Consider the following 57671-nt stretch of genomic DNA (forward strand, 5'->3'; position numbering starts at 1 on the left):
GGAGATCGCGGGGTTCGGTGGGCTGCTGATCGTGCACGCGGAGGATCCGGAGCATCTGGCCGGGGCGCCGCAGCGGAGTGGGGGGAAGTACGCCGATTTTCTGGCGTCGCGGCCTCGTGATGCGGAGAACGCGGCGATCGCGCGTCTGATCGCGCAGGCGCGGCGGTTGGGCGCGCGGGTGCATGTGTTGCATCTGTCTTCTGCGGATGCGTTGCCGCTGATCGCGGAGGCGAAGCGGGAGGGGGTGGGGGTGAGTGTCGAGTCGTGTCCGCATTTTCTGACGTTGACGGCTGAGGAGGTTCCGGACGGGGCGACGGAGTTCAAGTGCTGTCCGCCGATTCGTGAGGCGGTCAATCAGGACGCGTTGTGGGCGGGGCTGGCGGACGGCACGCGGGTCCGGCGGCTCTGGCCGGGCTGGGCCGGAAGGGTGCGATCGAGGCGGGGCGGGACGCGGACTTCGTGGTCCTGGCTCCTGAGGAGAGTTTCACGGTCGATCCGGCCGGGCTCCAGCACCGTAACCAGGTCACCGCTTATGCGGGGAAGACCCTGCACGGTGTCGTCAGGTCCACCTGGTTGCGCGGGACGCGGATCGTGGCCGACGGGGTACTCGCCGAAGCCCGCCGAGTTCGACCCCGAACGCTTCGGACACAAGGGCAAGATCATGGACGGCTGGGAGACCCGCCGCCGACGCGGTACCGGCGCCACCGAGCCGCACCCCACCGACGAGGACCACGACTGGGCCCTCGTACGCCTCGGTGCTCCCGGCGTGGTGCGCGGGCTGATCGTCGACACCGCGCACTTCCGCGGCAACTACCCGCAGTCGGTCTCCGTCGAGGCGACCTCGCTGCCCGGTTCCCCGTCCCCCGAGGACCTCCTCGCCCCCGACGTGCCATGGACAACCCTCGTCCCCCGCACGGCGGTCGGCGGCCACGCGGCCAACGGCTTCACCGTCGACGCGGAGCAGCGCTTCACCCATCTGCGGGTCAATCAGCACCCCGACGGCGGCATCGCACGGCTGCGCGTCCACGGCGAGGTGGCCCCCGACCCCGGATGGCTGTCCGCCCTCGGCACGTTCGACGTGGTGGCCCTGGAGAACGGCGGCCGGGTCGAGGACGCGTCCGACCGCTTCTACTCGCCGGCCACCCACACCATCGCGCCCGGTAGATCCCGCAAGATGGACGACGGCTGGGAGACCCGCCGCCGACGGGACAAGGGCAACGACTGGATCCGCTACGCGCTGGCCGCCCAGTCGGAGATCCGGGCCGTCGAGATCGACACGGCCTACCTCAAGGGCAACGCGGCGGGCTGGGCGGCTGTTTCAATCCGTGACGGCGAGGACGCCGCGTGGGCGGAACTCCTGCCCCGGACCCGTCTCCAGCCCGACACGAACCACCGCTTCGTCCTGCCGGTACCCGTGCGGGGCACACACGTCAGAATCGACATCTTCCCGGACGGCGGGATCTCCCGGCTCAGGCTCTTCGGCTCGCTGACCGGCGCAGGGGCGGCGCGACTGGCCGCCCGTCACGAGGCGCTCGGCGGATAGCCGCCCCGCGCCCTTCCCTGCGGCGGGGTGGGTGTGCCGGTTCCCGTCCGGCCTGCGGAGGTATGGGACGCTGGTCGGGACGTCGTCGTCCCGACCAGGAGTCGCCATGATCTTCATCGCCGTCAAGTTCACCGTGCGCAGCGCCGAGCGTGACAACTGGCTCCCCGCTGTCGAGGAGTTCACCCTCGCGACCCGTCAGGAGCCGGGCAACCTCTTCTTCGACTGGTCCTACAGCGTCGAGAATCCGGACCAGTTCGTCCTGCTGGAGGCGTTCGCCTCGCAGGAGGCGGGCGTGGCGCATGTGAACTCCGAACACTTCAAGGCCGCGATCGACACCATGTCGGAGCTCGTCAGCGAGGTTCCGGAGATCATCAACGTCGAGGTGCCCGGCGACGACTGGTCCCGGATGTCGGAGGTCACCCCGCGCAACCGGTGACCGTCGCGGCTCCGGCGGGTGAGGTCCGCCGCTCCGGAGGCTGACGGCCGCGCCCCGCACGGCCGGTGCTCCCCGGCCGCCGCGCGGCCGACCGCGCCCGGTGCCCCTCCGCCGTCAGAACTCCTCGTGGGTCTCGGGATCCCCGCCGAAGCGGTGCGTCGGCCGGGCCCCGATCCGGTCGAGTTCCTGCTGCGTCAGCCGGAAGCCGAAGAGGTCCAGGTTCTCCCGCTGCCGCCCGGGATCGGCGGACTTCGGGATCGGTACCGCTCCCTGTTGTGTGTGCCACCGCAGGACCACCTGGCCCGGCGTCACGCCGTGCGCCGCGGCCGCCGCGATCACCTCGGGGGCCTCCAGGACCTGGCGCCCCCGGGCCAGCGGGCTCCAGCTCTCCGTGACGATGCCCTTGGCGGTGTGCACCGCCCGCAGTTCCTCCTGAGGGAGCAGCGGATGCATCTCGATCTGGTTCACCACGGGCAGCACCCCCGTCTCCCGCTCCAGCCGGTCCAGGTGCTCCGCCGTGAAGTTGGAGACGCCGATGGCACGTACGAGGCCGTCCTCGCGGAGCTTGATCATCGCCTTCCAGGTGTCGACGTACTTGTCCACCCGGGGCAGCGGCCAGTGGATGAGGTACAGGTCGACGTACTCCAGCCCCAGGTTGCCCAGCGACACCTCGAAGGAGGCCAGCGTCTCCTCGTACCCGTGGTGACGGCCGGGCACCTTGGTCGTGACGAAGACCTCCTGCCGAGGTACCCCGGAGCGGGCGATCCCGCGACCGGTGCCGGTCTCGTTCCCGTAGTTCAGCGCGGTGTCCACGAGCCGGTAGCCGAGCCGCAGCGCTCCGGCGACGGCCTTCTCCGCAGCCTCGTCGTCGAGCGGCCAGGTGCCGAGGCCCACCGCGGGGATGGTGCTGCCGTCGTGGAGATTGCGGACCGGGGGCGGTGTCTGGCTCATGGTCTCCCATTTCGTTCGCGTACGGTCCCCGCCAGCGTAGGACGGGCCGACGGGCGGGGACGGGTCGGCGCGGCGGCGGGGTCCTGCCGGGCGGACCGATGAATTCCGCCCGAAGGTGGGGTCAGAACAGGTGGAAGCACACGGACTGCCGGGGCCCGTCCCCACGGCGTCGAGGCGGAAGGAGCAGGACCATGGCGAAACTGACCCTCACCACGTTCGTATCGCTCGACGGAGTGATGCAGGCACCCGGCGGCCCCGACGAGGACACCACCGGCGGGTTCGAGTACGGCGGCTGGATGGTCCCCTTCGCGGACGACGGCCTGGGGGCCTTCATCAACGAGGTCTTCGACCGTTCGGGTGCCTATCTCCTCGGGCGGCGTACGTACGACATCTTCTCGTCCTACTGGCCCGAGGTCACCGACCCGCAGGACCCCGTCGCCGCACGTCTCAACACCCTGCCCAAGCACGTCGTCTCCCGCACGCTGACCGAACCGGAGTGGGAGAACACCACCGTCGTCCGGGGTGACGTGCCCGCCGAGGTCGCACGGCTGAAGGAGCAAACGGCGGAAGGGGAGCTCCAGATCCACGGCAGCGGCACGTTGGCGCAGTTCCTCCTGGCGCACGGCCTGATCGACGAGGTGAACCTGATCGTCCACCCCGTCTACCTGGGCAGGGGCAGAAGGCTCTTCGCGGACGGTGGGGAGCCGACGGCCTTCGAGCTCACCGGTGCCCGGACCACCGGCAGCGGCATCGCGATCCACACCTACCGGCCCGCGGGGCGAGCGCGGTTCGGCACCTTCGAGCAGGACGTCTGACAGACCTTCGAGCACGACGTCCGACGGGAGCCGGACCTTCCGCCCGGTCGGGCAGACGAGGTGGACGGACCGGACGCGTGCCCCCGACCCCGCCGGCCCTATCGCTGGGCGAACGGACGTGCGGTCATTTCCGACCGGGGATCGCGGGCAGCGTGGAAGGGTCGGTGGCGGCGGCGTGCAGCCGCCCCAGGATGGCCCGCGCCGCCTTCGTGTAGCCGGGGTTGTTGCTGTGCAGCACGGACTCCGCGTTGGCCAGCTCCATGAACGCGATGAGTTCGAAGGCGAGCTGCGAGACGTCCGTGTCCGCGGCGAGCTCCCCCCGCACCCGGGCCTCCTCGACCGTCTCCTCCACGAAGGTGACCCAGCCCGTCTGCGTGGAAGCCAGCGCGTCGTGCACCTTGCCCTCCCGCGAATCGAACTCGGCGATGGTCGCGTAGAAGAAGCAGCCGCCGCTGAACACCCGGCGCTGCGAGTAGGACAGCCAGCTCTCGCACATCCGCCAGACGCGTCCCAGACCGGGCGGGGCCGCCCTCGTCGGTGTCAGCACGTGCTCGACGAAGACGGTCACGGCGGCGCGCACCGTGGCGAGCTGCAGCTCCTCCTTGGAACCGAACAGGGCGAACACGCCGCTCTTGCTCAGCTTCAGCTCCGTGGCCAGCCGTCCGAGCGACAGCCCCTCCAGTCCTTCGGTCGAGGCGACGTGGACCGCGCGCCCCAGGACCAGCTGCCGGGTCTGGTTCCCCCGCTCGACCCGTCCGTCCAGCCGCGCTCCACCCATGTGCCAACTCCGTGTGTCCGAGCGTCCCAGGACCGACATTCTAGGAGGACCCGGCACGGTCGCAGGACCGCTTCAGGCCGGTACGAACCCTGCGAACACCTGGCCGAGTCGCGCTGTGGACGCGCGTTCCCGAGGGGGGTCCGCGTTCGATACGGTGAGCGCTCCCGTGTGAGCCGGCGAGGTCTCCACATCGTTCCCGTGGAGAACCAGGAGCACCAGGTGTCCTCTGCCGTCCTGCCCGCCCTCACCCGCCCCCGCCGGGCGTGGGTCACCGATCTGCCGCTCCTGCTCGTCGCCGCCGTGTGGGGTGCCAGCTACCTCGCGGCCAAGGGCATCACCACCACGCACACCGTGATCGCCGTCCTGGTGCTCCGCTTCGCCGTCGTGCTGCCCGCACTGGCCGTCGCCGGACGGCGCGGACTGCGCACCCTGAGCGGCGCGCAGTGGCGGGGGGCCGGTCTGCTCGGGCTCGTGCTCAGCGGGATCTTCCTGCTGGAGACCTACGGTGTGGTGCACACGTCGGCCACCAACGCCGGGCTGATCATCAGCCTCACGATGATCTTCACCCCGCTGGCCGAGGCCGCCGTGACCCGGGTCCGGCCGCCCGCCGCCTTCCTCGCGGCGGCGGGACTCTCGGTCGCCGGGGTGGTGCTGCTGACCCAGAACGGCGGCTTCACCAGCCCGTCGGCCGGTGACCTGCTGATGCTGCTCGCCGCCCTCGCCCGCACGGTCCACGTCCTGCTCATGGCGCGCATCAAGGCGGTCCAGGACGCCGACTCGCTGTCCCTGACCACGGTGCAGCTCGGCAGCGCGGTCGCGGTCTTCGCCGTACTGGCGGCGGTCCCCGGTACCGGGGCGGCGCCCTGGACCGTGGCCGCGGACTTCGGCGCCGCCGAGTGGGCGGGACTGCTCTTCCTCGCCGTCTTCTGCACCCTGTTCGCCTTCTTCGTGCAGATGTGGTCGGTACGCCGCACCTCCCCGTCCCGGGTCAGCCTGCTGCTCGGCACGGAGCCCCTCTGGGCCGCCGCCGTCGGCATCGCCATCGGCGGCGAACGTCTCGGCGTCCCGGGGGTGCTCGGCGCGGTACTCGTGCTCGCGGGCACCGCGTGGGGGCGCCGACGGGCCGACGTCACCCCTTGACCGAGTCCGCGGCGACCATCACCGCGCCGCCCGTCACGACCAGCACGATGCTCACGTAGATCCCGTAGCCGTCCAGGACGTCGAACCTCGCCACCACGGCCCACAGCCGGAACCAGCCCGTCCATTCGTACAGGAGCCCGGCGACGCCCTGGACGAACACCAGGAAGCCGGCCGTCTCCAGGAATTTCCTCATGGCCCGAGCCTGCACCGGGCCGTGAGGCGTCCGCGTCGGCCGTCGGTCCTGGAGCGGCCGACGGAAGTCTACGATCGTGCGACTCAGGTATCCGTCCGGCCCGCGAACGGCCGTCGGCGCCCCTCGGCTGCGTAGATTCGTCCGTATGACACGTACGGAGTACCGCTGGCTGCTTCCCTCGGCCCTGGCCGACGACGAGCTGCCCGGCGACCGGGGCAGGTCGCGCCGGACCGTGCGGGACTGGGCCGTCGACATCACGGCCTTCCTCTGCGCCGCGGGCTTCGGGATGCTTGCCCTCGTGACGATCGAGGCGGACCCGACCACACCGGGCGGGGTCCTCGTCGCCGACTCGCTCGTGGGCGCGGCGGCCTGCTGCGGGCTCTGGGCCAGGCGGCGCTGGCCGGTCGGGGTCGCCGTGACCCTCACGGCCGTCAGCCTCGTCGAACCCGTCGCGGCCGGCGCGATGCTGGTCGGCCTGTTCAGCCTCGCTGTGCACCGGCCGTTCCGACCCGTGGCGTTCATCGGCGCCGGGGCCCTGGTCGTCGCCCCGGTGCAGCCGATGCTGCGCCCGGACCCCGGCAGCTCGTTCCTCGCCTCCAGCGTCATCGGCGCCCTGCTGGTGCTTCTCGTGCTCAGCTGGGGCATGGTCGTACGGTCACGGCGCCAGCTGGTCGTCTCCCTGCGCGAACGCGCACGACGGGCCGAGACCGAGGCGGAGCTCCGCGCCGAGCAGGCCCAGCGCCTCGCGCGGGAGGCCATCGCCCGCGAGATGCACGACGTCCTCGCCCACCGGCTGACCCTGCTCAGCGTCCACGCGGGCGCACTCGAATTCCGGCCCGACGCGCCCACCGCCGAGGTCGCGAGGGCCGCCGGTGTCATCCGCGACAGCGCCCACGAGGCGCTCCAGGACCTCCGGGAGATCATCGGTGTGCTGCGCGCACCGGGCGAGAGCGAGGACGGCAACCGGCCGCAGCCCACCCTCGTCACCCTGGACGCGCTGGTCGACGAGTCGCGCTCGGCGGGCATGCGGGTCACCCTCGACAACCGTGTCGCCGACCCGGCGCGGGCGCCCGCAGCGACCGGGCGCACCGTCTACCGCATCGCCCAGGAGGCGCTGACCAACGCGCGGAAGCACGCCCCCGGAGCCCCCGTCGGCGTGACCGTCGCCGGCGGACCCGGCGACGGGCTGACCATCGAGGTCGACAACCCCGCTCCCGACGAGCCCTTCGACCCCGTCCCCGGGTCCGGCCAGGGGCTCATCGGGCTCACCGAACGAGCGAACCTGGCGGGCGGCAGCCTGGACCACGGGCCCCGGCCCGACGGCGGGTTCACGGTGCGGGCCCGGCTACCGTGGCCGGCATGAGCACTCCCACGTCTCCGGAGGCACCACCCGTCCGGCTGGCCGTCGTCGACGACGACCCCCTCGTGCGCGCCGGGCTCACCCTGATGCTCGGCGGTGCCGCGCGTGTCGACATCGTCGGTGAGGCCGCCGACGGCACCGAGGTGGCCGCCCTCGTCGACCGCACCCACCCCGACGTCGTGCTCATGGACATCCGGATGCCGGGCATGGACGGACTGGCCGCGACCGAGGAACTCCGGCGCAGGCCCGGTGCCCCCGAGGTCATCGTCCTGACCACCTTCCACGCCGACGAGCAGGTCCTGAGGGCCATCCGCGCGGGGGCGGCCGGATTCGTCCTCAAGGACACCCCGCCCGCGCAGATCGTCGAGGCGGTCCTGCGCGTCGCCGCCGGTGAGCCCGTCCTCTCGCCCGCGGTCACCCGCAGGCTCATGGCCCGTGCCGCCGGCGAGGGGACGGACGACGGTACGGCGCGAAGGAGACGCGCCCGGCAGCGGTTCGCCGGGCTCGGGGAACGCGAGCAGGACGTGGCCTCCGCGGTGGGGCGCGGCAGGTCCAACGCGGAGATCGCCGCGGAGCTGCATCTGAGCGTGGCGACCGTGAAGGCCCACGTGTCCCGGATCTCGCCAGGCTGGGGCTCAACAACCGTGTCCAGATCGCCCTGTTGGTGCACGATGCGGGATTCCTGCACGAGGGCGACGACGGGGCGGGAGGCACCGCCCCGCACCGAACCGGTCGGACCGGATGAGGGAAGGGGACGATGCCGGCGGCCGATCCGCGTGACGCGCGGGACCCGGTGGGCGGGGGAGTCCTGCCGGCCGCCCGGGCCGCCGCGGGGGCCCGTCATGCCGCCGACGACGCCGGAGCGCTGCCCGGGGCTGCGGCTCGACGCGGCTCCGTCCCGGTCTGCCTCGCGTACCGGCATGCTGATCCGGGGGCCGGTGAGTCTGCCGGTGGCCTGGTGGCGGGCTCAGTCCTCGGCGATCTCCGCCATCCGTACGGGACGGCGCCGTGCGCGCGACAGCTCGCACGCCTCGGCGATGCGCAGCGCGTGCAGCGCCTCCCTGCCGTCGCACGGGTTCGTCGTCCCGCCGCGCACCACGCCGAGGAAGGCGTCCAGTTCGGCCTCGTACGCCGGGGCGAACCGCTCCAGGAAGCCCGGCCACGGCTTGGCCGGCGCGGGCGGACCCTGCGGCTCGGCGGACGTGAGCGGCGTGCGGTCGTCGAGACCGACCGCGATCTGGTCCCGCTCGCCCGCCAGTTCCATGCGTACGTCGTACCCGGCCCCGTTGCAGCGGGTGGCGGTGGCCGTGGCGAGCGTGCCGTCGTCCAGGGTCAGCAGCGCCGCCGCCGTGTCCACGTCACCGGCCTCCCGGAAGATGCCGGGACCCCCGTCCGACCCGGTGGCGTACACCTCGGTCACCTCACGGCCCGTCACCCACCGCAGGATGTCGAAGTCGTGCACCAGGCAGTCCCTGAACAGGCCGCCGGAGAGCGGCAGATACGCGGCGGGCGGGGGAGCGGGGTCGGACGTCGTCGCCCGCACGGTGTGCAGCCGGCCCAGGGCCCCGCCGCGCACGGCGCGGCGTGCCGCGGCGTACCCCGCGTCGAAGCGGCGCATGAAACCGATCTGGAGCACACTGCCCGCCCGCTCGACCTCGTGAAGCGCGCCCAGGGTCCCCGCCAGGTCCAGCGCGACCGGCTTCTCGCAGAACGCGGGCAGACCGGCCCGCGCCGCACGGCCGATGAGGTCCGCGTGCGCCGAGGTGGCCGAGGCGATCACCACCGCTTCCACCCCCGCGCCCAGCAGCTCCCCGGCGGACGCGACGGCGGTGGCTCCGGTCCGCGCCGCGACGCCGGCCGCGCGGGCCGCATCCGGGTCCGTCACCACCAGGGAGGCGACGGCGGGATGGCGTGCGAGGACGTCCGCGTGGAAGGAACCGATCCGGCCCGTGCCGATGAGTCCGATGCGCATGGACCCAACGTGCCGCCCACCGGGCGCACTGTCAACTATATGTCCTGACAAATGGACGGGTGCGGCGCGACGGCGCGGGGTACGCTCCCTGCCGTGCCCAAACCCGCCGCCGACTCCGCCGCCCTCGGGCTGGGCGTGGACCGCACCAGTCCCGTCCCGCTCTACCACCAGCTGGCCCAGCAGCTTGAGGCGGCCATCGAGCAGGGGCGCCTGGCGCCGGGCAGTCTCCTCGGCAACGAGCTGGACCTCGCCGCACGGCTCGGGCTGTCCCGGCCGACCGTCCGCCAGGCCATCCAGTCGCTCGTCGACAAGGGCCTGATGGTGCGCCGGCGCGGCATCGGCACCCAGGTCGTGCACAGCCGCATCAGGCGCCCGCTCGAACTGAGCAGCCTCTACGACGACCTGGAGACCGCCGGCCGGGACCCGGCGACCCGGGTCCTGCGGAACACGTTCGAGCCGGCCACCCCCGAGGTCGCCGCCGCGCTCGGGATCGAGGAGGGCGGCGACGTCCATCTCGTCGAGCGGGTGCGGTACGCGCACGACGAGCCGATAGCACTCCTGCGCAACCACCTGCCGCCGCGGCTGCTCGACCTCGGTACCGAGCGGCTGGAGTCGACCGGCCTGTACCGGATGATGCGCGCCTCGGGAATCACCCTGCACAGCGCCCGGCAGTCCGTGGGGGCCCGCGCCGCCACCGCCGAGGAGGGCGAACTGCTCGCGGAGCCCGCCGGGGCGCCCCTGCTGACGATGGAGCGCACCACCTTCGACGACGGGGGCCGGGCGGTCGAATTCGGCTCGCACGTCTACCGGGCCTCGCGGTACGCCTTCGAGTTCCAGCTGCTGGTCCGGCCCTGAACCAGCCCGTCCGCCCTCCGGTCCCCGTGTTCGGACAAGAGCATTGACGCGGTCATGCTAGGTCGCTAGAACGTCGGGAGGGCGCGGCCCGCGCCCCTGCCGGGCCGTGCCGGTCCGGGCTCGGGGATACTTGGCCCGCCGGGCGGCGAGTCTCTCCCCGCCGGCACCACCAGGCAGCACAGCGAGCAGCACTAGAAGGGCACGGCGTCGTGGCAAGGGTTCGGACAGGGGTACGCGCGATGGGCGCCGTGCTGGCAGCGGTACTGGCGGCCTCCCTCGCGGGATGCAGCAGCACCGGCGGCAAGCGGGCGGAGGAACGCGCCGCCCAGCAGGCCGCCGAGGGCCGGTCCGCGGTGAACACGCCCCGCTGGACGTTCGCCATGGTCACCCACTCGGGTGATGGTGACACCTTCTGGGACATCGTCCAGAAGGGTGCCCAGCAGGCGGCCAAGAAGGACAACATCAACTTCCTGTACTCGCACAACGACGAGGGCCAGCAGCAGGCCGAGCTCGTCCAGACCGCGATCGACAAGAAGGTCGACGGCCTGATCGTCTCCCTGGCCAAGCCCGACTCGATGAAGACCGTCGTGGCCAAGGCCGTCAAGGCGGGCATCCCCGTCATCACCGTGAACTCGGGATCCGCCGAGTCGAAGGCCTTCGGCGCCCTCACCCACATCGGCCAGGACGAGTCCATCGCGGGCGAGGCCGTCGGCGACGAGCTGAACACGCGCAAGCGCGAGAAGGTGCTCTGCGTCCTGCACGAACAGGGCAACGTCGGCCACGAGCAGCGCTGCGCCGGGGCGAAGAAGACCTTCGGCGGCACGATGCAGAACCTCTACGTCGACGGCACCAACATGCCCGACGTCCAGGCGTCCATCGAGGCCAAGCTCGACTCCGACAAGAGCATCGACGCGGTCGTCACCCTCGGCGCGCCCTTCGCCGCCGCCGCCGTCAAGGCGAAGAAGACCGCGGGGAGCAAGGCCGAGATCGACACCTTCGACCTCAACGCGAGCGTCGCCGCCGGGCTGCAGGACAAGAGCCTCGGCTTCGCGGTCGACCAGCAGCCCTACCTCCAGGGCTACGAGGCCGTCGACCTGCTCTGGCTCTACCGCTACAACCAGAACGTGCTCGGCGGCGGCCTGCCCGTCCTGACCGGTCCCCAGGTCATCACCCGCGACGACGCCGACGCGCTCGCGGAGTACACGAACCGGGGGACCCGATGACCGCGACCGGGCAACCGGCGGCGCCGCACACCGACGAACGTCTGCTGCGCACCTCCCCGCTGCGCAAACTGCTCGGCCGCCCCGAGCTCGGCTCGGTCGTCGGGGCCGCGGCCGTCTTCCTCTTCTTCGCGATCGTCGCGGACAGCTTCCTCCAGGCATCCAGCCTCGGCACGGTGCTCTACGCCGCCTCCACCATCGGGATCATGGCGGCCCCCGTGGCGCTCCTGATGATCGGCGGTGAGTTCGACCTCTCCGCGGGCGTGATGGTGACCAGCTCCGCGCTGATCTCCTCGATGTTCAGCTACCAGATGACCGCCAACGTCTGGGTGGGCGTCTTCGTGTCGCTGCTGGTCACCCTCGGCTTCGGCGCGTTCAACGGCTTCATGCTGACCCGCACCAAGCTCCCGAGCTTCATCATCACGCTCGGTACGTTCCTGATGCTGACCGGTCTGAACCTCGGCTTCACCAAGCTGATCAGCGGCACCGTCTCGACCAGGACCATCGGCAACATGGAGGGCTTCGAGTCCGCCCGCAAGGTCTTCGCCTCCTACCTCACCATCGGCGACGTCGAGCTCAAGGTCACCATCCTGTGGTGGGCCGCACTCGTCGCGCTGGCCACCTGGATCCTCATCCGCACCCGCTTCGGCAACTGGATCTTCGCCGTCGGCGGGGAGGCGGACGCGGCGCGCGCGGTCGGCGTCCCCGTGGTCCGCACCCGGATCGGGCTCTACCTCGGTGTGGCCTTCGCCGCCTGGGTCTCCGGCCAGCACCTGCTCTTCTCCTACGACGTGGTGCAGTCCGGCGAGGGCGTCGGCAACGAGCTGATCTACATCATCGCGGCCGTCATCGGCGGCTGTCTGATCACCGGTGGCTACGGCTCCGCGATCGGGTCCGCCGTCGGCGCGATCATCTTCGGCATGACCAGCAAGGGCATCGTGTACGCGGAGTGGAACCCCGACTGGTTCAAGTTCTTCCTGGGGGCGATGCTGCTCCTGGCCACCCTGCTCAACGCATGGGTACGCAAGCGCGCGGAGGCGACGAAATGACGGCCACCCAGGCCCCGGCACCCCGGGACACGGCCGGCCCGGCGCTGGTCGAGCTCGACGACGTCAGCAAGTACTACGGCAACATCAAGGCCCTGGAGAACGTCTCCCTGGAGGTCCGCGCGGGCGAGATCTCCTGCGTCCTCGGCGACAACGGTGCCGGCAAGTCCACCCTCATCAAGATCATCGCGGGGCTGCACCGGCACGACGCCGGCACCTTCCGGATCGAGGGTGAGGAGACCACGCTCGCCAACCCGCGCGACGCCCTGGACCGGGGCATCGCGACCGTCTACCAGGACCTCGCGGTCGTTCCGCTCATGCCGGTCTGGCGCAACTTCTTCCTCGGCTCCGAGCCGACGAAGGGTGTCGGCCCGTTCAAGCGCCTGGACGTGCGGCGGATGCGTGAGACGACCCGCGCGGAACTGCTGCGGATGGGCATCGACCTGCGCGACGTCGACCAGCCCATCGGCACCCTGTCCGGCGGTGAGCGCCAGTGCGTGGCGATCGCCCGGGCCGTGTACTTCGGCGCGAAGGTCCTCGTCCTCGACGAGCCGACCGCGGCGCTCGGCGTCAAGCAGTCCGGTGTCGTGCTGAAGTACGTCGCAGCGGCCAGGGACGCCGGGCTCGGCGTGGTTCTCATCACGCACAACCCCCACCACGCCTATCTCGTCGGCGACCGTTTCGTGCTGCTGAAGCGCGGCGCGATGTCCGGGAGCCACACCAAGGACGACGTCACGCTGGACGAACTGACCCGGCAGATGGCGGGCGGGAGCGAGCTGGAGGAGCTGAGCCACGAGCTCGAACGCGCCCCTTCACCCGACCGGCTCGGCGGCCGTCCGGTGGGTGACGACACCCCGTAGACACCGCCGCGCACCCCCTCGCCCCCACCCGGAGACCGGTTCCGGGGGCGCGGGAATGGCAGAATCGTGCACGGCGGGCGCCGTCCGCCGCCGGACTGATCACCGACCGGCCCCCCGACCTGCGCAGGGACGATGAGCACGTACCGCGACTTCACACACCGCGGCTCCGCCCGCGCCACCGTCCTGCGGACCGTCGGCACCAGGGAGCGGCGCTCGCATCTCACGGCGCCCCGGGTGCCCACGGTCGGCATCGACATCGGCGGCACCAAGGTGATGGCCGGTGTCGTGGACGCCGACGGCAACATCCTGGAGACCCTGCGCACCGAGACCCCGGACAAGTCGAAGAGCCCGAAGGTCGTCGAGGACACCATCGTCGAGCTGGTCCTGGACCTCTCCGACCGCCACGACGTGCACGCCGTCGGCATCGGCGCGGCGGGCTGGGTGGACGCGGACCGCTCCAAGGTGCTGTTCGCCCCGCACCTGGCCTGGCGTGACGAGCCCCTCCGCGACGCCATCGCCTCCCGGCTGGTGGTCCCCGTGATGGTCGACAACGACGCCAACACGGCCGCCTGGGCGGAATGGCGCTTCGGCGCCGGCCGGGGTGAGGACCACCTGGTCATGATCACGCTGGGCACGGGCATCGGCGGCGCGATCCTGGAGGACGGGCACGTCAAGCGCGGCAAGTACGGCGTCGCGGGTGAGTTCGGCCATATGCAGGTGGTGCCCGGCGGGCACCGCTGCCCGTGCGGCAACCGAGGCTGCTGGGAGCAGTACAGCTCGGGCAACGCCCTCGTGCGCGAGGCCAGGGAGCTGGCCGCGGCGGACTCCCCGGTGGCCCACGGCCTCATCGAGCGGGTCAAGGGCAACATCCCCGAGATCACCGGGCCGCTCATCACCGAGCTGGCTCGCGAGGGTGACGCCATGTGCGTCGAGCTCCTCCAGGACATCGGACAGTGGCTCGGCGTCGGCATCGCCAATCTCGCGGCGGCGCTGGACCCGTCCTGCTTCGTCATCGGCGGCGGTGTCAGCGCGGCCGACGACCTGCTGATCGGTCCCGCCAGGGACGCCTTCAAGCGCCACCTCACGGGCCGCGGCTACCGCCCCGAGGCCCGGATCGCCAAGGCGCAGCTCGGACCCGAGGCGGGTATGGTCGGCGCCGCCGACCTCGCCCGTCTGGTCGCCCGGAGGTTCCGGCGTACCAACCGGCGCAGGGTCGAGCGCTACGAGCGGTACGCGCAGTTCTACGACCAGGCCGCCACCACCATCCGGAACACGCGCGGAACGCGTAACGCCGAGTGACCCGGGGCCGCACCCCGCGGCCCGGCCACCCGCACCCCGCTCCGCACCGCAGCTCTCGAAGGATCACCGACCATGACCGCAGCCGAACACCACATCGTGCCGCGCCGGCCTCCTTCGTCCGGCTCCCCGGGATCCTCCGGGTCCTCGGGTTCCGGGTCCTCGGGTGCCGCGGGCTCCCCGGGCTCGGGTGACGGCGGCGGGACGCCTCCGGGGGACCGGCGCAGGGTGATCCGGCGCCGGCTGATCACCCTGACCATCATCGTCCTGCTCATCGGCATCCCGGCCGGCTACCTGGTCATCTCGGCCGGGCAGAGCCGCCGCTCGGGCAAGGACAAGGAGGCCGAGGCCTCCGCCCAGGGACTGCGCGAGGACTGGCCGTCCGGCATGCAGCGCCGGATCTTCGAACTTCCCATTCCGGGCAATGCGGTCGGGGTCCAGTACTACGAGACCAACAACTGGAAAGCCAGCCGGATGTACGTGAAGTTCCGTACGACCTCCGCCGGGCTCGACCGGTTCCTGAGCGGTGTCGGCACCGGCCGTGCCGCGCTGGAGACGGGCAAGGTCACCATCGGCCAACGGGACATCAAGATCACCGGCTGGCTCTTCGGGCCGGGCGTGGACTGGTCGGGAACGGTCCACAGGAACAAGGACCCGCGCCCCACCCAGAGCATCACCGTCAACATGACCGATCCGGCCGCGCCCGTCGTCTACGTCGTCTCCGCCGCGACCCCCTGACCGTGAGCCGGGCCCGGCCGCGCCTCACCTCCGGGGGACCGCCAGACCGGCACGGATGAGGTCTGTGACCGCCTCCCGGTGGTCGTCCAGGAAGAAGTGACCACCGGGAAAGGTCTGCAACGTGAAGGCCCCGCGGGTGTGGGCCGCCCAGTCGGCCGCCTCCTGGACGGAGACATGGTCGTCGCTCTCCCCGGTGAGCACCGTGACCGGGCAGGAGACCACGTCGTCGGCTCCGCCCCGGTAGGTCTCGATCGCCCGGTAGTCACTGCGGAGCATCGGCAGCACCATGTCGAGGATCTCCCGGTTCTGCAGGAGTGCCGGGGCCGTACCGCTGAGTGCGGCCAGTTCGGCGACGATGCCCGCGTCGTCGCGCGTGTGCACGGACTCGGCCCGGAAGTGGGTGGGCGCCCGCCGCCCCGAGAGGAAGAGGGCGGACGGAGACCTTCCCAGACGCTGCTCCATCCGCACGGCCAGCTCGAAGGCGAGCGTCGCCCCCATGCTGTGCCCGAACAGTGCCACCGGCTCGTCGGTCAGCGGCGCGAGTGCCTCGAAGGCCGCATCGGCCAGTCCGGGGATGCTGTCGATGCAGGGCTCGTGCAGACGGTCCTGCCGCCCCGGGTACTGCACGGCGAAGACACCGATGTCCGGGGACAGCGCAGCCGACATCGGTCGGTAGAAGGCCGCACTGCCGCCTGCGTGCGGGAAGCAGACGAGGCGCGGGCCGTCCTCGGCGTGGTGGAAACGCCGCACCCAGGTGTCGCCGGCCGAGGGACTCGATACGGGATTCATGACCGTGAGGTTCTCATTCGTCGCGCGGCTCCCGCCACGGGGCACGGGAACCGCACGCCGTACGGCACACGTCCCGCGGCCACGTCTGCTCCCTCTCGGCCGCGTACGTCGAGACCTGGCGCTCCCGACGGCTGCTGCTCGCCGGTGCACTCGGCGAGGTCGAACTCACCACCATCGGAATGCTGTTGCTGTTCGCCGGCCACGGACTGACCGGCAGCATGCCGGCTCTCGGTACGTTCGCGGTCGCGTTCGGCCCGTACTGGGCACGGAGGCCTCCGACGGTACGAAGGCCGTACTCGTCCTCATGCACATCGCGGTCGGTGCCGCCCTGATCCTGAGCCGGCGACCCCTGGAGGGGCCGGCGCGGCCGGGGTCATTACCCTGGAGCGAGTGAGTGAACTGAGCGAGACGACCCCGCAGCCCGCCAGGCCCCCGCAGTCGGCCCCCATCGAACCCGTACTGGGCGAGGTGGTCCGGCAGCCGCCGGCGGCCTTCCGGACGGTCCCGGGGCAGCCGTACGCGCAGGCCACCGGGCCGACGACGGCGGCCCAGCCGCCGCACACGGACGCCCCGTCCTCGCAGACCGTCCCGCCGTACGCACCGCCCGCCCCGGGGCCGCAGTACACCCAGCCCCCGGCGCCGCCGCACGGTGTGTGGCCCGAATCCGCGCCCCGGTCCCCGGAGCCGGGTCCTGCCGCTTCCCCGCAGCAGACCACGCAGCCCGGCGACGTCGCTCCGCAGGCGCAGGCCCCCCGGGGACAGCAGCCCGGCCCCGGCCCGCAGGCGGCGCAGGGACTCAGGCCCGAGCGGCTCCAGTACCGCTTCGACGGGCCCGACGACGCTCCGGTCCTGGTGATCGGCCCCTCCCTGGGCACCACCTGGCACATGTGGGACCGCCAGATACCCGAGCTGTCCAAGCACTGGCGCATCTTCCGCTACGACCTGCCCGGGCACGGCGGGGCCCCCGCGTACCCGGCCGCCGCGGTCAGTGACCTCGCCGACCGCGTCCTCGCCACGCTGGACAGCGTCGGCGTGCAGCGCTTCGGTTACGCGGGCTGCTCCATCGGCGGCGCCGTCGGCGCCGACCTCGCCCTCCGCCACCCCCACCGGGTCGCGGCCCTGGCGCTCGTCGCCGCGTCACCGCGCTTCGGAACCGCCGACGAGTTCCGCCAGCGCGGGGTGATCGTCCGCAGCAACGGGCTGGAGCCGATCGCCCGTACCTCCCCGGAGCGCTGGTTCACCCCTGGCTTCGCCGCCGCCCAGCCGGCCATCGTCGAGTGGGCCGTCCAGATGGTCCGCACCACCGACCCCGGCTGCTACATCGCCTCCTGCGAGGCGCTCGCGGCCTTCGACATCCGTACGGAACTCCCGCGCATCGGTGTCCCGACCCTCGTGCTGGTCGGTGCCGAGGACAAGGTCACCGGCCCCGCCGAGGCCCGGACCCTGGTCGCGGGCATCCCCGACGCCCGGCTCGCCCTCGTCCCGGGTGCCTCCCACCTGGCGCCGGTCGAACAGCCGGCCGCGGTCACCGATCTGCTCCTCATGCACTTCTCGACCGCGTGGCAGGACACCCAGGCGTCGATTCCCGTACCGCCTTCCCCCGGTTTCTCCGCCCCGTTCGCCCCGGTGGTCCCCGTCGCGGAGATCTCGGCCGCGGCCGCCCTGCCGGACGTCTCCTCGGATGCACTCAGCGGCCTGTACGACCGGGGGACGAAGGTCCGGCGCGAGGTGCTGGGCGACGCCCACGTGGACGCCGCCACGGCCGCCTCCGACGGCTTCACCGACGACTACCAGGACCTCCTCACCCGCTACGCCTGGGGGGAGATCTGGGGCCGGGAGGGCCTCGACCGCAGGGCCCGCAGCTGCGTGGCGCTCACCGCGGTCGTCGCGTCCGGACACCTGGGCGGCCTCGCCCGGCACGTCAGGGCGGCCCTGCGCAACGGACTCACATCCGTCGAGATCAAGGAGGTGCTGCTCCAGACCGCCGTCTACTGCGGCATCCCGGCGGCGGGTGCGGCGTTCGAGATCGCGCAGTCCGTGATCCAGGAGGAAACCACCCCGCCGGCGTAGCAGGATGGTGGGATGAACGCTTCGTCTCTCAACCTCGTCAAGAAGACCCACTCCTGCGTCCGCCTGGAGCGGGACGGGCGGTCGCTCGTCATCGATCCCGGCGGCTTCAGCGAGGACGACGCCGTGGTCGGCGCCGACGCGATCCTGGTGACGCACGAGCACCCGGACCACTTCGACGAAGGGCGCCTGCGCGCCGCGCTGGAGTCCGACCCCGCCGTACAGGTGTGGACCCTGCGCAGTGTGGCCGAGCGGATGTCCGCGGCCTTCCCGGGCCGCGTGCACACGGTCGGCCACGGTGACACGTTCACGGCCGCCGGATTCGAGGTGCAGGTGCACGGCGAACTGCACGCGGTGATCCACCCGGACATCCCGCGGATCACCAACATCGGTTTCCTGGTGGACGGTTCGGTGTTCCACCCGGGCGACGCGCTCACGGTGCCCGATCACCCGGTGGAGACCCTGATGCTCCCGGTCATGGCGCCCTGGAGCAAGATCTCCGAGGTCATCGACTACGTGCGCGAGGTGAAGCCGCGCCGTGCCATCGACATCCACGACGCGCTGCTCACCGATCTCGCCCGCCCGATCTACGACATGCAGATCGGCGCCCTGGGCGGGGCCGACCACAGCCGGCTGACCCCGGGCGACGCGACCCGCCTCTGACCCGGCTGTCAGTGGGAGCGGCTAGGTTTGCTGCATGCGCATCGCCACCTGGAACGTCAATTCGATCACTGCCCGGCTCCCGCGGCTGCTGGCCTGGCTGGAGAGCAGCGGCACCGACGTGCTGTGCATCCAGGAGACCAAGTGCACGCTCGAGCAGTTCCCCACCGACGCGCTGCGGGAAGCGGGTTACGAGTCCGCGGTCAACGCCACGGGCCGGTGGAACGGCGTCGCGGTGCTCTCCCGCGTCGGCCTCACGGACGTCGTGACGGGCCTCCCCGGCGGCCCGGAGTACGACGGCGTGCAGGAGCCGAGGGCGGTCTCGGCGACCTGCGGCGGCGCCCGCGTCTGGTCCGTCTACGTCCCCAACGGCCGTGAGGTCGCCCACGAGCACTACGCGTACAAGCTGCGCTGGCTGGAGGCGCTGCGCGAAGCCGTCGCCGCGGACGCGGCGGGGACGCTGCCGTTCGCGGTCCTCGGCGACTACAACATCGCGCCCACCGACGAGGACGTCTGGGACCCGGCCGTCTTCGAGGGAGCCACCCACGTCACCCCGGCCGAGCGTGAGGCGCTCGCCGCTCTGCGGGGGACGGGTCTGTCGGACGTCGTGCCGCGTCCGCTGAAGTACGACCGGCCCTACTCCTACTGGGACTACCGCCAGCTGGCCTTCCCGAAGAACAGGGGTATGCGCATCGACCTGGTCTACGGGAACGCGCCTTTCGCTGCGGCGGTCAAGGACAGCTACGTCGACCGCGAGGAGCGCAAGGGCAAGGGGGCCTCCGACCACGCCCCGGTGGTCGTGGACCTCGACGTCCGATGACCGGAAGGTGTCAACCATTGGTTGACGCGCTCTCGCTGTCAACCTAGGGTTGCCTCTATGGCGAATCCGTTGCAGCCCAGCCCTCCCATCCGTCTCGACGACCTGATCGAGGGGATCAAGAAGACCCATACCGACGCTCTGGAGCAGCTGTCCGACGCGGTCGTCGCGGCCGACCACCTCGGCGAGATCGCCGACCACCTCATCGGCCACTTCGTGGACCAGGCGCGCCGCTCCGGCGCGTCCTGGACGGACATCGGAAGGAGCATGGGGGTCACCCGGCAGGCCGCCCAGAAGAGGTTCGTGCCCAAGAAGCCCGACGAGGCGTCCGACCTGGACCCCAACCAGGGCTTCAGCCGGTTCGACGAGCAGGCCAGGAGCGCCGTCGTGGGCGCGACCAACGCGGCCCACGCCGCGCACCACGACGAGATCCGCCCCGAGCACCTCGTGCTGGGCCTCGTCGCCGTCCCGGACTGCCTCGCCCTCCGGGTGATGGCGGACCAGGGTGTTCCGGCGGACCGCGTCCGTGAGGCGGCGACCCTCGCCCTGCCGGCCGCGGCGGACGAACTGCCGGCACTGATCCCCTTCGACGCCGCGGCGCGCAAGGTTCTGGAGCTGACCTTCCGGGAGGCGCTGCGGCTCGGTCATGACACCGTCGGGTCAGGTCATGTCCTGCTTGCCCTGCTGGAGTTCGAGGACGGAGCAGGACTGCTCAGCGGCCTGGGAGTCGACAAGGAAGCGGCCTCCGCCTCCGTCGCCGCGTCCGTCGCGGCCGAGGCCGGGGACCCGGCCGAGGGTGCACACGGCTGAGGGCCCTCCTGCCGCCCACGCCCGCACGCCGCCGATGCCGCCCCCTCCCGGGGCGGCGTCCGCGTTCAGTGCACGGAGAACCCGCCGTCGACGAAGATCGACTGTCCCGTCACATAGCCCGATGCCGCGCTCGCCAGGAACACCGCCGCGCCCGCGAAGTCCTCGGGCAGGCCGTTGCGTCCCACCATGGTGCGGGCCGCCAGGGCCGCGACCCGCTCCGGGTCCGAGGACAGCCGCTCGTTGAGAGGCGTCATCACGAATCCCGGCACCAGCGTGTTGCAGGTGACCCCGTGCGGCGACCACGCCTCGGCCTGTGAGCGGGCCAGCGACTCCAGGGCCCCCTTGGAGACCCCGTACGCACCGCTCTGCACGAACGCCCGGTGTGCCTGCTGCGAGGTGATGTGGATGATCCGGCCGTGACCACGCTCCGCCATGCCCGGACCGAACCTGCGGCCCAGCAGATAGGGGGCCTTGAGGTTCACGGTCATCGTGGTGTCCCAGACGTCCTCGCCGAGTTCGCTCATCGGCGGCCGCAGGTTGACGCCCGCGCAGTTGACGAGGATGTCGGGTTCCCCGAACGCGGCCACGGACTCCTCGCCCGCCGCCCGCACGCCCTCCGGCGTCGCCAGGTCCGCGCTCACCCAGGCGGCCCGGCAGCCGTCGGCGTCGAGTTCGGCGACGGTCCGCGCCAGTTCCGCCTCCCTGCGCGCCACGACCACCACGCTCGCGCCGGCGCGGGCGAGCGCCCCGGTGATGCCCCGGCCGATGCCGGAGCTGCCGCCGGTCACCACGGCGACCCGGCCCTCCAGGGAGAAGAGTTCGGAGAGATAGTTCTGCGAGGTCATGCCCGTACCTTAGGTACATGGCGTGATCGTGTACGGACCGGGTGCCGGATCGGGAACAGAAGCGTGCCCTGCGGTGCGGAACGCCCCCGGGGTGCGATCCTGGTGGTATGAACATCCCTTTCCTGGACAACTGGCGTAAGCGCCAGGGCGGTACGCGGGAGGTGGCTCTCGCGGCCGCCGTCAGGACGGATCCGGACGGCGTGGCGGAACTGTTCGCGGAGTGCGAGCTGCTGCGCGCCCGGGCCGGACAGTGCGGCCTCGAACTCGACGACAGCCCGGGCTCGTTGTCCGCCCTCGACCAGCTGCCGCCGATCTGGCGCGACGACCCGGAGGAACTGCCCTGGGTCGGCAACGACGCGGGCCTCTACCTCGGCACGGTCCTGGTGCGGACGGTCCCCGGCGCCGTCTGGGACATCCTGGCCGGCGGGAAGCCGGCGGTACGGCTCGCGTCGGGGCGTGAGATCGACGTCGTCGCCGCCGGCCTCGACTGGGCGATGTCCGGCAGCCCCGAGCTGTCCGAGATGTACGCGGAGTCCGCCGAGAGCGGTCCCGAGGCCAAAACGCGATAAACAGCCTTATGCGGGGCCGGTGCGTGTCGGCCCCGGAGCGGTCGTCCGCCCCGGGTAGTTTGCGCTGACCTCGACAAGCGATAAGTGGGTAGGGCAGCGTATGGCCGTCGATCCGTTGATCGAGCTGCGGGACGTCAACAAGTACTTCGGGACGTTGCACGTCCTGCAGGACATCAATCTCACCGTCGGCCGCGGGGAGGTGGTGGTGGTCATCGGCCCCTCCGGATCGGGCAAATCAACCCTCTGCCGGACCATCAACCGGCTCGAGACGATCGAATCCGGGTACATCGCCATCGACGGGAAGCCGCTCCCCGAGGAGGGGAAGGGGCTCGCTGAGCTCCGGGCCGAAGTGGGCATGGTCTTCCAGTCGTTCAACCTCTTCGCCCACAAGACCGTCCTGGCGAACGTCTCGCTCGCCCAGCTCAAGGTCCGCAGGCGCAAGAAGGACGAGGCCGACCAGCGCTCCCGCGAACTCCTGGAGAGGGTCGGTCTCGCCTCACAGGCCGACAAGTTCCCGGCCCAGCTCTCCGGCGGCCAGCAGCAGCGCGTCGCCATCGCCCGCGCCCTCGCCATGGACCCCAAGGCACTCCTCTTCGACGAGCCGACCTCGGCGCTCGACCCGGAGATGATCAACGAGGTCCTCGAGGTCATGCAGCAGCTCGCCCGCGAGGGCATGACCATGGTGGTCGTCACGCACGAGATGGGCTTCGCCCGGTCCGCCGCCAACCGCGTCGTCTTCATGTCGGACGGACGCGTCATCGAGGACCGCACCCCGGAGGACTTCTTCACCCACCCGGAGAGCGACCGCGCCAAGGACTTCCTGTCCAAGATCCTCAAGCACTGACAGGGGGCACCGTGTTGCGTACGAGGAACATCGCGGCCGTACTGGTCTGCCTCCTGATCGCCGCGCTGGCCGTCGGCTGCGGCAGGGAGGGCAGCCCACCGGTCAAGGGGCCGAAGGCCGACGAACTGCCCCGGTACAAGGTCGACACCGGTTTCCAGCTGCCGGAGTCGAAGACCTGGAAGAAGGCCGAGAAGCGTGGCTATCTCGTCGTGGGCGCCAAGGAGGACCAGCCGTACCTCGGTGAGAAGGACCCGGCCACCGGCATCTACTCCGGGTTCGACATCGAGATCGCCCGCATGATGGCGGCCTCGCTCGGCTTCGAGCCGGACACGATCCGCTTCCGGACCATCGCCTCCGCCAACCGTGAGACGGCACTCCAGAACGGCCAGATCGACTACTACGTCGGCACCTACACCATCAACGACATGCGCAAGAAGCTCGTCGGCTTCGCCGGCCCCTACTACATGGCGGGCCAGGGGCTGCTGGTGCGCACCGACGAGAACGACATCCACGGCCCGCAGGACCTGGCGGGCAAGACCGTCTGCTCGGCCGCCGGCTCGACGCCGTACCAGCGCATCGCCGCCGACTACCCCGAGGCGGACCTCGTCGCCTACGACACCTACTCGATCTGCGTCGACAACCTGCTGACCTTCCAGGTCGACGCGGTCACCACCGACGACGCCATCCTGCTCGGCTTCGCGGCCAAGGCCCCGGACGAGATGAAGGTGGTGGGCAAGCCCTTCTCCGAGGAGCCGTACGGCATCGGTGTCCCGCGCAGCGACAACGCGCTGCGCCTCGCGCTCGACGACGCACTGGAGGAGAACGAGAAGAACGGCAACTGGAAGAAGGCGTTCGAGGCGACCCTGGGCCTGTCCGGGGTACCGGCGCCGACACCGCCGCCCATCGACCGCTACCCGGCGAGCTGAGGGGCGAACCTCCACCATGGACGTACTGACAGAGAACTGGTCGCTCTACGGCAAGGGCTTCCTCGGCACCGTCGAACTCACCGTCTACGCCTCGATCCTGGCACTCGTGCTCGGCTTCGTCATGGCGTCCTTCCGGGTCGCGCCCGTCGGCTCGCTCCGGGTCATCGGCACCGTGTGGGTGGCGGTGCTCCGCAACACCCCGCTGACGCTGCTGTTCTTCGCCGTGCTGCTGGGGCTGCCGCGCTTCGGCCTGGTCCTGCCCTTCCAGGTCTTCGCGGTCCTCGCGCTCGGCTGCTACACCTCGGCCTTCATCTGCGAGGCCCTGCGCTCCGGCATCAACACCGTGCCCACGGGACAGGGCGAAGCGGCCCGGAGCCTCGGGATGTCCTTCGGACAGACCCTGGGCAACGTGGTGCTGCCGCAGGCCTTCCGGTCGGTCATCCCTCCGGTGGGCTCGACGCTCATCGCGCTCGCCAAGAACTCCGCCATCGCCGGGGCCTTCAGCGTCACGGAGCTCCTCGGTACCTACAAGACCCTCAACGAACTCGGCTACAGCATCATCTGGACCTTCGTCTGGATCGCCGTCGGATACCTCATCATCACCCTCGCCATCAGTGCGCTCTTCAACGTGTTGGAGAAGCGCTGGGGAGTCGCCCGATGACCCACGCCACCGCCTCGGCGACCGCGCTCTACGACATCCCGGGGCCCGTCACCCGCAGGAGACACTTCCTCTACGGAGTCATCTCGACCGCCGTGATCCTGGGACTTCTCGCCTGGATCATCTACCTGCTCTTCGACACCGACCAGTTCACCAGTGCCAAATGGACTCCCTTCACGTACAAGGGAATCCAGGAACTGCTGCTCCGGGGCCTGGGCAACACCCTCAAGGCCTTCGCCTACGCGGCGGTGCTCTCGCTCGCGCTCGGGGCGGTACTCGCCGTCGGCCGGCTGTCCGTCCACAAGCCGGTGCGATGGGTCTCGACCGTCCTGGTCGAGTTCTTCAGGGCGATGCCGGTACTGGTGATGATCTTCTTCATCTTCGTCGCGCTCAAGGTCCAGCCGCTGCCCGCGCTGGTGGCCGGGCTGACCCTCTACAACGGTTCCGTGCTCGCGGAGGTGTTCCGTACCGGGATCAACTCCGTGGAGCGAGGGCAGGGGGAGGCGGCGTACGCGCTGGGCATGCGCAAGACCCAGGTCACCACCCACGTCCTGGCCCCGCAGGCCGTCCGGGCGATGCTCCCCACCATCATCAGCCAGCTGGTGGTGGCGCTCAAGGACACCTCGCTGGGCTACCTGATCACCTACGAGGAGTTCCTCCACGCGGGCAAGCTGATCGCGTCGAACCTCGACTACGACCTGCCGTTCATCCCCGTCGTGATGGTCATCTCGCCCATCTACATCGGTATGTGCATGCTGCTCTCCTGGTTCGCCACCTGGGTGGCGAGGAGGGAGCGGCGCAACCCCAAGACCGAGGGGACGGGCGTCGCGGCCGCCGAACCGGGAACGGTCCTGCCCGGCCGTCGCAGGCAGTAGCCGTCGGACCGTCCGCCCGGCAGCAGCCGGTGATCACTTCCCGCACCGCGGAACCGGTACACGTCCCGGGGCCTCGGACGGTGGGGAGAAGGTCAGCTGCGTGCCGGCCGGGTCGCGGCCGATGCGGGAGGACCGGTGAAGGGCACGGGGTGACACCTGACCGGCCCGTGGAGAAGTGAGGGGGCGGTTGAAGGACAGTCCGCCATGACAGGGGCGGTCCCGCGTCGTACGGAGGAACGACGCGGGACCGCCCTTTCCTGTGCGTGGGGCGACGGCCCCTGCCACGGCCGCGGGACCGACCGGGCCCCGGGCCCGGACACCGCGCTGTCCCCGGCGTCAGCCGGTGGCGCGGTGCGAGGTACGGGGGGCGGTGGGCAGCGGAGCCTGGGCCGCCCTGGTCACGTCGCCGACCAGTTCGACCACATCCGGCCCGTAGGCCTGGGAGTTGAGCACCTTCAGGAGCAGGACGAACGAGCCGCCCCGGTGTCTGCGCTGCAGCTTCTCGTGGTGGCGTATCAGGTAACGCGAGGCGGCCTGGTTGGCGATGGCGCGCTGACCGCAGAGCAGGAAGACCGGCCGCGCGTCCCGGCCGCCCGTCAGCCGTGCCAGCAGGACGTGTTCGGACGTTCCCGGTTCCAGCCGGTAGCGCTCCGAGCCGACCTGGAAGGCCGCGCGGTCGGGGCCCGGCTCGGGCCCGGTGTTGATCTGCACCCCGGGCAGCAGCGACTGCAGGTGCGCGGCCATGCGGCGGTTGGACCCGGGACCGCCGACGCAGAACTCCGTCCGCTCACCGAAGCCCTGGTGAGCCGTGTCGTGGGACACGATCTGCGCGTGGGCGGAGCAGTCCTTGATCAGGGCCGAGAGTTCGAGCAGGGCGAAGACGTCGTGGCGATGGACCGCGCCGTCGCCGCCCGCGTCACGGTTGACGACGAGCAGGCACTCGGAGTTCTCCGGCATCCCGAAGAACGCCTGCTTGCGCCTGAGTCCGCGCCGCCAGAGGTACGTCCGGGCGAGCCAGCCGAGGGAGGCGCTGATTCCGGCCGCGATGACACCGAGCACGATGTTGCGTACGTCGTCATTCATGAGCGGGCATAGTAGCGGTCCGTTCGAACGGGTGGCCGACGCGGTTCCGGAGGAGGCGGCGGGAGCGGCGGTCTCCGGCCCGGTCCACGGCCGGCCAGTTCCCTCACCATCCCGTCGGCAGGCTCCGGAGGAACGGGGCGAGCCGGTCGGCGATCACCCGGTCGTCGTGAGCCGAGGTGTGCCCGTCACATCCGAGGAAGTCCAGGCCCGACTGGTCGAGGTACCAGTAGTGGACCCCGCTGTCGCCCGCGTCGTTGCGTGCCTCGACCACCTGCCGCACATGCTCGGCGTTCCTGTCGAAGCCGACGGCCACGAGCAAGGTCCCGGCGCCGTTGCGGGTCCGGAGTTCCCGGAGGAACTCGCCGTAGGCGGTGCGGTAGGCGGCCGCCAGGCTGTCGGGCGTCCACGCTTCACCGGGGGTGAGGTCGGAGAAGTCGTTGGAGCCGAGGTTGACCACCACGACCTGGGGGCGCCACGTCCCCGGGTTCTGCCAGACGTCGCCGTCCACGTTCAGCAGGGCGCGGTCGTAGTAGGTCCGGTACGTGACGTCCGGGCAGATGCCGGCGACGTTGCGCACCATGCCCAGGCCGGAGAGGCCGTTGATCTGGTAGTCGGCGTCCAGCTGCCGGGCGGTGAGGGCGCCGTGGCTCACATCGCTGTTGGTGGTCCGCCTGAGCTGCTCCGGATCGCAGGCGCGGGTGCCCGAGACGTTGCCGTAGCCCATCGTGAGGGAGTCCCCGATGAACTCGATCTGACGGTCCCGGGGCGCGGGCCTGCCGAGTACGGTGCCCCCGGGTGCGGCGACGAAGCCTCCGAACGTGCTGGTGTCCCCCGGGGTGTCGTTGCGTCTGACGACCCGGACCGTGTGCTCGCCGTCCCGCAGGCCGTCGATCCAGTGCGTGGTGTCGCCGGGGGTGACCAGGGTCGCGACGGTGGTCCCGTCGACCTGGACGTCGTAGTCGGCGGCCGCGCAGTCGAGGACCACCCCGAGCCCGGTCCCGCGGAAGCGGCCCTCGAAGTACACCCCGGGCCAGCTGAACTCCACCGTCCTGCCATGGTCCTTGACCCGTCCCGCGGTATGCGCCTGCTCCGAGACGCTCAGTGCGGGGACCCGTCGCCCCGGCTGCGGGTTCCCTCCTGCGGACGTCATCGGCGTGTCATCTCTCCGTCCTGGTGCCGCGTCGGTCGATCACGGCTGAACGTCCGTCATTCCACCCTCGAGTGTCAACCGGATTGGAGGTGGGAGACGGATCAACCGCTGCTGTCCTAGGGGGCCTTAGGGGCTGCGGCCGGGGCGGCGCGTTCGTAGGCTGCCGACCGATCCTGTCGTCCGACGCCCCGAAAGCAGGCGGTCCATCATGACGTCGGTCCTCATCACCGGTTGCAGCAGCGGTATCGGTCTGGAGACCGCGTTGGCCTTCGCCCGCAGGGGCGATCGCGTCCACGCGTGCGTACGCGACCCCGCCACCGCCGGTGAACTGCTCGGGCGTGCCCGGGCCGAGAACCTCACCCTGGACGTGCCCCGGCTCGACGTCACCGACGACGCCTCCGTCGCCGCGGCCGTCGACGGGGTGCTCCGACGGCACGGCGGCATCGACGTGCTGGTCAACAACGCCGGCATCGACCGCACCGGAACCGTCGAGACCATGCCGCAGGACGAGGCGCGCGCGGTGCTGGAGACCAACCTCTGGGGGCCGCTGCGCACCGTGCGCGCGGTGCTGCCGTCGATGCGGGCCCGTGGCAGCGGCGTCGTCGTCAACGTCTCCTCCCTGGCCGGCCGCACGTTCGCCGTGCCCCACGGCGGCTTCTACGCCGCCAGCAAGGCCGCCCTGGGCACGCTCAGCGAGGCGCTGTCCGCCGAGGTGCGGCCGTTCGGGATCCGGGTGGTGTGTCTGGAGCCCGGCAGCTTCGCCTCCCGCATCAACCGCGACAGCCCGGTGGCCACGGCCCCGTCGGAGGTGTCCGCGGCTGACCCGTACACCGCCGACCGGGCGTGGACGGCGCGGTTCCTCGCCCGGGTCCAGCAGGGAGCCGGTGACTGCGGCGAGGTGGCCGAGGCGGTGCTCGCCGCCGCCGACGATCCCGGGACGCCGCTCCACGTGCCTGTCGGCAAGGACGCGGAAACGGCACTGGAGTACCTGGGGTCCACTTCCTACGAGCAGTGGCTGCCGCTCTTCCTCCAGCAGGCCCAGTCCCTCGTCGGCCCGCGGCCCGGAGGCGCCGGCCCGGAGTGAGGTGCCTCCGGGCCGGCGCACCCTGCCGTAGGGCCCGGGGCCCGTCCCGTCCGAGAACCGCTCAGCGGGGTCCGCCGGGGGCGTACGTCCCCCAGATCTCGCGCAGCGCGTCGCAGACCTCGCCCACGGTCGCCCCCGCGGACAGGGCCTCCTTCATCGGGTACAGCACGTTGTCGTCCCCGGCCGCCGCCTTCTGCACGCCCGCGAGGTGACGGTCCACCCGGTCCTGGTCCCGCCAGGCGCGGAGTTTGGCGAGGCGTTCGGCCTGCCCGGTCTCGATCGGCGGGGCGGCACGGACGGGCCCGTGCGGCTCCGCCCCGCCGAGCCGGGGGCCGTCGACTCCCGCCGCGACCCGCTTCCGGGGGCCGGCCTCCCGGGAGACGCGGCAGGCGTGGTCCCCCAGCTCGTCCCTCTGGTAGCCGTGCTCGATGGCGGCGACGGCCCCGCCGAGGTCCTCGATCTTCCGCATGAGCGCGACCGCGGCCTCCTCGATACCGTCGACCGTCCTCCCGGCGGCGCGGGCCCCGGAGAGAGGGGTGCCGGGTTCCTCGGGACAGCGGCCCCCGAGCGGACCGTCCCCGTGCTGCCCGGCTCCGGCCCGGGCGCGGAAGGGCGGCATCAGGGACCCGGGGGCCCTCGCCCCGAACTCCTCCCGCATCACCCGCGCCCAGATCCGGCGCGCGGTACGGAGTCCGGCGGCCTCCTCGTGGACCGTCGTGCGGGTCATGAGGACGAAGGAGAGCCGCGGGGCGAACGCGTCGACGTCCAGCCCGGCGGCGAGCGCCGCGCGTACGTACGCGATGCCGTCGGCCAGGGTGAACGCGATCTCCTGCGCGGGCGACGCGCCCGCCTCGGCCATGAGATGACCGGAGACCACGAGCGTGTCCCACCGAGGCATCTCGGCCCCGCAGTACGTGAAGACGTCCGTGGCCAGCCGCAGTGCCGGTTTCGGCGGGAAGATGCACGCCCCTCGCGCGACGTACTCCTGCAGCACGTCGTTCCGTACCGCGCCCCTCAGCAGGCCGGCGCCGATCCCGTGTTCCTCCGCGACCAGTTGGTGGAGCAGGAGCAGCAGGGACGCCGGGGCGTCGGCCGTCAACGACGTGGACACCCGGTCCAGGGGGATCCCGGCGAGGAGGACGCGCATGTCGTCGAGGGAGTCGATCGCCACGCCGGCCCTGCCGACCTCCCCGGAGGCCACGGGGGCGTCCGAGTCGTGTCCCGTCCGGGTGGGCAGGTCGAAGGCGACCGACAGGTCCGTCGCACCGTCGGCGACCAGCTGCCGGTACCGGGCGTTGGACTCCCTCGCGGTGCCGGACCCCGTGTACCGGCGCGTCGTCGACGGCCGGCCCGGCCGGTCGCCGGGCCCTCGGCGCGGCTCGACGGGCAGCCCCGGCCCGGGGGAGCGAGGTCGGTTCGTCACCACGGGTTCACGTCCTCGGTCGTCGTCGTGCGCGCCGTGGCGCCGTGCGGGAGCCTTCCCGCACGGCACCACGGCGCGGGAGCCGGGGCGGGACCGGATCAGCCGGTGACGTGGATGGACTGCGACGGACACAGCTCCACCGCACGGTGGACCTCCTCCAGCAGCTCCGCCCCCGGCCTCTCCTGGAGGACGACGACGAGACCGTCGTCGTCCTGGTCGAAGACCTCGGGGCTCTGCATCGCGCACTGGCCGGAGCCCACACACCGGTCGTGGTCCGTGGTGACATGCATGGCAGGGATTCCGATCGGATCGGCCGTCACCAGGTGACGGGCAGGTCGTAGACGCCGTAGACCATGGCGTCGTCCTTGTAGCGCAGTTCCTCCGCGGGTACGGCCAGCCGGAGGCCCGGAATGCGGCGGAGCAGGGTGGAGTACACGATCTCCAGCTCCGCGCGGGCCAGGTTCGCGCCCATGCACTGGTGGATCCCGTACCCGAAGGCCAGGTGGCTGCGGGCCTCCTTGCGGTGGAAGTCGAGGGTGCCGGGGTCCGCGAAGACCGTCTCGTCGTGGTCGGCGGCGTTGTTCAGCGCGAGGATGCCCTCGCCGGCGCGGATGGTGACCCCGCCCACCTCGATGTCCTCGATCGCGACCCGGGCGGTACCCGAGTCCGAGATGGAGAAGACCCGGAGCAGCTCCTCGACGGCGTTCGGCAGCAATGTCTCGTCCGACCGGAGCTCGGCCATGTGGTCCGGGTGCTCCAGCAGGGCCAGCACACCGAGCGCGATCATGTTCGCCGTAGTCTCGTGGCCGCCCACCAGCATCATCCGCGCCATGGTCACCACGTCGAGGTGGTCGGCGGCCTGCTCGGTGCGGTTCTTCTCCAGGAACCGGCTGATCAGGTCGTCACCCGGCTCGGTCTCCTTCAGGGTGACCAGCTTGTCCAGGTACATGTCCAGGGCCTGCACCGCCGCCCCGTACTCCTCGGGGCTGAGGTCGTGGTTCATCAGGGCCGCCGACCACTCCTCGAACTGGGCGTGATCCCCGTAGGGGACCCCGAGCAGCTCGCAGATGGTCAGTGACGGCACCGGCAGGGCAAGGGCCTGGACCAGGTCCACCGGACCTCCCGCGGCCAGCATGGCGTCGATCCGCTCGTCGACGACCTCCTGGATCCGCGGACGCATCGCCTTCGTCCGCCGTGCGGTGAACTCCGGTATCAGCATGCGGCGTTGCGCGGTGTGCTCCGGCGGGTCCATGGACAGCATCATCAGCCGGACATGGGCGAGCATCTCCTCGGAGATGTGGAACTGGTGCGGATAGCCGGGGCGCTTCAGGTTGGAACTCACACGCGGGTCCCCGAGCACCTGCTTGACGTGCTCGTGCCGGGTCACCAGCCAGGTCTCCTTGCCGTTGACCTTGAGCGAGGCACGCGACACGGGCTCGTCCGCGCGCAGTCCGGCGTACTCGTCCGGCTCGCTGAACGGGCAGGTGCGTCGCATCGGGAACTGCGGGTACGGCGACGCTGTTCCGCCGGCCGGTTCTGCGGACTGGGTCATGGCTGCCTCTCGAACGCAACGGTGGGGGAGGGGGTGTTCATCGGGGTGTCCGGCGTCACCAGGTGACGGGCAGCTCGTACAGGCCCCAGACGATGGCGTCGTCCTTGAAGCGCAGCTCGTCGGCCGGAGTGGCCAGGCGCAGCGTCGGGATCCGGCGCAGCAGCGTGGAATAGACGACGTCGAGTTCCATCCGGGCCAGGTTCTGGCCGACGCACTGGTGGACGCCGTAGCCGAAGGCCACATGGCTGCGGGCCTCGCGGCGCACGTCCAGGCGGTCCGCGTCGGGGAAGACCTGATCGTCGTGATTGGCCGCGTTGTTCAGCGGCAGGATGCCGTCACCGGCACGGATGGTGACGTCCCCGAGCTCGATGTCCTCCAGGGCCACGCGCGCCGTTCCTGCGTCCGAGATGGAGAACAGACGCAGCAGTTCCTCCACCGCGCCCGGCATCAGCCCCGGATCCTCGCGCACGGCGGCGAGCTGGTCCGGGTGCTCCAGCAGGGCCAGCACACCCAGCGCGATCATGTTCGCCGTGGTCTCGTGGCCGGTGACCAGCATCAGCTTGGACATGCTCGCGATGTCCGAGTGCTCCACCGCCGGGGTCTCCCGGTTGAAGGCGATCAGCCGGCTGATCATGTCGTCGCCGGGCTCGCTCTCCTTCGCGGTGACCAGCCCGTCGACGTAGCGGTCCAGCTCGTAGTGGGCCATGCCCCGGTCCTCGTCGCTGACCTCGTGGTTCATGATGGCCCACGCCCACTGCTCGAACCGGGCGTGGTCCTCGTAGGGGACGCCGAGCAGTTCGCAGATCACCAGGGACGGCACCGGCAGGGCGAGCGCCGTGACGAGGTCCACCGGGCTGTCGCAGCCCTTGGCCAGCATCTCGTCGATCTGCTCGTCCACGAGCTCCTGCACCCGGGCGCGCAGCTCACGCATCCGGCGCACGCTGAACTCCGGTGCCAGCATGCGGCGTTGCACGGTGTGGTCGGGCGGGTCCATGGACAGGAAGGTGAGCGGGACCGACTGGAGGATCTCATCCGGCACCGGCACCTGGAGCGGGTAGCCCGGCAGCTTCAGATTGGCGCTCACCCGCGCGTCACCGAGCAGCTTCTTGTACAGGTCGTGGCGGGTGACCAGCCAGGTGGGCTTGCCGTTGACCTTGAGCTGCGCCCGGGAGACCGGTTCGTTCTCACGCAGTTCGGTGTAGGCGGCCGGCGGGCTGAAGGGGCAGGCCCTACGCATCGGGAACTCCGGGAGGGCGCCCTCGGCGGCCGCTTCGGCAGGTGCAGTCATGGTGTCCTCTTCGCACGGGAGGGAGCGGGCCGCGCCGTTTCACCCCGGGGGAGGGCTCCGGGCCCGGCGCCGGCGCGGTTTCCGCCGGCCGTTTCCCGCACGCTAAGGAGCGGTGCCCGGGGTGGCCCACCCCTACGTGCCCCTAGCGGCGCGGCCCTCCGAGGGGTGCGGCCGTGGCGCCCGTCACTCCCCGTACCACTAGGGGCGGTTAGGGGTCCGTCGAACGTCTGGGCGACGGTTAGCGTCGGCTGCGGACCACGGCGGAAGCACGGTTCGCCCCGCACCACACGCTCCGCGGTCCCGGCCGGATCTCCTGACCGGACGTCCGCCGCACTCCGCAGCCGACCAGAGGTGATCAGCGTGTCCCCGAAACCCAGTGCGCAGGGTCTCGTCCCCGGCGTCAAGGGCACCGTCCCCTTCGGGGAGTACCGGACCTGGTACCGCGTGACCGGGGAACTCGGGGCGGGACGCCCCGCGGTCGTCGTCGTCCACGGCGGCCCCGGCAGTACGCACGACTACCTGCTGCCGCTCGCCCGCCTCGCCGAGGACGGATGGCCGGTCGTCCACTACGACCAGCTGGGCAACGGCGGCTCCACCCACCTCCCGGACAGCGCACCGGACTTCTGGACGGTCGACCTGTTCCTCGCCGAACTCGGCAATCTCGTCGAGGAACTGGGCATCGCCGACGACTACGTCCTGTTCGGCCAGTCCTGGGGCGGCCCGCTGAGCGCACAGCACGCGATGGGCCGCCCGCCCGGTCTCCGTGGCCTGGTCGTCGCCAACGCGCCCGCCTCGTACCCCATCTGGCTCCAGGAGATGGCCCGGCTGCGGGCCGCGCTGCCGCCGGACGTGCAGGCGGCCCTGCTGCGCCACGAGGCGGCCGGAACCTACGAGTCCGAGGAGTACCTGGCCGCGATGCGCGTCTTCTACGACCGCCACGTGTGCCGCCTCACCCCGTGGCCCCGCGACTTCCTCTCCTCCTTCATGGAGATCTACAACGACCCCACGGTCTACTACGCGATGAACGGCCCGACCGAGTTCCACGTGATCGGCTCCCTGAAGGACTGGTCGATCGTCGACGGACTGCACACCATCAGGACACCCACGCTGCTCCTGAGCGGACGTCACGACGAGGCCACCCCGGCCGTCGTCCAGCCCTACATGGACCGTGTCCCCGGGGCTCGCTGGGAGATCTTCGAGGAGTCCAGCCACCTGCCGCACCTGGAGGAGCCGGACCGGTTCTTCGAGGTGCTGACCGACTTCCTCGCCGGCCTGTGACACGCCGCGCCACGACGCCGGTCCGGGCGTCGCAGACCACTGTGAGAGGAGGCGGGGACACCGCCATGGCGTACGACACCGCACTCGTCTTCCCCGGCATGGGCCCCGTCCCGTTCGCCGACGTGGGCCGCTTCATGGTGGCCCACCCCGTGGCCCGGGAGCTGGTCGCCGTCGCCGACGACGCCCTCGGCTACTCCCTGGTGGACGCCTTCCGGTGCTCCGAGGGCGACTACTCGGAGGCCGCCCAGGTCGCCTTCTTCGTGAACTGCCTGGCCAGCGCGTACTGGGCGGTCGAGCACCTGGACGTCACCCCCGACATCGTGGCCGGTCCCAGCTTCGGGGAGAAGGCCGCCCTCGCCTACACCGGTGCCCTCGAACTGCCGGACGCGGTACGGCTCACCGCCGAGATCGCGCGGTGTCTCGAGTCGTACTTCGCCGCACACCACAAGGACATCGTCACCCTGTCCTTCGTCCGTGCCCCGAGCGAGGAACTGGACCCCATCCTCGCCGAGCTCGACGACGCCGGCGAGTGGCACGAGATCTCCTGCCACATCGACGACGGCTTCTGGATGGTCTCCCTGGCCGAACACCGTGTCGAGTGGCTGCGGGAGCGGCTGCGCGGCATCGGCAGCCTCCCCCTCTACACCATGCGTCCCCCCATGCACGCCTCGGTGTTCGCGCCGCTGCGCGCCAAGGCGGAACGCGAGGTCGTCTCGCGCTACACCTTCGCCGACCCCTCCCTGCCGGTCGTCGCCGACCAGGACGGCAGGCTGCTGCACACGGGCGAGGAACTGCGCACCATGCTGCTCGACGGCTTCGACCACGCCATGAACTGGCCGAGCGTCACCACGGCGCTGCGCGACGCCGGAGTCCGGCGCATGTGCGTCGCCGGTCCCGACAGCCTCTTCGGCCGGGTCCCCCGTACCACCCGCACCTTCGAGGTCGTCGCCGCGCACCCGCGCCTGGCGATGACCCCCCGGCGCCGTACACGCGCCGCCTGAACCGTCCGATCCGCCCTATCCGCAGGAGGCACACCCATGTGGGACGACCAGTTCGAACAGATACTCCGCACCTTCCTGCCGTTCCTGCCCCCGCAGGAGCCGCTGACCACCGACGACGAGCTGAAGGACCTCGGCCTGGACTCGCTGGGCATGGTCCAGCTGCTCGGCACGCTGGAGGACGCCTACCAGGTGCGCTTCCGTGACAGCGCGCTGACCATGGGCACCTTCCGCAGCGCCGGCACGCTGTGGGAGACCGTCGAGGGCATGCTCCAGCGCACCACGAGCTGAGGGACGGACCCCTTGGACGCCACCATGGACGGAACCCTGTCCGGACGGTTCCTGCGCGGGCTGGCCCTGGCGCCCGACCGGCCCGCGCTGCGGGCCGACGGCGCCGCCCTCACCTACCGCGAACTGCACGAGCGGGCCCTCCTGCTCGCCGGCTCCCTGCTCGCCGGCCTCCCCGGCCGGAAGCCCGCCGTGGGCGTGCTGGCCGGCAAGGGAGCGTCGGCGTACCCGAGCCTGCTGGCCGGCCTCTACAGCGGGGTCACCGTCGTCCCCCTGCAGCCGGCGTTCCCCGCCGCCCGCACCCGGCAGATGATCGAGGCCGCCGGAGTGGGCGCCCTGCTCGCCGACGACGACGCCCTGCCCGCGCTGACCGCGCTGCACGAGGACGGCCTCGACCTGCCCACCCTGTTCGCCCCCGGCGGGCAGCCGGGGCGGGCGCTCGCCGTCGACCCCGACAGCGCGCTCAAGGAACCGATGCCCGCCCGGCCGGACGACATCGCCTACGTGCTCTTCACCTCCGGCTCCACCGGACGGCCCAAGGGTGTGCCGGTCACCCACGCCAACACCGCGCACTACTTCTCGCTGCTCGACGAGCGGTACGACTTCGGCCCCGAGGACGTCTTCTCGCAGACCTTCGACCTCAACTTCGACTGCGCGATGTTCGACCTGTTCTGCGCCTGGGGGGCCGGAGCCACCGTCGTACCGGTCCCCGCGCGGGAGTACGCGCGCCTGCCCCGGTTCGTGGCCGAGCAGGGGGTGAGCGTGTGGTTCTCCACGCCCAGCGCGATCTCCCTGGTGCGGCGCACCGGCGGCCTCGCACCCGGTGCGCTGTCCCCGCTGCGCAGGAGCTTCTTCGCGGGGGAGGCGCTCAGCTGCCAGGACGCCGAGGACTGGGCGGCCGCGGCCCCCGGCACCGTGCTGGAGAACATCTACGGACCGACCGAGCTGACCGTCACGGTCACCGCGCACCGCTGGCAGCCGGGCCGGCGGCACCTGCACGCGATGGTGCCGATCGGCGACGTGCACCCCGGGCACTCGGTGCTGCTGCTGGACGCCGAAGGCTCGCCGAGCACCACCGGTGAGGGCGAACTGTGTATCGCCGGACCCCAGTTGACCCCGGGCTACCTCGACCCGGCCGACGACACCGGACGCTTCCTGGAACGGGACGGCCTGCGCTACTACCGCACCGGCGACCGGGTCCGCAGCACCGACGACGACGGCCTGCTCTACCTGGGCCGTCTGGACGCCCAGGTCCAGGTGCACGGCATCCGGACCGAACTGGCCGAGGTCGACGCCGCGGTACGCACCTGCCCGGGCGTCGAGGACGCGGTGACCGTCGCCGTCCCCGTGGACGGCACCGTCGAACTCGCCGTCTTCCACACCGGCGAACCGGTGACGCCCGCCCGGCTCGCCCGTCACCTGCGGGAACTGCTGCCGGCCGCCGTCGTTCCCCGGGCCTACCACCACCTGGACGCGTTTCCGCTCAACCCCAACCGCAAGACCGACCGCAGGAAGCTCACCTCCCGCGCCGCGGCCCTGCGACAGCAGCCCGCCGGAGCCGGGACCAGGACCCAAGGACGGCAGGAGTCGCAGTGAACGGTCAACCCACAGCGCAGGCCCGCACCGACGCCCGGATACACGACCTGCTCGACGAGGCCACCGCCGAGCACCCCGACGCGGCGGCCGTCGCCGACGCCACCGGGCGATGGACCTACCGGGAGCTCACCGCCTGGAGCCACGCCGCCGACGCGTGGCTCCAGGCCCAGGGCATCGGCCACGGCGACCGCGTCCTGGTCCAACTCGCCAGCACCCGTGAGCTCGTCGCCCTGCTGTACGGCGCCGCCCGCCGCGGCGCCGTCCTCGTCCCCGTCAACACGGGCATGAAGGACTACCACCTCAGGGCCGTCGTCGAGAACTCCGAGCCGTCCCTGGTGGTCGTCGACGGCGCGGCCGTGTCCCGTGTCTCCGCGCTCGCCGGGCAGGTCACCGTCCTCGGCCTGGACGAGGTCTGGCCGGCGGTCACCGACCTGCGTGACAAGGAGGCCCGGGGCGACGGCGCCCCCGTCCACGCCGACGACCTCGCCGTCCTCGTCTACACGTCCGGCTCCACGGCGGCTCCCAAGGCCGTCGTCTGCCCGCACGGCAGGATGGTGTTCGCCACCGAGGCCATCAACCTCGAACTCGGCTACCGCCCCGACGACGTGGTCTTCTGCCGCTTCCCCATCTCCTGGGACTACGGCCTCTACAAGGTGCTGCTCACCGCGGCCGGCCGCAGCGAGATCGTCCTCGCCGACGGCGAGTCCGACCTGGTGCTGCTGCGCCGCATCCGGGAGACCGGAGCCACCGTCGTCCCCATCGTGCCGTCCCTGGCCACCATGATCTGCGCGCTGGCCGAACGCGAACCCCGGCAGGACTCGACCGTCCGCATGTTCACCAACACCGGGGCCGCGCTGCCGAAGCCCACCGCCGACGGGCTCCGCACGGCCTTCCCCGGATCCGAGGTTGTCATCCAGTTCGGCCAGACCGAGTGCAAGCGCGTCTCCGTCCTGCCGCCCGACCAGCAGGACGCCCGGCCCGAGTCCGTCGGCCGTCCGCTGCCCGGCACGCGCGCCTTCACCGTCGACGACGACGGCAACACGCTGGGGCCCTGGCAGACCGGGGAGATCGTCGTCGAAGGCCCCCACGTGATGCCGGGCTACTGGCGTGCGCCCGAGCAGACCGCACGCGCCTTCCGCCCCTCGCCCGACGGCGGACTGCGCCTGCACACCGGCGACTTCGGGCACGTCGACGAGGACGGATACCTGTACTACGAGGGCCGCCGGGACGACATGTTCAAGCACAAGGGCGTCCGTATGAGCACCACCGAGATCGAGGCCGCGGCCACGGACGTACCCGGTGTCCGCGCCGCCGCGGTCCTCCCGCCCGCCCCCGGCCGCGATCTCGCGGTCTTCGCCGAGGGCGGCATCGACCCGCACGTGCTGCTGCGCGAACTGTCCCTGCGGCTGGAGCCCGCGAAGGTACCCGGTGTCAGCCGTGTCGTCGACGAACTGCCGCTGACCGCGCACGGCAAGCACGACCGCAAGCAGCTCCTCAGCCTTCTGGAAGGAACCACGCCGTGACCGGCACCACCGACCTCGCCCGGCGCTTCGGCACCCCCTCCTACGTCTACGACCTGGACCGGGTCGCGGCGGCGCGGGACGACCTGTTCGCCGCACTGCCCGACGAGGTCGCCGTGTACTACGCGGCCAAGGCCAACCCGCACCCCGAGATCCTGCGCGAGATGCGGGCCGGCGGCCCCCGTGTCTGCCGTGCGGAGATCAGCTCCGTCGGAGAACTCGACGCCGTCCTGCGGGCCGGATTCGCCGGGGCCGAGATCCTGTACACCGGCCCCGGCAAGACCACCGAGGAACTGGCCGAGGCCATGACCCGGGGCGTGCGGACGTTCTCCGTGGAGTCGCCCGGCGACCTGCGGCACGTCGGCGACACGGCCGTGCAGCTCGGCATCACCGCGGACTGCCTGATCCGCGTCAACAACCCCACCGGAGCCGCCGCCACCAGCATTCGCATGACCGGGGTGCCCTCACAGTTCGGATTCGACGGCGAGACCCTGCCCGGCCTCGCCGCGGAGCTGCGCGACGTACCCGGCACGACCATTGCCGGACTGCACTTCTTCCCGCTGAGCAACGCCAAGGACGAGGCGAGCCTCATCGCCGAGTTCCGGCACACCATCGCCACCGCCGCCGCACTCCAGCGGGAGCTGGGCGTCGACTTCCGCATCGTCGACCTCGGCGGAGGCTTCGCCGCACCGTACGCGGTCCAGGGGAGGCGGCCGGTCTACGGCGAACTGCGCGAAGCCCTGGCCACGTCGCTCGACGAGCACTTCCCCGGCTGGCGCGACGGTGCCCCGCGCATCGCCTGCGAGTCGGGACGGTACCTGGTCGCCGACAGCGGCACCCTGCTCACCGGTGTCGTCAACGTCAAGGACAGCCGGGGCACCCGCTACGTCGTCCTCGACGCCGGCATCAACACCTTCGGCGGCATGTCCGGTCTCGGCCGCATCCTGCCGGTCTCCATCGAGCCCCACGAGTCCGTCGGCACCGACGGAGTCCCGGTCCAGCTCGCCGGACCGCTGTGCACGCCCGGCGACCTCCTCGGCCGTCAGGTCCCGCTGGCCGACCCGGCCCCCGGCGACCTGCTGACCGTCCCCAACGCCGGTTCCTACGGGCCCACCGCCAGCCTCCTGATGTTCCTCGGCAGGCCCGCCCCCACGGAGATCATCGTCCGCGGCGACGACCTCGTCTCCGTGTCCCGTATCGAGCACACCCGAACCTACGAACACGGACAGGCCCTGTGATGAGCAATCCCCTCACCCCCGCCCCCGGCGACCAGCCCGTCCTCGTGGCGGGCGGTATCTCCGACTCGCACACCTGGAACCTGGTCTACCTCCAGCTCCTCGTCGAGGAGCACGGCCACCGCGTGGTCAACCTCGGCCCCTGCGTCCCCGAGGACCTGCTGATCGGCGAGGCCCTCCTGCACGACCCCGCACTGATCGTCGTCAGCAGCGTCAACGGACACGGCTACCACGACGGCATGCGCACCGTGACCCGGCTGCGCGAGCACCCCGCCCTCGCCGACGTGCCCGTCGTCATCGGCGGCAAGCTCGGCATCGCCGGGCCCTGCGGCGACGAGGAGTCGGCCGCACTGCGCGCGGCCGGCTACGACGAGGTGTTCGAGGAGTCGGCCGACGGCATAGCGGCCTTCCGCCGGATGCTCGACGCCCTGCCCCAGCGGGCCCTGGTGTGACCGGTGCCGGATTCGGCGCGTTCGTGCGCCGGGCCCACCACGCCGGCCGGCTGGTGGTGCAGCCCCGGATGGGAATGAGCAGCCCGCAGCGCATGCGCGCCGGGCTGCTCGCCACCCGGGACGCCGACGCGACGACCGTCGGCACCCTCACCCTGGACAGCTACACCCGGGTCGGCGACCTGGAGTCCGCGCAACTCGCCGTCCTCGAAGGGGTCGACCTCAACGGCTACCCGCTCGTGAGCCATGAGACGGCCACCACCCGGCGGGTCCTGGACGGCATCCACGGGCCGCAGTTCCCGGTGCAGGTGCGGCACGGCTCGGCGGCGCCCCAGCACATCTTCCGCGCGCTGACGGCCGTGGGACTGGACGCCTCCGAGGGCGGCCCCGTCTCCTACTGCCTCCCGTACGGCAGAGTCCCGTTGCGCGACTCCGTCGCCCACTGGACGGAGTCCTGCGAACACTTCGCCACGCTCCGCCGCACCGGAGCCGAACCGCACCTGGAGACCTTCGGGGGATGCGTGCTCGGCCAGCTCTGCCCGCCCGGACTGCTCGTCGCGGTCAGTGTGCTCGAAGCGCTGTTCTTCCGCCGGCACGGAATCCGGAGCATTTCGGTGAGCTACGCCCAGCAGACGAATCGGCGTCAGGACTCCGAAGCGGTCGCGGCGTTACGCAGTCTGTGCACACGCTTCCTTTCGGACACCGAATGGCACGTGGTCGTCTACGCCTACATGGGATTGTTCCCGGAAACCGAACACGGCGCCCGACGACTGCTCGCCCAGGCCGCCGAACTGGCCGTCCAGAGCGGCTCCGAGCGCCTCATCGTGAAAACCGTCGCGGAATCCCGGCGCATTCCGTCGGTGGCGGAGAACGTGTCCGCCCTCGAACACGCCGCCGCGGTCGCCGCGCGCACCGTCCGGGACCCCCTGGAGGGCACCGGCACGGAGACGTACGCCGAGGCGTACGCCCTGGTCGACGCGGTGCTGAACCTGGACGACGACCTCGGCACCGCACTGCTGAGGGCGTTCTCCGAGGGCCGGCTGGACGTGCCCTACTGCCTGCATCCCGACAATGCCGGACTGAGCCGGAGCTATATCGCCGAGGACGGCCGGCTGTGCTGGTCCGACGTGGGAAAGATGCCGCTGTCCGGCGTCGTCGACGCCCGCCCGGCCCACACCGTCACCTCCTCGGAGCTGCTCGCCTCCCTGTCCTACGTCCGGCGTTCGTTCGACGACCACAACGCCCTTTCCTGAGCGTGGGATTCGCCCCGTCGACCCCCTAGGGGTGCCTAAGGGTGTGGGCCTCCAGGGGTCGTCATTACCGTGAGAAAAAAGGTGGAAAACGGTGTCGGCCGAAAGTGGAGATGCGTGGATGAACGGGCCCGGATCCGAATCAGCCCTGGCGCGACTGCTCGCCGAGGCCGCTCCGACGCAGCACCGCAGACTCGTGACGGATCTGGTGCGCGCCGCCGTGACCGAGGCGGTCGAGGCGGCCCGGCCGGGCACCTCGGGGACCCTGGACCCGTCCGTACCGCTGGCGGAACAGGGGCTCGACTCGCTCGCCGCGGTCGACCTGCACCGGAGGCTGACCGAGCGGACCGGCCTCGACCTGCCGGTCGGCCTGGCCTACGACTGCCCCACCGTGCGCGACCTGGCCGACCGGCTGCTGGCCGGGGACGGCGCCGCGGCGGACGCGACGCCGGAGCCGGCCGCTGACGTCCTCGCCGACGAACCCGTGGCGATCGTCGGCATCGGCTGCCGCTTCCCCGGAGGCATCGAGACCCCGGCCGACCTCTGGCGCCTGCTGGCCGACGGCGGCGAGGTGCTCTCCGACTTCCCCCGGGACCGGGGCTGGGACCTCGAGCAGCTCTTCGACGAGGACCCGGACGTCCCCGGCAGCTCGTACGCCCGTACCGGCGGGTTCCTCGACACGGCCACCGAGTTCGACGCCGAGTTCTTCGGCATCAGCCCGCGTGAGTCGATGGCCATGGACCCGCAGCAGCGGCTGGTCCTGGAGACCTCCTGGCTGGCCCTGGAGGACGCCGGCATCGACCCCACCGCACTGCGCCGCACCGCGGCCGGCATGTTCTTCGGGGCCGAGGTGCAGGAGTACGGCCCGCGCCTGCACGACGCCCCGGACGGACTCGACGCCCACCTGCTGGCCGGCAACGCCTCCAGCGTCATCTCCGGCCGCGTCGCCTACGTGCTGGGCACCGAGGGCCCGGCCGTCACCGTCGACACCGCCTGCTCCGCCTCCCTGGTCGCCGTCCACCTGGCCTGCCGCTCGCTGCTGCAGGGCGAGTCGTCGCTGGCGCTGGCCGGCGGGGTCGCGGTGATGGGCGGGCCGGGGGTCTTCACCGCGTTCAGCAGGCAGCGCGGGCTGTCCGCGGACGGCCGCTGCAAGGCCTTCGCCGCCGCCGCGGACGGCACGGGCTTCGCCGAGGGCGTCGGTGTCCTCGTCCTGGAACGGCTCTCCGACGCCCGCCGCAACGGCCACCGGGTGCTCGCCGTCGTACGGTCCTCCGCCGTCAACCAGGACGGCGCCTCCAACGGACTCACCGCCCCCAACGGCACCGCGCAGCAACGGCTGATCCGCCGTGCGCTGGCCGTCGCCGGACTCGGACCCGCCGACGTCGACGTGGTGGAGGCGCACGGCACGGGCACCCGCCTGGGCGACCCCATCGAGGCGACCGCGCTCCTGGCCACCTACGGGCAGGGCCGCCCGGACGGAGCCCCGCTGCTGCTCGGCTCGGTCAAGTCCAACCTGGGGCACACCCAGGCCGCCGCGGGCGTGGCCGGTGTGATCAAGACCGTCCTCGCCATGCGGCACGGCCAGGTCCCGGCGACCCTGCACGTCGACGCCCCCACCCCGCACGCCGCCTGGGCGTCCGGCAGCGTGGAGCTGGTCACCGAGCAGCGGCCCTGGCCCCGGACCGGCCGTCCCCGCCGGGCGGGGGTCTCCTCCTTCGGCGTCAGCGGCACCAACGCACACGTCATCCTGGAGCAGCCGGACTCCGAGGACCGCGCCGAGGATCCGGCCGGTGTCCCGGCCACGGACCCGGACGCGGCGCACCTCACCCACGGGAGCGATACGGGGGACGGCGCCCGGGTCCCCCTCGTCTTCCCGCTGTCCGCCCGGGGCGAGGCCGCCCTGCGGGCCCGCGCCGCCGACCTGCTGCCGCTGGCCGGGACCACGGAACCCGCCGACCTCGCCCACGCTCTGGCCACCACCCGGGCGGCCCTTCCCGACCGGGCCGTCCTCGTGGCCGCCGACAGCGCCGAGCTGCGCGCCGCGCTCACCGGCGTGGCCTCGGGGAGCACCCCCGCCGTCCCACGGGCCGGCGGCGAACTCGGCTTCCTGTTCACCGGGCAGGGCAGCCAGCGATCCGGCATGGGCCGTGAACTCGCCGCCGCACACCCCGCGTTCGCCGACGCCCTCGACGACGTCTGCGCCCACTTCGACCTCCAGCTCCCCAGGCCCCTCAAGGACGTCCTCTTCGCCCGGCCCGGCACACCGGAAGCGGAACTGCTGCACCGCACCGAATACGCGCAGCCCGCCCTGTTCGCCGTCGAGGTCGCCCTCCACCGCCTGCTGGAGAGCTGGGGGATGCGCCCGGACCACCTCGCCGGGCACTCGGTCGGCGAGATCGCCGCCGCGCACGTGGCCGGGGTCCTCACGCTGCAGGACGCCACCATCCTGGTCGCCGCGCGCGGCCGGCTCATGCAGGCGCTGCCCGAGGGCGGTGCCATGGTCGCCGTCCGTGCCGGCGAGAGCGACGTCGCTCCGCTGCTCACCGGGCGCACCGGCATCGCGGCCGTGAACGGCCCCGCCTCCGTCGTCGTCTCCGGCGACCTCGACGACGTCGAGCGCATCGCCGGCGAACTCGCCACCCGCGGCCACGACACCAAGCGCCTGCGCGTCAGCCACGCCTTCCACTCGCCGCTGATGGAACCGATGCTGGACGAGTTCCGCCGGGTCGCGCAGGTACTGGACTACGCCGAACCCACCGTGCCGGTCGTGTCGACCGTGACCGGCGCCCCCGTCGGCCGCGAACTGTGCGACCCCGAGTACTGGGTGGAACACGTCCGCGCCCGGGTCCGCTTCCACGACGCCGTGCGGTGGCTCTCCGACTCCGGCGTCCGGACGTTCCTGGAGATCGGCCCCGACGCGGTGCTGACAGCCATGGGCCCCGACTGCACGGACGCCCCCGGCACAGCCTTCCTGCCGGTGCTGCGGCGCGACCGGCCCGAGTCGCGCGAGGCCCTCACCGCGTTCGCCGCGGCCCACGCCCGTGGCGTCCCCGTCGACTGGGCACGGCACCACGCCGGACGGGAGCCCCGCCGCGTCGAGCTGCCCGGCTACCCGTTCCAGCGGCGCCGCTTCTGGCTGGACCCCGGCACCGCCGCCGACGCGGCCGGCCTGGGGCAGGCCGCGGCCGGACACCCCCTGCTGGCGGCCGTGGTCGCGGTCGGCGCGGAGGGCGTCGTCCTGACCGGACGCCTCTCCACCCGCACCCATCCCTGGCTCGCGGACCACGTGATCGCCGGGCGCGTGCTGCTTCCCGGCACCGCCTTCGTCGAACTCGCCCTGCGTGCGGGAGACCACGTCGGCGCCACCGAGCTGGAGGAACTCACCCTCGGCTCCCCGCTGGTGCTCGCCGCGGACGAACACGTCGCCGTCCAGGTGGCCGTCGGGGAACCCGACGGATCCGGACGCCGCACCGTCACCGTCCACTCGCGCGCCGACGAGGACGCGCCCTGGACCCGGCACGCGGCCGGACTGCTCACCGACAACGACACCGACTCCGCCACGCCGGCCGCCGGCGCCGAGCCGGGTGCCTGGCCGCCGCCGGACGCCGAACCGCTGGACACCACGGAGGTCTACGCCGGCCTCGCCGACCAGGGCTACGCCTACGGCCCCGTCTTCCAGGGCCTGCGCGCCGCCTGGCGGCACGGCGAGGACGTCCTGGCCGAGGTGGCCCTGCCCGGGGACGCCACCGCCGACGCCGCGCGCTTCGGACTCCACCCCGCGCTGCTGGACGCCGCGCTGCACGCCGCCGACCTCGACGCCCCGCCGCGCGGCGAGGTGCTCCTCCCGTTCGCCTGGACCGGCGTCCGCCTGCACGCCACCGGGGCGGCGGCCCTGCGCGTGCGGATCACGCGCCGCGAGGGCGACACCCTGGGGCTGCGCCTCTACGACACCGCCGGCGCGCCCGTGGCCGACGTCGAGGCCATGACCTCCCTGCCGGTACCCGACGAGGACGTCCTGTACGCCGTGCGGTGGTCGTCGCACCCCCGGCCGACCACCACCGCACCCCTGCGCACCGCCGTCCTGGACGGCGGTCCCCACCCGGCCGCCCCGTCGGACGACGCCCTCGCACCCGCCCTGGACGCGCTGCTCGACGCCCCCGCCCCGGACGCCGTGGTGTACCGCCCGGCCGGCCCTGCGGGCGCCGACGCCGCCGAGGCGCGCACCCACGTCCTGGCCACCCTGCGGCTGCTGCGGACCTGGCAGTCGGACGAACGGGCCTCCGGGACCCGCCTCGTCCTCGTCACCGCGCCCGGCAGCCCCGCCCACGCCGCCGTACGCGGTCTGGTCCGCTCGGCGCAGGCCGAGAACCCGGACCGCTACGTCCTCGTCGAGCACGACGGCCTGCCCTCCGAGGCGGAGCTGCGCCAGGTGCTCGCCACCGGGGAGCCCGAACTCTCCCTCGCCGGAGGCCGGTTCGCCGTGCCCCGGCTGGCCGCCGAGCCGGCCGCCGCGCCCCGGCCGGCCGCCGAGTGGGGCACGGTCCTCATCACCGGCGGCACCGGCGGCCTCGGCGCTCTGCTCGCCCACCACCTGGTGCGCGCCCACGGGGTGCGCCGGCTGGTCCTCGCCGGCCGCCGCGGGCACGCCCCCGGACTGCACGCCGAACTGACCGCACTGGGCGCCGAGGTGACCGTGGCCGCCTGCGACGTCGGCGACCGGGAGGCGGTACGCGACCTGCTGGCCCGGCATCCGGTCGACTCCGTCGTCCACGCCGCGGGCACGGTTCGCGACGGCATCGTCGAGAGCCTCACCGACGACATGGTCGACGAGGTCCTCCACGCCAAGGCCGCCGGCGCCTGGCACCTGCACGAACTCACCCTCGACCGGGACCTGTCCCACTTCGTGCTGTTCTCCTCGCTCGCCGCCGTCCTCGACGGAGCGGGCCAGGGCAACTACGCCGCCGCCAACGCGTACCTGGACGCCCTCGCCGCCCACCGGGCGGCGCACGGACTGCCCGCCACGGCCCTCGCCTGGAGCCTGTGGGCCACCGGCACCGGCATGGGCGCCGCACTGGACACCGCCGCCCTGGAGCGCGTGGCCGCCTACGGGGTCCCCGGGTTGTCCGCCGACCACTCCCTGCGGCTCTTCGACGCCGCGATCCGTTCCGGCAGCCCTCACCTCGTCCCCGTGGAGATCGACGCCGCCGCCGTGCGACGCCGGCCCGACGGCCCGCCACCGCTGCTGAGCGGCCTCGTCCGCCCCGTCACCCGCCGGGCCGCCGCCCGCACGGCGCCCCACCAGGAGCGGGGGATGGCCGACCTGCCCGCCGCGGACCGGGAACGCGCCCTGCTGGACCTGGTCCGCACCGAGGTGGCCGCGGTCCTGCGGCACGACTCCCCGTCGGCCATCGACCCCGGACGGGCCTTCACCGAGCTGGGATTCGACTCGCTGGCCGCCGTCGAACTCCGCAACCGCCTCAACACCGTCACCGGACTGCGGCTCCCGGCCACCCTCGTCTTCGACCACCCCACCTCGCGCGCCCTCGCCGACCATGTCCAGGACGCCCTCTTCGGCACCTCACGGCCGGCCGGCGAGCCCGCCCCGGGACCGCGCCCCGCCGACCGCGACGACCCCGTCGTCATCGTCGGCATGGGCTGCCGCTACCCCGGCGGCGTCCGCTCCCCGGAGGACCTGTGGCGCCTGGTCGCCGACGGTGTCGACACGGTCGGCGACTTCCCCGCCGACCGCGGCTGGGACACGGACGCCCTGTACGACCCCGAGCCCGGCACACCCGGCCGCACGTACACCCGGGAGGGCGCCTTCCTCTACGACGCGGCCGACTTCGACCCCGGCTTCTTCGGCATCGGCCCGCGCGAGGCCACCGCCATGGACCCGCAGCAGCGCCTGCTCCTCGAGGTCTCCTGGGAGGCCCTGGAACGCTCCGCGATCGACCCGGCGGCCCTGCGCGGCTCCCGCACCGGCGTGTTCGCGGGCGTCATGTACCACGACTACGGCACCTGGCTGACCGACGTCCCCGACGACCTCGCCGCCTACCTCGGCAACGGCAGCCTGGGCAGCGTCGTCTCCGGGCGCGTCGCCTACGCCCTCGGGCTGGAGGGCCCGGCCGTCACCGTCGACACCGCCTGCTCCTCCTCCCTGGTCACCCTCCACCTCGCCGCGCAGGCGCTGCGGCAGGGGGAGTGCGACCTCGCGCTGGTCGGCGGCGTCACCGTCATGTCGACCCCCGACACCTTCGTCGACTTCGCCCGGCAGCGCGGCCTGGCCGCGGACGGCCGCTGCAAGTCGTTCGCCGCGGCCGCCGACGGCACCGGCTGGGGCGAGGGCGTCGGCATGCTCGTCGTCGAGCGCCTATCCGACGCCCGCCGCAACGGTCACCGGGTGCTGGCCACCGTGCGCGGCTCCGCCGTGAACTCCGACGGGGCCTCCAACGGCCTGACCGCCCCCAACGGCCCCTCCCAGCAGCGTGTGATCCGCGCCGCGCTCAGCGCCGCCGGACTCACCACCGCCGACGTCGACGCCGTCGAGGCGCACGGCACCGGCACCACGCTCGGCGACCCGATCGAGGCACAGGCCCTGCTGGCCACCTACGGACAGGAGCGGCCGGACGACGAGCCGCTGTGGCTGGGCTCGGTCAAGTCCAACATGGGGCACACCCAGGCCGCCGCCGGTGTCGCCGGCATCATCAAGATGGTCATGGCGATGCGGCACGGCACCCTGCCGCGCACCCTCCACGTCGACGCCCCCTCGCCCCAGGTGGACTGGACGGCGGGCGCGGTGCGGCTCCTCACCGACGAGCGGCCCTGGCCCGCCCCGGACCGGCCGCGCCGCGCAGGTGTCTCCTCCTTCGGGATCAGCGGCACCAACGCCCACGTGATCCTGGAGGAGTTCACCGCCGACGAGCCGGAGACCGCGGAGCCCGACCCGGCCACCGTGCCGCCCGTGCTCGCCCTCCCGGTCTCCGCGCGCTCACCCGAGGCACTGCGCGGCCAGGCCGCCCGGCTGCGGGACCTGACCGGCGCAGCGCCCGCGGACCTCGGCCTGGCGCTCGCCACCACCCGCACCACCCATCCGCACCGCGCCGTCGTCCTGGCCACCGACGGGCCGAGGACCGCCGAAGCGCTGGACACCCTGGCCCGGGGCCACGAGGCACCCGGCCTGCTGGTCACCGGCACCGCCACCGACGGCTCCCTCGCCCACCTCTTCTCCGGGCAGGGCGCCCAGCGGCCCGGCATGGGCCGCGACTGGTACGACGCCTACCCGGTCTACGCCGAGCACTTCGACCGCGTCGCCGAACTCTTCGCCAAGCACCTGGAACGGCCCCTCGCCGAGGTCGTCCTCGGTGACCACCCCGACATCCTGGAGCAGACCGCCTACACCCAGGCCGCCCTGTTCACCACCCAGGTCGCCCTCCACCGCCTGCTGGAGTCGTTCGGGGTGCGGCCCGCGTGGCTGGCCGGCCACTCCGTCGGGGAGTTCGCCGCCGCGCACGTCGCGGGCGTCTGGTCGCTGCAGGACGCCGTGACCGCCGTCGCGGCGCGCGGCCGGCTGATGCAGGCACTGCCCGCGGGCGGCGCGATGATCGCCGTACAGGCCACCGAGGAGGAGGTGGCGCCGCTGCTGGACGAACGGTGCGCCATCGCCGCGGTCAACGGCCCGCGCGCCGTGGTCCTCTCCGGGGACGAGGACGCCGTCACCGCCGTCGCCGCGCACTTCGCGACCACCCGGCGGCTGCGTGTCTCGCACGCCTTCCACTCCCCTCACATGGAGCCCATGCTGGAGGAGTTCCGCCAGGTCATGGCGGCCCTCCCGGCCGCGGAACCGGTCCTGCCCATCGTGTCCACCCTCACCGGTGTCCGGGCGACGGCCGCCGAACTCGCTTCCGCCGACTACTGGGTGCGCCACGTACGGCAGACCGTGCGCTTCGCCGACGCCGTCGGGACGCTGGCCGCGCAGGGCGTCGACACCTTCCTCGAACTGGGCGCCGCACCCGTCCTGACGGCCCTGGGCCCCGACTGCCTCCCCGACGCCGAGGGGACCGCGTTCGTCCCCACGGCCCGCAAGGACACCGCCCAGGTCCCCGGTCTGCTCGCCGCCCTGGCGGCGGTGCACACCCGGGGGACGGACGTCGACTGGTCGCTCCTGTACGCCGGTTACACCGGCCGCCCCACCGAACTGCCCACCTACGCCTTCGAGCACCGCCCCTACTGGCTGCCGACGGCCACGGCCAGGGGCGATGCCGCCGGACACGGGCTCGCCACCGCCGACCACCCGTTCGTCAGCGCCCGGCTGGACCTGCCCGGTGACGGCGGAACCCTGCTCACCGGAAGCATCTCCACCGCCACCCACCCGGTGCTCACCCAGCACGCCGTGCTCGGCTCGGTGCTGCTGCCGGGTGCCGCGCTGGTCGACCTCGCCCTGCACGCCGGGCGGCTGACCGGCCGGCCCGTCCTGGAGGAACTCACCCTCCAGGCCCCGCTGGCGCTCCCCGGGGACGCTGCCGTACACCTCCAGGTCGCCGCGCGGCCCGACGGCTCCGTCGAGATCCACTCCCGGCCCGGGAACGCACCCGAGGACGAGGGCTGGACACGGCACGCGACCGGCACCCTCACCGCCACCGGCACCCTCACCGGCACGCGGACCGCACCGGACGGTGCCTGGCCGCCACCGGGCGCCGTCCCGCTCGACACCGCCGGCCTCTACCCGCGCCTGCACGGCGAGGGCTACGACTACGGCGCGGTCTTCCGCGGCGTACGGGCCGCCTGGCGGCTCGGCGACACCGTCCTGGCCGAGCTGGAACTGCCCGCCGACGCACGGCAGGACGCCGCCCGGCACACCCTGCACCCCGCCCTGCTGGACTCCGCCCTGCACGCCACGTCCCTCACCGACGAGGGACCCGGCGACGACACACCCGCCGGCACGATCGCCCTGCCCTTCGCCTGGACCGGCGTCGCCGCGCACGGCCGGGGGGCGCTCGCCGCACGCGTCCGGGTCACCCCGGGCGAGGAGGGCACCCGGCTCGAACTGACGGACACCGAGGGCAGGCCGCTGGCCACCGTCGAGTCCTACGTCACCCGCCCCGTCACCGCCGACCGGCTCACCGGGCGGGCGCGCTCCCTCTACGTCACCGGGAGCGAACCGCTGCCGGACGCCGCAGGGCGCCCCGAGCGCCGCACCTGGGCCGTGCTCGGCCCCGACGACGCGGGCCTCGGAGCCCCCGCACACCCCGCCCTGGCCGCGATCGACGGCCCCGCGCCCGATGTCGTCGTCCTGCCGGTACGCGCCCCGCAGCACGACGCGGAGCAGCTGCCCGGGGCGGTGCGCGCCACGCTGGACGCGACCCTCGCGACCGTCCAGGAGTGGCTGGGCGACGAGCGGTGGGCCGGCTCGGTGCTGCTGGTCCTCACCGCGGGCACCCTCGCCGACGCCGCCGTGCACGGACTCGTACGGGCCGCCCAGGCCGAGGACCCGGACCGGATCGTCCTCGTCGGCCGGACGGGGCCCGACAGCTCCGTACCCGACCGTGCCGCGCTGGCCGCCGTCCTCGACTCCGGCGAGCCCGAGGTGCTGTGGCGGGACGGCCGGGCCCACGCACCGCGTCTGACGCCCGCCGCGGAACCGGACGCCCCGCACACCGGCCGGCCCTGGGGCACCGTCCTCGTCACCGGTGGCACCGGCGGGCTCGGCGCCCTGGTGGCCCGCCACCTCGTCACCCGGCACGGCGTCACCCGTCTCGTCCTCGCGGGCCGCCGGGGGCCCGACGCCCCCGGCGCCGCCGGACTGGCCCACGACCTCGCCGCCCTGGGCGCCCGCGCCGACCTCGTCGCCTGCGACGTCGCCGACCCGGACGCACTCGCCGCACTGCTGGCCGCCCACCCCGTCGACAGCGTCGTGCACACCGCCGGCGTACTCGACGACGGGCTGGTCCCCGCGCTCACCCCCACGCGCCTGGACACCGTGCTCCGCCCCAAGGCGGACGCCGCATGGCACCTGCACCGGCTCACCCTCGACCGGGACCTGTCCCACTTCGTGCTGTTCTCCTCGGCCGCCGGCACCATCGACGCCGCGGGCCAGGGGAACTACGCCGCCGCCAACGTCTTCCTCGACGCCCTGGCGGCCCACCGTGCCGGGCTGAACCTCCCCGCCACCTCGCTCGCCTGGGGCCTCTGGGCCGGCAGCGGCATGGGCGCCGGCCTCGACCGGGACGACGTGCAGCGCATCGAACGGTCCGGAATCGGCGCGCTCGACCCGGCCGAAGGGCTGGAACTGTTCGACGCCGCCGTGGAGTCCGGGCTCCCCGCCCTGGTGCCGGTCCGGCTGGACACCGCCGCGCTGCGCCGCCGGGGCGACGACGTACCCCCCGTGCTGCGCACCCTGGCCGGTGTCACCGCCCGCGCGGCGCAGGACGACCGCGCCCGCACACTCGGCGAACGCCTGGCCGGGCTGCCGGAGGCCGACCACGCGCACACGGTGCTCGAAGCGGTCCGCACCGAGGTCGCGGGGGTACTCGGCCACGACGGCCCCGGGGCCGTCGACCCCCGGCGCGCCTTCACCGAGCTGGGCTTCGACTCGCTCGCCGCCGTCGAACTGCGCAACCGCCTCAACGCCGTCAGCGGACTGCGCCTGCCCTCCACCCTCATCTTCGACTACGCCACCCCGACGGCCCTCGCGGACCACCTGCTCGACCGGTTCGCCCCGGACGCGGGACCGGAGCCCGCCGACACACGGGCCGACGACGAGGTGCGGGACCTCATCGCCCGTATCCCGGTCGCGAGGATCCGCGAGGCGGGACTCCTCGACGGGCTGCTGGAACTCTCCGGGTCCGCACCCGCCGAGGCCGCGGCCGAGCCGCCCATGGACATCAAGTCCATGGGCGTGGCGGACCTGGTGCGGGCCGCCCTCAACCGCAGCACCCCCGAGTGAGCCGCCCCGGTGCCGGACGCCGCGCCGCGTCCGGCACCGGCGATCCGCCTCCGGCGCACCACCACCGCGTCTCCACCTTCACCGCATCATCAGCGCCGCCGAGTCAGCAGGGAGCGACACCGACCGTGGACACATCTGTCGAGCAGATCGTCGAGGCGCTGCGTGAGGCCATGCTCGAGAACGAGCGGCTGCGCCGGGCCAACGACCGGATCTCCGAAGCCGCGCACGAGCCCGTCGCAGTCGTCGCCATGAGCTGCCGCTACCCCGGCGGCGTCAGCACGCCCGAGCAGCTGTGGCAGCTGGTCGACGCCGGAGTGGACGCCGTGGGCGACTTCCCCGCGGACCGGGACTGGGACGTCGACGCCATCTACGACCCCGACCCCGACGCGCCGGGCCGCACCCATGTGCGCGAGGGCGGATTCCTCCACGACGCACCGCGTTTCGACCCGGGGTTCTTCGGCATCAGCCCGCGCGAGGCCGTCGCGATGGACCCGCAGCAGCGCCTGCTGCTGGAGACCGCCTGGGAGGCGTTCGAACGCGCCGGCATCGACCCGCACACCCTGCGCGGCAGCCGCACCGGCATCTACGCGGGTGTGATGTACCACGACTACGGCAGCTGGCTCACGGAAGTCCCCGAAGGCGTCGAGGGATACCTCGGCAACGGCAACCTCGGCAGCGTCGCCTCCGGCCGTGTGTCCTACACCCTCGGCCTCGAGGGCCCGGCCGTCACGATCGACACCGCCTGCTCCTCCTCCCTGGTCGCCCTCCACCTGGCCGTGCAGGCGCTGCGCACCGGTGAGTGCGGGCTCGCCCTGGCCGGCGGGGTGACCGTCATGTCGACCCCCGACACCTTCATCGACTTCTCCCGCCAGCGCGGCCTCGCCCTGGACGGCCGCTGCAAGTCGTTCGCGGAGGGCGCGGACGGCACCGGCTGGGGCGAGGGCGTGGGGATGCTGCTCCTGGAGCGGCTGAGCGACGCCCGTCGCCACGGGCACAAGGTGCTCGCCGTCGTGCGGGGGACCGCCGTCAACCAGGACGGCGCGTCCAACGGCCTGACCGCCCCCAACGGCCCGTCCCAGCAGCGCGTCATCCGCGCCGCCCTCGCCGACGCCCGGCTCGAACCCCGCCAGGTGCACGCCGTGGAGGCACACGGCACCGGCACCCCGCTCGGCGACCCGATCGAGGCCCAGGCCCTCCTGGCCACCTACGGTCAGGACCGTGCGGAGCCGCTGTGGCTGGGGTCGGTGAAGTCCAACATCGGACACACCCAGGCCGCGGCCGGAGTCGCCGGAGTCATCAAGATGGTCATGGCCATGCGCCACGGCCGGCTGCCCCGGACCCTGCACGCCGGACAACCCACCAGCCAGGTCGACTGGGAGGCCGGCGCCGTCGAACTCCTCGCCGAACCACGCGAGTGGCCCGCCCCCGGTGAGATCCGCCGCGCCGCCGTGTCCTCCTTCGGGATCAGCGGCACCAACGCCCACGTCATCGTCGAGGCGGCCCCCGACCCCGAGCCGCGTGAGAAGGAGCCGGTCTGGGACCGGCCGTTGCCCCTGGTGCTGTCCGCACGCGACGAGCCGGGACTCGCCGCGCAGGCCCGCCGCCTCCTTGACCACCTGGCGACCGGCGCCGACCCGGTGCCCAACGTCGCCCACACCCTGGCCACCTCCCGCGCCGCACTGGACCGGCGGGCCGTCGTCGTCGGCGCCGACGCGGCCACCGTGACCGCGGGCCTCACCGCCCTGGCCGAGAGCGACCCGGCGTCCGGTGTGGTGCGCGGCGCACCGGCGGGGGAGTCCCGCATCGCGTTCGTCTTCCCCGGACAGGGCTCCCAGTGGGCGGGCATGGCCGCCGACCTGCTGGACACCTCCGAGGTGTTCGCCGCTTCCCTGGCCGACTGCGCCGAGGCCCTCGCGCCCTTCACCGACTGGGACCTCCTCGCGACCGTGCGCGAACGCCGCCCGCTGGAACGGGTGGACGTCGTACAGCCCGCCCTGTGGGCGATCATGGTGTCGCTGGCCGAGGTGTGGCGCGCGCACGGCGTGCGTCCAGCCGCCGTCATCGGCCACTCCCAGGGCGAGATAGCCGCCGCCTGCGTGGCCGGCGCGCTCAGCCTCTCCGACGGGGCCCGCGTCGTGGCCCTGCGCAGCCGGGCGATCGCCGAGGCCCTCTCCGGCCTGGGCGGCGGCATGATGTCGGTGGCCCTGCCCGAGTCCCGGGCCCGTGAACTCGTCGCCGCCCACGACGGGCGGGTCTCCGTGGCCGCCGTCAACGGTGCCTCCTCCGTGGTGCTCTCCGGGGACGGCGACGTCCTCGACGCCCTGCGCGCGACGATCGTCGCCGACGGCGGACGCGCCAAGCGGCTTCCGGTCGACTACGCCTCGCACTGCGCCCACGTCGAGTCGATCCGCGAACGGCTCCTCACCGACCTCGCGGACGTGCGGCCGCGCGCCGCCGACGTGCCCTTCTACTCCACCGTCACCAACGGCGTGCTGGACACCACCACGCTGGACGCCGGGTACTGGTACACCAACCTGCGCCAGGGCGTCCTGTTCGAGCCGACCACCCGGACCCTGCTGGGCGCCGGCTACGGGGTGTTCGTGGAGTGCAGCCCGCACCCGGTCCTGCTCAACAGCATCGAGGAGACCGCCGACGCCGCCGGCACGGACGTCACCGGACTCGGCTCGCTGCGCCGCGACGACGGAGGCGCGGACCGTCTGCTCACCTCGCTGGGCGAGGCGTTCGTGGCCGGCGTACCGGTCGACTGGTCCCCGGTGTTCGCCGGGATGCCCGTGCGGACCGCGGACCTGCCCACCTACGCCTTCCAGCGTGAGCGCTACTGGCTCGGCCGGTCCGCTGCCACCGGCGACGTCACCGCCGCGGGCCTCCGGAGCGCCGGCCACCCGCTGCTGGGCGCGGCCGTCCCGGTCGCGGGCGGCGGCACCCTGTTCACCGGCCGGCTCTCGCTGTCCACCACACCCTGGCTGGCCGACCACGCGGTCTCCGGCACCACCCTGCTGCCCGGCACCGCGCTGGTGGAACTGGCGCTGAGCGCCGGCCACGAACTCGGCTGCGGACACGTCACCGAACTCACCCTGCAGGCACCGCTGCCGCTGCCGGAGCGGGGCGCCGTCCAGCTCCAGCTGCACGTGGCCGCCGCCGACGGCCAGGGGCACCGCGCGGTGACCGTCCACTCCCGCCCCGAGAGCGCCGACGAGGCAGCCTGGACCCTGAACGCCTCGGGGCTCCTCGCACCGCAGTCCGCCCGGCCCGCCTTCGACCTCGCCGCCTGGCCGCCCCCCGGCGCCGAACCGGTCCCGGTGGACGGGGCGTACGCCGAACTGGCGGTCCTCGGCTACGAGTACGGGCCGGCCTTCCAGGGACTGCGCGCGGTCTGGCGGCGCGGTGACGAGACGTACGCCGACGTCGAACTGCCCACCGAGGCCGGCGGATTCGCTCTTCACCCGGCCCTGTTCGACGCCGCCCTGCACGCCGACGGCCTCGGCGCGCAGGGCCAGGAGACGGCCCGGCTGCCCTTCGCCTGGACCGGGGTGTCGCTGTACGCGGCCGGGGCCACCGCCCTGCGGGTCCGCCTCCGCGGCGGCGACACGCTCTCCCTGGAACTGGCCGACCCCACCGGCGCTCCGGTCGCCGCCGTCGAGGCCCTGGTCTCGCGGCCGGCCGACAGCGGGGCGTCGGCCTCCCCGGTCCGCGCGGACGACCTGTACCGGCTGGACTGGCCCGTGGTGCCCGTACCGGATGCCGCGGCACCCGCGCACGCCGTACTGGCCGAGGGCGGCACGGCCGCGCTCGCACCGCTGCCCGAGTGGGTGGTCCTGCCGGTGACCGGCGGCGACGACCCCGCGGCCTCGGTGCGCGAGGCGACCGTACAGGCCCTGACCGCACTGCACGACTGGCTGGCGGACGACCGCACGGCCACCGCCCGGCTGCTGGTCCTCACCGCGGGCGCGGTCACCACCGGCGAGGAGGACGGCCCCCTCGACCTGCCGGGCGCCGCCGTGTGGGGCCTCGTCCGCGCCGCCCAGGGCGAACACCCCGACCGCATCGTCCTGGTGGACACCGCCCCCGGAGCGGTGGACGGCGAGGACCGGATCGCCGCCGCCGTACGCGCCGCCGCCACGAGCGGCGAACCGCAACTGGCCCTGAGGGGGGACACCGTCCGGGTGCCCCGGCTGGCCCGCGCCGTCGTCCGGGGGAGCGCCGCAGCGCTCGACCCCGACGGCACCGTGCTGATCACCGGCGGAACCGGTGTGCTCGGCGCCGTGGTCGCCCGCCACCTGGCCACCGCACACGGCGTGCGCCGCCTCGTCCTGGCCGGGCGCAGCGGCACCTCCGCGGACGACTTCGCCGATCTCGCCGAGTCGGGCGTCCAGGTCGTCGTCGCACGCTGCGACGCCGCCGAGCGCGACGAACTGGCCGCGCTCCTGGCCGAAGTGCCCGCCGCGCACCCCCTGACCGCCGTGGTGCACCTCGCGGGTGTCCTCGACGACGGGCTGGTCACCGACCAGACCCCCGAGCGGCTGGACGCCGTGCTGCGGCCCAAGGCGGACGCCGCCTGGAACCTGCACGAGCTCACCCGGGACGCGGACCTGGCAGCGTTCGTGCTGTTCTCCTCGGCGGCGGGCACCGTCGACGGAGCCGGGCAGTCCGGTTACGCCGCCGCCAACGCGTTCCTCGACGCCCTCGCCGCGCACCGGGGCTCCCTGGGGCTGCCGGCGCTCTCCCTGGCCTGGGGCTTCTGGGAGCAGCGCACCGGTATGACCGCCCACCTCACGGACGCCGACGTCGCGCGCATGACGCGTGCGGGAGTCCGGCCCCTGCCCACCGAGGAGGGACTGCGGCTGTTCGACGCCGCGCTCGCCGCCGACGAGCGGCTGCTGCTGCCCATCGGCCTCGACCTGCGGGCCTTGCGCGGCGCCGACGGGGTGCCCGCCCTGCTGCGCGGCCTGGTGCCCGCCCCCGCCCGCCGGGCCGCCGCCACCCGGACCGTCGGGGACTCGTTCACCGACCGGCTGGCGGCCCTGGGCGCCGCCGAACGGGACGCGGAGCTGATGGAGCTGATCCGCACCCAGGTGGCCGCCGTCCTCGGCCACGGTTCCGACATGGTGCTCGACCCGCGCCGCTCCTTCCGCGAGGCGGGGTTCGACTCGTTGACCGCGGTGGAGCTGCGCAACCGTCTGGGCGGCGCCGTCGGCCTGCGGCTGCCCGCGACCCTCGTCTTCGACCACCCCGACGCCGACGCCCTGGTGCGGTACCTGAGGACGGAACTCCTCGGCGCGGACGCCGGGGACGCCCCCGGCGCCGCGGCACCGGAGACGGCGTACGCGGCCGACGAGCCCGTGGCGATCGTCGGCATGGCCTGCCGCTACCCCGGCGGTGTCACCACCCCCGAGGAGTTCTGGCGGCTGCTGGCCGACGGCGGGAACGGCATGGGTGACTTCCCGGACGACC

Annotated in this window: 42 protein-coding genes and 3 pseudogenes (1 of these 45 running past the window's edge); 33 read left to right on the forward strand and 12 right to left on the reverse strand. The window is 72.8% G+C overall.

Annotated features, from left to right (window positions below; genetic code table 11):
* The 3 genes and pseudogenes from IA22_RS37815 to IA22_RS0131285 form a co-directional block, all read left to right on the forward strand.
* Positions 1 to 615: pseudogene (locus IA22_RS37815) on the forward strand (amidohydrolase family protein); the annotation flags it as partial.
* Positions 611 to 1543, forward strand: a pseudogene (gene alc, locus IA22_RS0131280) (allantoicase); the annotation flags it as partial. The pseudogenes IA22_RS37815 and alc, both read left to right, overlap by 5 nt.
* A 106-nt stretch (positions 1544 to 1649) precedes the next feature.
* Entirely contained in the window at positions 1650 to 1979 is a 330-nt protein-coding gene (locus IA22_RS0131285) for a putative quinol monooxygenase (RefSeq protein WP_014153155.1), read from the forward strand.
* A 114-nt stretch (positions 1980 to 2093) separates the two neighbouring features.
* Here the strand turns inward: IA22_RS0131285 and IA22_RS0131290 are convergent, their stop codons facing one another.
* Positions 2094 to 2930, reverse strand: coding sequence for an aldo/keto reductase (locus IA22_RS0131290; protein ID WP_030125545.1), 837 nt, complete (start codon positions 2928 to 2930; stop codon positions 2094 to 2096).
* Positions 2931 to 3121: 191 nt separating this feature from the next.
* On the opposite strand from IA22_RS0131290, the gene IA22_RS0131295 reads away from it, so the two are divergent.
* Positions 3122 to 3745, forward strand: a complete 624-nt coding sequence (locus tag IA22_RS0131295) for a dihydrofolate reductase family protein (RefSeq protein ID WP_014153153.1) — start codon at positions 3122 to 3124, stop codon at positions 3743 to 3745.
* Between the two features lie 124 nt (positions 3746 to 3869).
* Here the strand turns inward: IA22_RS0131295 and IA22_RS0131300 are convergent, their stop codons facing one another.
* Entirely contained in the window at positions 3870 to 4523 is a 654-nt protein-coding gene (locus IA22_RS0131300; protein WP_014153152.1) for a TetR/AcrR family transcriptional regulator, read from the reverse strand.
* A gap of 219 nt (positions 4524 to 4742) precedes the next feature.
* Here IA22_RS0131300 and IA22_RS0131305 point away from each other — a divergent pair, with 219 nt between their 5' ends.
* Positions 4743 to 5663: a DMT family transporter gene (locus IA22_RS0131305; RefSeq protein ID WP_030125546.1), complete on the forward strand. Its 921-nt coding sequence runs from the start codon at positions 4743 to 4745 to the stop codon at positions 5661 to 5663.
* Here the strand turns inward: IA22_RS0131305 and IA22_RS0131310 are convergent.
* On the reverse strand, positions 5653 to 5856 hold the full coding sequence (locus IA22_RS0131310) for a hypothetical protein (RefSeq protein ID WP_030125547.1): 204 nt from the start codon (positions 5854 to 5856) through the stop codon (positions 5653 to 5655). The genes IA22_RS0131305 and IA22_RS0131310 overlap by 11 nt on opposite strands.
* A gap of 145 nt (positions 5857 to 6001) precedes the next feature.
* Between IA22_RS0131310 and IA22_RS0131315 the strand changes: the two genes are divergently transcribed.
* Positions 6002 to 7219 carry a sensor histidine kinase gene (locus tag IA22_RS0131315; protein ID WP_015579392.1) on the forward strand — a complete coding sequence of 406 codons (1218 nt, stop codon included), beginning with the start codon at positions 6002 to 6004 and terminating at the stop codon, positions 7217 to 7219.
* Positions 7216 to 7961: pseudogene (locus IA22_RS35660) on the forward strand (response regulator transcription factor). The gene IA22_RS0131315 and the pseudogene IA22_RS35660 overlap by 4 nt, the downstream one beginning before the upstream one ends.
* Positions 7962 to 8183: 222 nt before the next feature.
* Here the strand turns inward: IA22_RS35660 and IA22_RS0131325 are convergent.
* Positions 8184 to 9188: a Gfo/Idh/MocA family protein gene (locus tag IA22_RS0131325; RefSeq protein WP_014153148.1), complete on the reverse strand. Its 1005-nt coding sequence runs from the start codon at positions 9186 to 9188 to the stop codon at positions 8184 to 8186.
* Between the two features lie 93 nt (positions 9189 to 9281).
* On the opposite strand from IA22_RS0131325, the gene IA22_RS0131330 reads away from it, so the two are divergent.
* From IA22_RS0131330 to IA22_RS34400, 6 genes are all read left to right on the forward strand, one after another.
* Positions 9282 to 10043, forward strand: coding sequence for a GntR family transcriptional regulator (locus IA22_RS0131330; RefSeq protein ID WP_030125549.1), 762 nt, complete (start codon positions 9282 to 9284; stop codon positions 10041 to 10043).
* A gap of 209 nt (positions 10044 to 10252) precedes the next feature.
* Positions 10253 to 11266, forward strand: a complete 1014-nt coding sequence (locus IA22_RS0131335) for a sugar ABC transporter substrate-binding protein (RefSeq protein ID WP_015579396.1) — start codon at positions 10253 to 10255, stop codon at positions 11264 to 11266.
* Positions 11263 to 12312, forward strand: a complete 1050-nt coding sequence (locus tag IA22_RS0131340) for an ABC transporter permease (RefSeq protein WP_030125551.1) — start codon at positions 11263 to 11265, stop codon at positions 12310 to 12312. Before IA22_RS0131335 ends, IA22_RS0131340 begins: the two co-directional genes overlap by 4 nt.
* A complete protein-coding gene (locus IA22_RS0131345; protein ID WP_014153144.1) occupies positions 12309 to 13169 on the forward strand; it encodes an ATP-binding cassette domain-containing protein in 861 nt (286 codons plus the stop codon). Before IA22_RS0131340 ends, IA22_RS0131345 begins: the two co-directional genes overlap by 4 nt.
* A 132-nt stretch (positions 13170 to 13301) precedes the next feature.
* Positions 13302 to 14468, forward strand: a complete 1167-nt coding sequence (locus IA22_RS0131350; protein WP_015579397.1) for an ROK family glucokinase — start codon at positions 13302 to 13304, stop codon at positions 14466 to 14468.
* A gap of 72 nt (positions 14469 to 14540) precedes the next feature.
* Positions 14541 to 15203 carry a hypothetical protein gene (locus IA22_RS34400; RefSeq protein ID WP_014153142.1) on the forward strand — a complete coding sequence of 221 codons (663 nt, stop codon included), beginning with the start codon at positions 14541 to 14543 and terminating at the stop codon, positions 15201 to 15203.
* Between the two features lie 24 nt (positions 15204 to 15227).
* Here IA22_RS34400 and IA22_RS0131360 read toward each other — a convergent pair whose 3' ends face one another.
* A complete protein-coding gene (locus IA22_RS0131360) occupies positions 15228 to 15992 on the reverse strand; it encodes a thioesterase II family protein (RefSeq protein ID WP_030125552.1) in 765 nt (254 codons plus the stop codon).
* A gap of 390 nt (positions 15993 to 16382) precedes the next feature.
* Here IA22_RS0131360 and pcaDC point away from each other — a divergent pair, with 390 nt between their 5' ends.
* The 4 genes from pcaDC to IA22_RS0131380 are packed head-to-tail and all read left to right on the forward strand — an operon-like array spanning position 16383 to position 20346.
* Positions 16383 to 18062 carry a bifunctional 3-oxoadipate enol-lactonase/4-carboxymuconolactone decarboxylase PcaDC gene (pcaDC, locus tag IA22_RS0131365; protein WP_081889905.1) on the forward strand — a complete coding sequence of 560 codons (1680 nt, stop codon included), beginning with the start codon at positions 16383 to 16385 and terminating at the stop codon, positions 18060 to 18062.
* A 12-nt stretch (positions 18063 to 18074) separates the two neighbouring features.
* Positions 18075 to 18722, forward strand: a complete 648-nt coding sequence (locus tag IA22_RS0131370) for an MBL fold metallo-hydrolase (RefSeq protein WP_030125554.1) — start codon at positions 18075 to 18077, stop codon at positions 18720 to 18722.
* A 34-nt stretch (positions 18723 to 18756) separates the two neighbouring features.
* On the forward strand, positions 18757 to 19539 hold the full coding sequence (locus IA22_RS0131375; RefSeq protein WP_014153138.1) for an exodeoxyribonuclease III: 783 nt from the start codon (positions 18757 to 18759) through the stop codon (positions 19537 to 19539).
* 57 nt (positions 19540 to 19596) lie between these two features.
* Positions 19597 to 20346 carry a Clp protease N-terminal domain-containing protein gene (locus IA22_RS0131380; RefSeq protein ID WP_030125555.1) on the forward strand — a complete coding sequence of 250 codons (750 nt, stop codon included), beginning with the start codon at positions 19597 to 19599 and terminating at the stop codon, positions 20344 to 20346.
* A 65-nt stretch (positions 20347 to 20411) separates the two neighbouring features.
* Here IA22_RS0131380 and IA22_RS0131385 read toward each other — a convergent pair whose 3' ends face one another.
* Entirely contained in the window at positions 20412 to 21191 is a 780-nt protein-coding gene (locus tag IA22_RS0131385; protein ID WP_030125556.1) for an SDR family NAD(P)-dependent oxidoreductase, read from the reverse strand.
* Positions 21192 to 21298: 107 nt separating this feature from the next.
* On the opposite strand from IA22_RS0131385, the gene IA22_RS0131390 reads away from it, so the two are divergent.
* The 5 genes from IA22_RS0131390 to IA22_RS0131410 all read left to right on the forward strand — a co-directional run bounded on the left by IA22_RS0131390 (position 21299) and on the right by IA22_RS0131410 (position 25063).
* Entirely contained in the window at positions 21299 to 21760 is a 462-nt protein-coding gene (locus IA22_RS0131390) for a DUF6278 family protein (protein ID WP_014153135.1), read from the forward strand.
* 100 nt (positions 21761 to 21860) lie between these two features.
* Positions 21861 to 22604 carry an amino acid ABC transporter ATP-binding protein gene (locus IA22_RS0131395; RefSeq protein WP_014153134.1) on the forward strand — a complete coding sequence of 248 codons (744 nt, stop codon included), beginning with the start codon at positions 21861 to 21863 and terminating at the stop codon, positions 22602 to 22604.
* An 11-nt stretch (positions 22605 to 22615) separates the two neighbouring features.
* Positions 22616 to 23530, forward strand: a complete 915-nt coding sequence (locus tag IA22_RS0131400) for a glutamate ABC transporter substrate-binding protein (RefSeq protein WP_030125557.1) — start codon at positions 22616 to 22618, stop codon at positions 23528 to 23530.
* Between the two features lie 16 nt (positions 23531 to 23546).
* The gene (locus tag IA22_RS0131405; protein ID WP_014153132.1) at positions 23547 to 24191 is read left to right on the forward strand and encodes an amino acid ABC transporter permease; all 645 of its coding nucleotides are present in this window, start codon (positions 23547 to 23549) and stop codon (positions 24189 to 24191) included.
* Complete coding sequence (locus IA22_RS0131410; RefSeq protein WP_014153131.1) at positions 24188 to 25063, forward strand: amino acid ABC transporter permease; 876 nt, start codon at positions 24188 to 24190, stop codon at positions 25061 to 25063. Before IA22_RS0131405 ends, IA22_RS0131410 begins: the two co-directional genes overlap by 4 nt.
* A 336-nt stretch (positions 25064 to 25399) precedes the next feature.
* On the opposite strand, the gene IA22_RS0131415 is transcribed toward IA22_RS0131410, so the two are convergent.
* Both IA22_RS0131415 and IA22_RS0131420 read right to left on the reverse strand, forming a co-directional pair.
* On the reverse strand, positions 25400 to 26146 hold the full coding sequence (locus tag IA22_RS0131415) for a hypothetical protein (RefSeq protein ID WP_014153130.1): 747 nt from the start codon (positions 26144 to 26146) through the stop codon (positions 25400 to 25402).
* A gap of 103 nt (positions 26147 to 26249) precedes the next feature.
* Complete coding sequence (locus IA22_RS0131420) at positions 26250 to 27296, reverse strand: SGNH/GDSL hydrolase family protein (protein WP_030125558.1); 1047 nt, start codon at positions 27294 to 27296, stop codon at positions 26250 to 26252.
* Between the two features lie 208 nt (positions 27297 to 27504).
* Here IA22_RS0131420 and IA22_RS0131425 point away from each other — a divergent pair, with 208 nt between their 5' ends.
* The gene (locus IA22_RS0131425) at positions 27505 to 28380 is read left to right on the forward strand and encodes an SDR family oxidoreductase (RefSeq protein WP_030125559.1); all 876 of its coding nucleotides are present in this window, start codon (positions 27505 to 27507) and stop codon (positions 28378 to 28380) included.
* Between the two features lie 61 nt (positions 28381 to 28441).
* Here the strand turns inward: IA22_RS0131425 and IA22_RS0131430 are convergent, their stop codons facing one another.
* From IA22_RS0131430 to IA22_RS0131445, 4 genes are all read right to left on the reverse strand, one after another.
* A complete protein-coding gene (locus IA22_RS0131430; protein ID WP_015579410.1) occupies positions 28442 to 29806 on the reverse strand; it encodes a methylmalonyl-CoA mutase family protein in 1365 nt (454 codons plus the stop codon).
* A 95-nt stretch (positions 29807 to 29901) separates the two neighbouring features.
* Positions 29902 to 30093 (reverse strand): ferredoxin, encoded by a 192-nt coding sequence (locus tag IA22_RS0131435; protein WP_015579411.1) that lies wholly within the window; start codon positions 30091 to 30093, stop codon positions 29902 to 29904.
* Positions 30094 to 30119: 26 nt separating this feature from the next.
* A complete protein-coding gene (locus tag IA22_RS0131440) occupies positions 30120 to 31355 on the reverse strand; it encodes a cytochrome P450 (RefSeq protein ID WP_030125560.1) in 1236 nt (411 codons plus the stop codon).
* A gap of 55 nt (positions 31356 to 31410) precedes the next feature.
* The gene (locus tag IA22_RS0131445) at positions 31411 to 32643 is read right to left on the reverse strand and encodes a cytochrome P450 (RefSeq protein ID WP_030125561.1); all 1233 of its coding nucleotides are present in this window, start codon (positions 32641 to 32643) and stop codon (positions 31411 to 31413) included.
* 360 nt (positions 32644 to 33003) lie between these two features.
* On the opposite strand from IA22_RS0131445, the gene IA22_RS0131450 reads away from it, so the two are divergent.
* The 10 genes from IA22_RS0131450 to IA22_RS0131495 all read left to right on the forward strand — a co-directional run.
* The gene (locus tag IA22_RS0131450; protein ID WP_014153123.1) at positions 33004 to 33921 is read left to right on the forward strand and encodes a proline iminopeptidase-family hydrolase; all 918 of its coding nucleotides are present in this window, start codon (positions 33004 to 33006) and stop codon (positions 33919 to 33921) included.
* A 65-nt stretch (positions 33922 to 33986) separates the two neighbouring features.
* Positions 33987 to 34922 (forward strand): ACP S-malonyltransferase, encoded by a 936-nt coding sequence (locus IA22_RS0131455; protein ID WP_014153122.1) that lies wholly within the window; start codon positions 33987 to 33989, stop codon positions 34920 to 34922.
* 36 nt (positions 34923 to 34958) lie between these two features.
* Positions 34959 to 35210 (forward strand): phosphopantetheine-binding protein, encoded by a 252-nt coding sequence (locus tag IA22_RS0131460; RefSeq protein WP_014153121.1) that lies wholly within the window; start codon positions 34959 to 34961, stop codon positions 35208 to 35210.
* Positions 35211 to 35234: 24 nt separating this feature from the next.
* Complete coding sequence (locus IA22_RS0131465) at positions 35235 to 36803, forward strand: AMP-binding protein (RefSeq protein WP_014153120.1); 1569 nt, start codon at positions 35235 to 35237, stop codon at positions 36801 to 36803.
* The gene (locus IA22_RS0131470; protein ID WP_014153119.1) at positions 36800 to 38326 is read left to right on the forward strand and encodes an AMP-binding protein; all 1527 of its coding nucleotides are present in this window, start codon (positions 36800 to 36802) and stop codon (positions 38324 to 38326) included. The genes IA22_RS0131465 and IA22_RS0131470 overlap by 4 nt, the downstream gene beginning before the upstream one ends.
* Complete coding sequence (locus IA22_RS0131475; protein WP_014153118.1) at positions 38323 to 39561, forward strand: type III PLP-dependent enzyme domain-containing protein; 1239 nt, start codon at positions 38323 to 38325, stop codon at positions 39559 to 39561. Before IA22_RS0131470 ends, IA22_RS0131475 begins: the two co-directional genes overlap by 4 nt.
* The gene (locus IA22_RS0131480) at positions 39561 to 40010 is read left to right on the forward strand and encodes a cobalamin B12-binding domain-containing protein (RefSeq protein WP_014153117.1); all 450 of its coding nucleotides are present in this window, start codon (positions 39561 to 39563) and stop codon (positions 40008 to 40010) included. The genes IA22_RS0131475 and IA22_RS0131480 overlap by 1 nt, the downstream gene beginning before the upstream one ends.
* Positions 40007 to 41260, forward strand: coding sequence for a methylaspartate mutase (locus IA22_RS0131485; RefSeq protein ID WP_014153116.1), 1254 nt, complete (start codon positions 40007 to 40009; stop codon positions 41258 to 41260). The genes IA22_RS0131480 and IA22_RS0131485 overlap by 4 nt, the downstream gene beginning before the upstream one ends.
* Before the next feature lie 118 nt (positions 41261 to 41378).
* On the forward strand, positions 41379 to 52199 hold the full coding sequence (locus IA22_RS0131490; RefSeq protein ID WP_030125562.1) for a type I polyketide synthase: 10821 nt from the start codon (positions 41379 to 41381) through the stop codon (positions 52197 to 52199).
* Positions 52200 to 52324: 125 nt separating this feature from the next.
* Positions 52325 to 57671: part of a type I polyketide synthase coding region (locus IA22_RS0131495; protein WP_038273196.1), annotated on the forward strand (this coding region is incomplete at its 3' end). The annotated region continues 827 nt past the right edge of the window; the window shows 5347 of its 6174 annotated nt.

Source organism: Kitasatospora papulosa, from assembly GCF_000717245.1.
GTDB classification, from domain to species: Bacteria; Actinomycetota; Actinomycetes; order Streptomycetales; family Streptomycetaceae; genus Streptomyces; species Streptomyces papulosus.

Excerpts from the sequence above, each read along its gene's own strand:
- IA22_RS0131285 (WP_014153155.1), top strand. The coding sequence starts at position 1,650 with ATGATCTTCATCGCCGTCAAGTTCACCGTGCGCAGCGCCGAGCGTGAC.
- IA22_RS0131290 (WP_030125545.1), bottom strand. The coding sequence starts at position 2,930 with ATGAGCCAGACACCGCCCCCGGTCCGCAATCTCCACGACGGCAGCACC.
- IA22_RS0131295 (WP_014153153.1), top strand. The coding sequence starts at position 3,122 with ATGGCGAAACTGACCCTCACCACGTTCGTATCGCTCGACGGAGTGATG.
- IA22_RS0131300 (WP_014153152.1), bottom strand. The coding sequence starts at position 4,523 with ATGGGTGGAGCGCGGCTGGACGGACGGGTCGAGCGGGGGAACCAGACC.
- IA22_RS0131310 (WP_030125547.1), bottom strand. The coding sequence starts at position 5,856 with ATGAGGAAATTCCTGGAGACGGCCGGCTTCCTGGTGTTCGTCCAGGGC.
- IA22_RS0131315 (WP_015579392.1), top strand. The coding sequence starts at position 6,002 with ATGACACGTACGGAGTACCGCTGGCTGCTTCCCTCGGCCCTGGCCGAC.
- IA22_RS0131325 (WP_014153148.1), bottom strand. The coding sequence starts at position 9,188 with ATGCGCATCGGACTCATCGGCACGGGCCGGATCGGTTCCTTCCACGCG.
- IA22_RS0131340 (WP_030125551.1), top strand. The coding sequence starts at position 11,263 with ATGACCGCGACCGGGCAACCGGCGGCGCCGCACACCGACGAACGTCTG.
- IA22_RS0131345 (WP_014153144.1), top strand. The coding sequence starts at position 12,309 with ATGACGGCCACCCAGGCCCCGGCACCCCGGGACACGGCCGGCCCGGCG.
- IA22_RS0131350 (WP_015579397.1), top strand. The coding sequence starts at position 13,302 with ATGAGCACGTACCGCGACTTCACACACCGCGGCTCCGCCCGCGCCACC.
- IA22_RS34400 (WP_014153142.1), top strand. The coding sequence starts at position 14,541 with ATGACCGCAGCCGAACACCACATCGTGCCGCGCCGGCCTCCTTCGTCC.
- IA22_RS0131360 (WP_030125552.1), bottom strand. The coding sequence starts at position 15,992 with ATGAATCCCGTATCGAGTCCCTCGGCCGGCGACACCTGGGTGCGGCGT.
- IA22_RS0131370 (WP_030125554.1), top strand. The coding sequence starts at position 18,075 with ATGAACGCTTCGTCTCTCAACCTCGTCAAGAAGACCCACTCCTGCGTC.
- IA22_RS0131375 (WP_014153138.1), top strand. The coding sequence starts at position 18,757 with ATGCGCATCGCCACCTGGAACGTCAATTCGATCACTGCCCGGCTCCCG.
- IA22_RS0131380 (WP_030125555.1), top strand. The coding sequence starts at position 19,597 with ATGGCGAATCCGTTGCAGCCCAGCCCTCCCATCCGTCTCGACGACCTG.
- IA22_RS0131385 (WP_030125556.1), bottom strand. The coding sequence starts at position 21,191 with ATGACCTCGCAGAACTATCTCTCCGAACTCTTCTCCCTGGAGGGCCGG.
- IA22_RS0131390 (WP_014153135.1), top strand. The coding sequence starts at position 21,299 with ATGAACATCCCTTTCCTGGACAACTGGCGTAAGCGCCAGGGCGGTACG.
- IA22_RS0131395 (WP_014153134.1), top strand. The coding sequence starts at position 21,861 with ATGGCCGTCGATCCGTTGATCGAGCTGCGGGACGTCAACAAGTACTTC.
- IA22_RS0131405 (WP_014153132.1), top strand. The coding sequence starts at position 23,547 with ATGGACGTACTGACAGAGAACTGGTCGCTCTACGGCAAGGGCTTCCTC.
- IA22_RS0131410 (WP_014153131.1), top strand. The coding sequence starts at position 24,188 with ATGACCCACGCCACCGCCTCGGCGACCGCGCTCTACGACATCCCGGGG.
- IA22_RS0131415 (WP_014153130.1), bottom strand. The coding sequence starts at position 26,146 with ATGAATGACGACGTACGCAACATCGTGCTCGGTGTCATCGCGGCCGGA.
- IA22_RS0131420 (WP_030125558.1), bottom strand. The coding sequence starts at position 27,296 with ATGACGTCCGCAGGAGGGAACCCGCAGCCGGGGCGACGGGTCCCCGCA.
- IA22_RS0131425 (WP_030125559.1), top strand. The coding sequence starts at position 27,505 with ATGACGTCGGTCCTCATCACCGGTTGCAGCAGCGGTATCGGTCTGGAG.
- IA22_RS0131435 (WP_015579411.1), bottom strand. The coding sequence starts at position 30,093 with ATGCATGTCACCACGGACCACGACCGGTGTGTGGGCTCCGGCCAGTGC.
- IA22_RS0131440 (WP_030125560.1), bottom strand. The coding sequence starts at position 31,355 with ATGACCCAGTCCGCAGAACCGGCCGGCGGAACAGCGTCGCCGTACCCG.
- IA22_RS0131445 (WP_030125561.1), bottom strand. The coding sequence starts at position 32,643 with ATGACTGCACCTGCCGAAGCGGCCGCCGAGGGCGCCCTCCCGGAGTTC.
- IA22_RS0131455 (WP_014153122.1), top strand. The coding sequence starts at position 33,987 with ATGGCGTACGACACCGCACTCGTCTTCCCCGGCATGGGCCCCGTCCCG.
- IA22_RS0131460 (WP_014153121.1), top strand. The coding sequence starts at position 34,959 with ATGTGGGACGACCAGTTCGAACAGATACTCCGCACCTTCCTGCCGTTC.
- IA22_RS0131465 (WP_014153120.1), top strand. The coding sequence starts at position 35,235 with ATGGACGGAACCCTGTCCGGACGGTTCCTGCGCGGGCTGGCCCTGGCG.
- IA22_RS0131480 (WP_014153117.1), top strand. The coding sequence starts at position 39,561 with ATGAGCAATCCCCTCACCCCCGCCCCCGGCGACCAGCCCGTCCTCGTG.
- IA22_RS0131490 (WP_030125562.1), top strand. The coding sequence starts at position 41,379 with ATGAACGGGCCCGGATCCGAATCAGCCCTGGCGCGACTGCTCGCCGAG.